Origin of the sequence: Peribacillus sp. NPDC097264 (assembly GCF_050277925.1) — a bacterium.
Classification (GTDB): domain Bacteria; phylum Bacillota; class Bacilli; order Bacillales; family DSM-1321; genus Peribacillus.
Window position 1 is genome coordinate 1 of record NZ_JBNNSR010000015.1, and the last position, 56494, is coordinate 56494.

At 41.2% G+C, this 56494-nt stretch carries 70 protein-coding genes, 1 rRNA gene and 2 other annotated features (1 of these 73 cut by a window edge); of the genes, 70 read left to right on the top strand and 1 reads right to left on the bottom strand.

Annotated features, from left to right (window positions below):
* The 70 genes from rrf to ACQKL0_RS18810 all read left to right on the top strand — a co-directional run.
* Positions 1-90: ribosomal RNA gene (gene rrf, locus ACQKL0_RS18465) — 5S ribosomal RNA — on the top strand; the annotation flags it as partial.
* Between the two features lie 262 nt (positions 91-352).
* A complete protein-coding gene (locus ACQKL0_RS18470; protein WP_402875761.1) occupies positions 353-814 on the top strand; it encodes a CtsR family transcriptional regulator in 462 nt (153 codons plus the stop codon).
* Positions 815-835: 21 nt separating this feature from the next.
* Positions 836-1387 carry a UvrB/UvrC motif-containing protein gene (locus ACQKL0_RS18475; protein WP_427689044.1) on the top strand — a complete coding sequence of 184 codons (552 nt, stop codon included), beginning with the start codon at positions 836-838 and terminating at the stop codon, positions 1385-1387.
* Positions 1384-2460 (top strand): protein arginine kinase, encoded by a 1077-nt coding sequence (locus ACQKL0_RS18480; RefSeq protein ID WP_402875757.1) that lies wholly within the window; start codon positions 1384-1386, stop codon positions 2458-2460. The genes ACQKL0_RS18475 and ACQKL0_RS18480 overlap by 4 nt, the downstream gene beginning before the upstream one ends.
* A 108-nt stretch (positions 2461-2568) precedes the next feature.
* Positions 2569-5010 (top strand): ATP-dependent protease ATP-binding subunit ClpC, encoded by a 2442-nt coding sequence (clpC, locus tag ACQKL0_RS18485; RefSeq protein WP_402875756.1) that lies wholly within the window; start codon positions 2569-2571, stop codon positions 5008-5010.
* Between the two features lie 210 nt (positions 5011-5220).
* Positions 5221-6609 (top strand): DNA repair protein RadA, encoded by a 1389-nt coding sequence (radA, locus tag ACQKL0_RS18490; RefSeq protein ID WP_403125376.1) that lies wholly within the window; start codon positions 5221-5223, stop codon positions 6607-6609.
* A 2-nt stretch (positions 6610-6611) separates the two neighbouring features.
* Positions 6612-7685: a DNA integrity scanning diadenylate cyclase DisA gene (disA, locus tag ACQKL0_RS18495; protein WP_402875752.1), complete on the top strand. Its 1074-nt coding sequence runs from the start codon at positions 6612-6614 to the stop codon at positions 7683-7685.
* Positions 7686-7915: 230 nt separating this feature from the next.
* Positions 7916-9013, top strand: a complete 1098-nt coding sequence (locus ACQKL0_RS18500; protein ID WP_402875750.1) for a PIN/TRAM domain-containing protein — start codon at positions 7916-7918, stop codon at positions 9011-9013.
* Positions 9014-9034: 21 nt separating this feature from the next.
* Positions 9035-9721, top strand: a complete 687-nt coding sequence (gene ispD, locus ACQKL0_RS18505; RefSeq protein ID WP_427689047.1) for a 2-C-methyl-D-erythritol 4-phosphate cytidylyltransferase — start codon at positions 9035-9037, stop codon at positions 9719-9721.
* Positions 9722-9738: 17 nt separating this feature from the next.
* Positions 9739-10218 carry a 2-C-methyl-D-erythritol 2,4-cyclodiphosphate synthase gene (gene ispF / locus ACQKL0_RS18510; protein WP_402875747.1) on the top strand — a complete coding sequence of 160 codons (480 nt, stop codon included), beginning with the start codon at positions 9739-9741 and terminating at the stop codon, positions 10216-10218.
* An 88-nt stretch (positions 10219-10306) separates the two neighbouring features.
* Complete coding sequence (gene gltX, locus ACQKL0_RS18515) at positions 10307-11758, top strand: glutamate--tRNA ligase (RefSeq protein ID WP_402875745.1); 1452 nt, start codon at positions 10307-10309, stop codon at positions 11756-11758.
* A gap of 48 nt (positions 11759-11806) precedes the next feature.
* Positions 11807-12051, top strand: a binding site (T-box leader).
* Positions 12052-12128: 77 nt separating this feature from the next.
* Complete coding sequence (gene cysE, locus ACQKL0_RS18520) at positions 12129-12779, top strand: serine O-acetyltransferase (RefSeq protein ID WP_402875743.1); 651 nt, start codon at positions 12129-12131, stop codon at positions 12777-12779.
* 2 nt (positions 12780-12781) lie between these two features.
* Entirely contained in the window at positions 12782-14182 is a 1401-nt protein-coding gene (cysS, locus tag ACQKL0_RS18525; protein ID WP_427689049.1) for a cysteine--tRNA ligase, read from the top strand.
* A gap of 3 nt (positions 14183-14185) precedes the next feature.
* Positions 14186-14602 carry a Mini-ribonuclease 3 gene (locus tag ACQKL0_RS18530; RefSeq protein WP_427689051.1) on the top strand — a complete coding sequence of 139 codons (417 nt, stop codon included), beginning with the start codon at positions 14186-14188 and terminating at the stop codon, positions 14600-14602.
* 3 nt (positions 14603-14605) lie between these two features.
* A complete protein-coding gene (gene rlmB, locus ACQKL0_RS18535) occupies positions 14606-15349 on the top strand; it encodes a 23S rRNA (guanosine(2251)-2'-O)-methyltransferase RlmB (RefSeq protein WP_402875738.1) in 744 nt (247 codons plus the stop codon).
* A gap of 4 nt (positions 15350-15353) precedes the next feature.
* Positions 15354-15863: an NYN domain-containing protein gene (locus ACQKL0_RS18540; protein ID WP_402875735.1), complete on the top strand. Its 510-nt coding sequence runs from the start codon at positions 15354-15356 to the stop codon at positions 15861-15863.
* Between the two features lie 85 nt (positions 15864-15948).
* Positions 15949-16581, top strand: coding sequence for an RNA polymerase sporulation sigma factor SigH (sigH, locus tag ACQKL0_RS18545; RefSeq protein WP_402875764.1), 633 nt, complete (start codon positions 15949-15951; stop codon positions 16579-16581).
* Between the two features lie 181 nt (positions 16582-16762).
* Positions 16763-16912, top strand: a complete 150-nt coding sequence (gene rpmG, locus ACQKL0_RS18550; RefSeq protein ID WP_402875733.1) for a 50S ribosomal protein L33 — start codon at positions 16763-16765, stop codon at positions 16910-16912.
* Between the two features lie 52 nt (positions 16913-16964).
* Positions 16965-17147 carry a preprotein translocase subunit SecE gene (gene secE / locus ACQKL0_RS18555; RefSeq protein ID WP_402875732.1) on the top strand — a complete coding sequence of 61 codons (183 nt, stop codon included), beginning with the start codon at positions 16965-16967 and terminating at the stop codon, positions 17145-17147.
* Positions 17148-17382: 235 nt separating this feature from the next.
* Positions 17383-17916, top strand: a complete 534-nt coding sequence (gene nusG / locus ACQKL0_RS18560) for a transcription termination/antitermination protein NusG (RefSeq protein WP_402875730.1) — start codon at positions 17383-17385, stop codon at positions 17914-17916.
* Between the two features lie 175 nt (positions 17917-18091).
* Positions 18092-18517: a 50S ribosomal protein L11 gene (gene rplK / locus ACQKL0_RS18565; protein ID WP_402875728.1), complete on the top strand. Its 426-nt coding sequence runs from the start codon at positions 18092-18094 to the stop codon at positions 18515-18517.
* 104 nt (positions 18518-18621) lie between these two features.
* Positions 18622-19317, top strand: coding sequence for a 50S ribosomal protein L1 (gene rplA, locus ACQKL0_RS18570; protein WP_402875727.1), 696 nt, complete (start codon positions 18622-18624; stop codon positions 19315-19317).
* A gap of 46 nt (positions 19318-19363) precedes the next feature.
* Positions 19364-19514: a sequence feature (ribosomal protein L10 leader region), on the top strand.
* Positions 19515-19553: 39 nt separating this feature from the next.
* Entirely contained in the window at positions 19554-20054 is a 501-nt protein-coding gene (gene rplJ, locus ACQKL0_RS18575) for a 50S ribosomal protein L10 (RefSeq protein WP_402875726.1), read from the top strand.
* Between the two features lie 63 nt (positions 20055-20117).
* Positions 20118-20477 (top strand): 50S ribosomal protein L7/L12, encoded by a 360-nt coding sequence (rplL, locus tag ACQKL0_RS18580; protein WP_402875724.1) that lies wholly within the window; start codon positions 20118-20120, stop codon positions 20475-20477.
* 176 nt (positions 20478-20653) lie between these two features.
* Entirely contained in the window at positions 20654-21259 is a 606-nt protein-coding gene (locus tag ACQKL0_RS18585) for a class I SAM-dependent methyltransferase (protein WP_402875762.1), read from the top strand.
* A 240-nt stretch (positions 21260-21499) separates the two neighbouring features.
* Positions 21500-25069, top strand: coding sequence for a DNA-directed RNA polymerase subunit beta (rpoB, locus tag ACQKL0_RS18590; RefSeq protein WP_402875722.1), 3570 nt, complete (start codon positions 21500-21502; stop codon positions 25067-25069).
* 180 nt (positions 25070-25249) lie between these two features.
* The gene (gene rpoC, locus ACQKL0_RS18595) at positions 25250-28843 is read left to right on the top strand and encodes a DNA-directed RNA polymerase subunit beta' (protein ID WP_402875721.1); all 3594 of its coding nucleotides are present in this window, start codon (positions 25250-25252) and stop codon (positions 28841-28843) included.
* A 292-nt stretch (positions 28844-29135) separates the two neighbouring features.
* Positions 29136-29384, top strand: a complete 249-nt coding sequence (locus ACQKL0_RS18600) for a 50S ribosomal protein L7ae-like protein (protein WP_402875719.1) — start codon at positions 29136-29138, stop codon at positions 29382-29384.
* A 104-nt stretch (positions 29385-29488) separates the two neighbouring features.
* Positions 29489-29911 (top strand): 30S ribosomal protein S12, encoded by a 423-nt coding sequence (gene rpsL, locus ACQKL0_RS18605; RefSeq protein ID WP_402875717.1) that lies wholly within the window; start codon positions 29489-29491, stop codon positions 29909-29911.
* Between the two features lie 21 nt (positions 29912-29932).
* Positions 29933-30403, top strand: coding sequence for a 30S ribosomal protein S7 (rpsG, locus tag ACQKL0_RS18610; protein WP_402875716.1), 471 nt, complete (start codon positions 29933-29935; stop codon positions 30401-30403).
* A 44-nt stretch (positions 30404-30447) separates the two neighbouring features.
* On the top strand, positions 30448-32526 hold the full coding sequence (gene fusA / locus ACQKL0_RS18615) for an elongation factor G (protein WP_402875714.1): 2079 nt from the start codon (positions 30448-30450) through the stop codon (positions 32524-32526).
* A gap of 119 nt (positions 32527-32645) precedes the next feature.
* The gene (gene tuf, locus ACQKL0_RS18620) at positions 32646-33833 is read left to right on the top strand and encodes an elongation factor Tu (protein ID WP_402875712.1); all 1188 of its coding nucleotides are present in this window, start codon (positions 32646-32648) and stop codon (positions 33831-33833) included.
* 357 nt (positions 33834-34190) lie between these two features.
* Positions 34191-34499, top strand: a complete 309-nt coding sequence (rpsJ, locus tag ACQKL0_RS18625) for a 30S ribosomal protein S10 (RefSeq protein WP_402875709.1) — start codon at positions 34191-34193, stop codon at positions 34497-34499.
* Positions 34500-34538: 39 nt separating this feature from the next.
* Positions 34539-35168 (top strand): 50S ribosomal protein L3, encoded by a 630-nt coding sequence (gene rplC, locus ACQKL0_RS18630; protein WP_402875708.1) that lies wholly within the window; start codon positions 34539-34541, stop codon positions 35166-35168.
* 25 nt (positions 35169-35193) lie between these two features.
* Positions 35194-35817 (top strand): 50S ribosomal protein L4, encoded by a 624-nt coding sequence (gene rplD, locus ACQKL0_RS18635; protein ID WP_402875706.1) that lies wholly within the window; start codon positions 35194-35196, stop codon positions 35815-35817.
* Positions 35817-36101, top strand: a complete 285-nt coding sequence (gene rplW / locus ACQKL0_RS18640) for a 50S ribosomal protein L23 (RefSeq protein ID WP_402875704.1) — start codon at positions 35817-35819, stop codon at positions 36099-36101. The genes rplD and rplW overlap by 1 nt, the downstream gene beginning before the upstream one ends.
* 26 nt (positions 36102-36127) lie before the next feature.
* Positions 36128-36958, top strand: coding sequence for a 50S ribosomal protein L2 (gene rplB / locus ACQKL0_RS18645; RefSeq protein ID WP_402875702.1), 831 nt, complete (start codon positions 36128-36130; stop codon positions 36956-36958).
* A gap of 60 nt (positions 36959-37018) precedes the next feature.
* Complete coding sequence (rpsS, locus tag ACQKL0_RS18650; protein WP_034305018.1) at positions 37019-37297, top strand: 30S ribosomal protein S19; 279 nt, start codon at positions 37019-37021, stop codon at positions 37295-37297.
* A 17-nt stretch (positions 37298-37314) separates the two neighbouring features.
* Positions 37315-37656, top strand: a complete 342-nt coding sequence (gene rplV / locus ACQKL0_RS18655) for a 50S ribosomal protein L22 (RefSeq protein ID WP_061440384.1) — start codon at positions 37315-37317, stop codon at positions 37654-37656.
* A 3-nt stretch (positions 37657-37659) separates the two neighbouring features.
* Positions 37660-38316 carry a 30S ribosomal protein S3 gene (gene rpsC, locus ACQKL0_RS18660; RefSeq protein ID WP_402875700.1) on the top strand — a complete coding sequence of 219 codons (657 nt, stop codon included), beginning with the start codon at positions 37660-37662 and terminating at the stop codon, positions 38314-38316.
* A 1-nt stretch (position 38317) separates the two neighbouring features.
* Positions 38318-38752 (top strand): 50S ribosomal protein L16, encoded by a 435-nt coding sequence (rplP, locus tag ACQKL0_RS18665; protein WP_402875698.1) that lies wholly within the window; start codon positions 38318-38320, stop codon positions 38750-38752.
* The gene (rpmC, locus tag ACQKL0_RS18670; protein ID WP_034305010.1) at positions 38742-38945 is read left to right on the top strand and encodes a 50S ribosomal protein L29; all 204 of its coding nucleotides are present in this window, start codon (positions 38742-38744) and stop codon (positions 38943-38945) included. The genes rplP and rpmC overlap by 11 nt, the downstream gene beginning before the upstream one ends.
* Positions 38946-38963: 18 nt before the next feature.
* Positions 38964-39227 carry a 30S ribosomal protein S17 gene (gene rpsQ / locus ACQKL0_RS18675; protein WP_402875696.1) on the top strand — a complete coding sequence of 88 codons (264 nt, stop codon included), beginning with the start codon at positions 38964-38966 and terminating at the stop codon, positions 39225-39227.
* 41 nt (positions 39228-39268) lie between these two features.
* On the top strand, positions 39269-39637 hold the full coding sequence (gene rplN / locus ACQKL0_RS18680; RefSeq protein ID WP_402875694.1) for a 50S ribosomal protein L14: 369 nt from the start codon (positions 39269-39271) through the stop codon (positions 39635-39637).
* Between the two features lie 41 nt (positions 39638-39678).
* A complete protein-coding gene (gene rplX / locus ACQKL0_RS18685) occupies positions 39679-39990 on the top strand; it encodes a 50S ribosomal protein L24 (protein ID WP_402875692.1) in 312 nt (103 codons plus the stop codon).
* A 29-nt stretch (positions 39991-40019) separates the two neighbouring features.
* Positions 40020-40559 (top strand): 50S ribosomal protein L5, encoded by a 540-nt coding sequence (gene rplE / locus ACQKL0_RS18690; protein WP_402875691.1) that lies wholly within the window; start codon positions 40020-40022, stop codon positions 40557-40559.
* Positions 40560-40584: 25 nt separating this feature from the next.
* Positions 40585-40770, top strand: a complete 186-nt coding sequence (locus tag ACQKL0_RS18695) for a type Z 30S ribosomal protein S14 (RefSeq protein ID WP_402875689.1) — start codon at positions 40585-40587, stop codon at positions 40768-40770.
* A 30-nt stretch (positions 40771-40800) separates the two neighbouring features.
* Positions 40801-41199 carry a 30S ribosomal protein S8 gene (gene rpsH, locus ACQKL0_RS18700; protein WP_285769160.1) on the top strand — a complete coding sequence of 133 codons (399 nt, stop codon included), beginning with the start codon at positions 40801-40803 and terminating at the stop codon, positions 41197-41199.
* Positions 41200-41229: 30 nt separating this feature from the next.
* Positions 41230-41766: a 50S ribosomal protein L6 gene (rplF, locus tag ACQKL0_RS18705; RefSeq protein ID WP_402875686.1), complete on the top strand. Its 537-nt coding sequence runs from the start codon at positions 41230-41232 to the stop codon at positions 41764-41766.
* Between the two features lie 32 nt (positions 41767-41798).
* Positions 41799-42161, top strand: a complete 363-nt coding sequence (gene rplR, locus ACQKL0_RS18710; protein ID WP_402875684.1) for a 50S ribosomal protein L18 — start codon at positions 41799-41801, stop codon at positions 42159-42161.
* Between the two features lie 23 nt (positions 42162-42184).
* Positions 42185-42685, top strand: coding sequence for a 30S ribosomal protein S5 (gene rpsE, locus ACQKL0_RS18715; protein WP_402875683.1), 501 nt, complete (start codon positions 42185-42187; stop codon positions 42683-42685).
* A 16-nt stretch (positions 42686-42701) separates the two neighbouring features.
* The gene (rpmD, locus tag ACQKL0_RS18720; RefSeq protein ID WP_402875681.1) at positions 42702-42884 is read left to right on the top strand and encodes a 50S ribosomal protein L30; all 183 of its coding nucleotides are present in this window, start codon (positions 42702-42704) and stop codon (positions 42882-42884) included.
* A gap of 32 nt (positions 42885-42916) precedes the next feature.
* Positions 42917-43357, top strand: coding sequence for a 50S ribosomal protein L15 (gene rplO, locus ACQKL0_RS18725; protein ID WP_402875679.1), 441 nt, complete (start codon positions 42917-42919; stop codon positions 43355-43357).
* A complete protein-coding gene (secY, locus tag ACQKL0_RS18730; protein WP_427689053.1) occupies positions 43357-44652 on the top strand; it encodes a preprotein translocase subunit SecY in 1296 nt (431 codons plus the stop codon). The genes rplO and secY overlap by 1 nt, the downstream gene beginning before the upstream one ends.
* Positions 44653-44710: 58 nt before the next feature.
* Positions 44711-45364, top strand: coding sequence for an adenylate kinase (locus tag ACQKL0_RS18735; RefSeq protein WP_402875676.1), 654 nt, complete (start codon positions 44711-44713; stop codon positions 45362-45364).
* 564 nt (positions 45365-45928) lie between these two features.
* The gene (gene infA / locus ACQKL0_RS18740; RefSeq protein ID WP_028390440.1) at positions 45929-46147 is read left to right on the top strand and encodes a translation initiation factor IF-1; all 219 of its coding nucleotides are present in this window, start codon (positions 45929-45931) and stop codon (positions 46145-46147) included.
* Positions 46148-46188: 41 nt separating this feature from the next.
* Positions 46189-46302, top strand: a complete 114-nt coding sequence (gene rpmJ / locus ACQKL0_RS18745) for a 50S ribosomal protein L36 (protein WP_003156543.1) — start codon at positions 46189-46191, stop codon at positions 46300-46302.
* A 22-nt stretch (positions 46303-46324) separates the two neighbouring features.
* Positions 46325-46690 (top strand): 30S ribosomal protein S13, encoded by a 366-nt coding sequence (gene rpsM, locus ACQKL0_RS18750; RefSeq protein WP_063235804.1) that lies wholly within the window; start codon positions 46325-46327, stop codon positions 46688-46690.
* A 22-nt stretch (positions 46691-46712) separates the two neighbouring features.
* On the top strand, positions 46713-47102 hold the full coding sequence (gene rpsK / locus ACQKL0_RS18755) for a 30S ribosomal protein S11 (RefSeq protein ID WP_040372575.1): 390 nt from the start codon (positions 46713-46715) through the stop codon (positions 47100-47102).
* 176 nt (positions 47103-47278) lie between these two features.
* The gene (locus tag ACQKL0_RS18760; protein ID WP_402875674.1) at positions 47279-48223 is read left to right on the top strand and encodes a DNA-directed RNA polymerase subunit alpha; all 945 of its coding nucleotides are present in this window, start codon (positions 47279-47281) and stop codon (positions 48221-48223) included.
* An 82-nt stretch (positions 48224-48305) separates the two neighbouring features.
* Entirely contained in the window at positions 48306-48668 is a 363-nt protein-coding gene (rplQ, locus tag ACQKL0_RS18765) for a 50S ribosomal protein L17 (RefSeq protein WP_061440393.1), read from the top strand.
* 372 nt (positions 48669-49040) lie between these two features.
* A complete protein-coding gene (locus ACQKL0_RS18770) occupies positions 49041-49880 on the top strand; it encodes an energy-coupling factor ABC transporter ATP-binding protein (RefSeq protein WP_402875672.1) in 840 nt (279 codons plus the stop codon).
* Positions 49856-50722, top strand: coding sequence for an energy-coupling factor ABC transporter ATP-binding protein (locus tag ACQKL0_RS18775; RefSeq protein ID WP_402875671.1), 867 nt, complete (start codon positions 49856-49858; stop codon positions 50720-50722). Before ACQKL0_RS18770 ends, ACQKL0_RS18775 begins: the two co-directional genes overlap by 25 nt.
* Positions 50722-51519, top strand: coding sequence for a cobalt ECF transporter T component CbiQ (gene cbiQ / locus ACQKL0_RS18780; protein ID WP_402875670.1), 798 nt, complete (start codon positions 50722-50724; stop codon positions 51517-51519). The genes ACQKL0_RS18775 and cbiQ overlap by 1 nt, the downstream gene beginning before the upstream one ends.
* A gap of 13 nt (positions 51520-51532) precedes the next feature.
* Positions 51533-52273, top strand: a complete 741-nt coding sequence (gene truA / locus ACQKL0_RS18785) for a tRNA pseudouridine(38-40) synthase TruA (protein ID WP_402875669.1) — start codon at positions 51533-51535, stop codon at positions 52271-52273.
* A 274-nt stretch (positions 52274-52547) separates the two neighbouring features.
* Complete coding sequence (gene rplM / locus ACQKL0_RS18790; RefSeq protein ID WP_034304960.1) at positions 52548-52985, top strand: 50S ribosomal protein L13; 438 nt, start codon at positions 52548-52550, stop codon at positions 52983-52985.
* A 20-nt stretch (positions 52986-53005) separates the two neighbouring features.
* A complete protein-coding gene (gene rpsI / locus ACQKL0_RS18795; protein WP_402875668.1) occupies positions 53006-53398 on the top strand; it encodes a 30S ribosomal protein S9 in 393 nt (130 codons plus the stop codon).
* A gap of 191 nt (positions 53399-53589) precedes the next feature.
* On the top strand, positions 53590-54015 hold the full coding sequence (locus ACQKL0_RS18800) for a DUF2521 family protein (protein ID WP_402875667.1): 426 nt from the start codon (positions 53590-53592) through the stop codon (positions 54013-54015).
* 90 nt (positions 54016-54105) lie between these two features.
* On the top strand, positions 54106-54822 hold the full coding sequence (gene cwlD / locus ACQKL0_RS18805; RefSeq protein ID WP_427651745.1) for an N-acetylmuramoyl-L-alanine amidase CwlD: 717 nt from the start codon (positions 54106-54108) through the stop codon (positions 54820-54822).
* 146 nt (positions 54823-54968) lie between these two features.
* Positions 54969-56027, top strand: coding sequence for a P-loop NTPase (locus tag ACQKL0_RS18810; protein WP_402875664.1), 1059 nt, complete (start codon positions 54969-54971; stop codon positions 56025-56027).
* Positions 56028-56073: 46 nt separating this feature from the next.
* Here the strand turns inward: ACQKL0_RS18810 and gerD are convergent, their stop codons facing one another.
* On the bottom strand, positions 56074-56494 hold the 3' portion of the coding sequence (gene gerD, locus ACQKL0_RS18815) for a spore germination lipoprotein GerD (RefSeq protein WP_402959569.1). The gene runs 167 nt beyond the window's last position; 421 of the gene's 588 nt are visible here — the last part of the coding sequence; its start codon lies off the right edge, out of view — the gene reads right to left on this strand; it ends in the stop codon at positions 56074-56076.

Genomic DNA, 56494 nt, shown 5'->3' on the forward strand with positions numbered 1-56494 from the left:
ACCCGTTCCCATTCCGAACACGGCAGTTAAGCTCTTCAGCGCCGATGGTAGTTGGGGGTTTCCCCCTGTGAGAGTAGGACGCCGCCAAGCCATTTTAAAGGTCAGCCATTAGGCTGGGCTTTTTTTGCGTTCTAAAAGTACGATTAAAGGATTAAGGGTGGTTTTGAATATATCCATTAGGGGTAATTATAAAGATATTTTAATTTTACCGTGTGCAATAGGTATGTAACTACATATAATTTGGAGAAAATAGGTAATGCAAAAAGAAGTTAGTGCGTTTTAATTTGCAATATGCATTTTTCCTTGTATAATAATAGTCAAATATAGTCAAAGTCAGATTGGAGGAGGTTGAGTGAGAAACATATCTGATATTATCGAAACTTATTTGAAGCAAGTGCTAGAAATAAGTCAGAAAGATATCCTAGAAATTAAAAGAAGTGAAATAGCAGATAAATTTCAGTGTGTTCCTTCTCAAATCAATTACGTAATTAATACCAGGTTTACAATCGAAAGAGGCTATGTTGTTGAGAGTAAGCGTGGCGGTGGCGGGTATATTCGGATTATGAAGGTGAAATCGCAGGATTACGTGCAACTCATCAACCAGTTATTATCCCTTATTGGTTCCAGAGTGCCTCAATCTATGGCGGAAGGGGTCATCGCTCGGCTGATGAGCGAGGAAGTCATTAATGAAAGGGAAGCTAAAATCATGATGAGTGTCATTGATAGATCCGTCATCTATATAGACCTACCTGATCGTGATGAATTAAGGGCGCGAATTTTATCAGCCATGCTTACAACTTTAAAATATAAATAAACTGGCAGAGGTGATGAATGAATGATTTGTCAAGAATGCCATCAAAGACCTGCGACTCTTCACTTTACCAAAATCATTAATGGAAAAAAGGCTGAAGTCATGATTTGTGAGAAATGTGCTCAGGAAAAAGGTGAGATGTTCATGGATGCGGGTGGGCATGGATTTTCAATAAATAATTTGTTAGCAGGATTGTTAAATATCGAGTCGAATATTCAACAGACAAAGGCTAATTCATTTCCTATGACAGAAGAAAAACGCTGTCCTCATTGTCATCGTTCATATAAGGAATTCGTCCATATTGGAAAGTTTGGATGTGCCGAGTGTTATAAAACGTTCAATGATCAGTTAAATCCGATTCTAAAGAGGGTTCATAGCGGAAATACTGCACACATTGGGAAAATCCCAAAAAGAATTGGTGGCGGTATTTACCTTCGAAAACAAATTTCTGACTTAAAAGAGAATTTAAAGGTACACATCGAACAGGAAGAGTTCGAGAAGGCGGCCGAAGTAAGAGATAAGGTTCGTTCCCTTGAAAAAAGGTATGAGGCACAGGAGGGGGGCGATGAATCATGAGTTTGGAGAAATTTATGGAGAACGCTTTGAGTTCCTGGATGAATCATGAAGGTCCAGAAATGGATATTGTATTAAGTTCACGAATTCGTTTAGCCAGAAATTTTAAAGACTTTACCTTTCCTACCGCCTTTTCCAATGAAGAGGCAAAAGAAATCATTGAATTAGTGAAGAAAAGAATTGAAGAGGAAGTTACCCAAGAGATTGGCAAGCTGGAACTTCTGGAAATTGATCAAATGCAGTCACTGGAAAAGAGAGTGCTTGTTGAAAAACATTTGATCAGCCCACATTTAGTGGAAGAATCGGCAAAAGGGGCATGCCTTCTTTCCGAGAATGAAGAAATAAGCATCATGGTTAACGAAGAGGACCATCTCCGAATCCAGTGCTTGATGTCAGGATTGCAACTTAAGGAAACCTTAAGACTCGCAAATGTTCTTGACGATTGGATTGAAGAATCCATAGACTATGCATATGATGAAGAAAGAGGATACTTAACTAGCTGTCCGACTAATGTGGGAACAGGATTGAGGGCCTCAGTCATGATGCATCTCCCGGGTCTTGTACTAACTCAGCAAATGAATCATATTATACCGGCCATTAATCAATTGGGACTGGTGGTTCGCGGGATTTATGGAGAGGGCAGTCAAGCTCTAGGAAACATCTTTCAAATCTCCAACCAGATCACTCTCGGAAAATCCGAGAAGGATATCGTGGAGGATCTAACGAGTGTAGTTCAGCAGATCATTGCCCAGGAAAGGTCAGCCAGAGATGCATTAGTGAAGACCTCTCACATACAATTAGAGGATAGGGTTTTCCGATCCTATGGTATATTATCAAATGCCCGAATCATTGGGACCAAGGAAGCAGCTACCTGTATCTCCGATGTTAGGTTAGGGATAGATATAGGATATATAAAAAACATTTCAAAAAGCATCCTAAATGAGTTAATGATTCTGACTCAGCCAGGCTTTTTACAAAAATACGCAGGTGGACCTTTAAGGACACATGAAAGGGATATCCGTCGAGCAGCTCTTATACGAGAACACTTGGATTTCACAGAATCCTCCTTCTCATAGAAAAGTCAATCGATCATCTGCTATACATGTTAAAGCGAAGCATCTGCAAGATTTTATGCAGAGTCAAAAGCTTTATTCAAAACGAAAATTCTAAAGGAGGAATTCCCTATGATGTTTGGTCGTTTTACTGAAAGAGCCCAGAAAGTATTAGCATTAGCCCAAGAAGAAGCTATCCGGTTAGGTCATAATAATATTGGTACGGAGCACATCCTTTTAGGTTTAGTTCGCGAGGGAGACGGTATTGCAGCCAAAGCATTATACGCTCTCGGATTAGGTGCGGAAAAGATCCAGAAAGAAGTGGAAAACTTAATCGGCCGTGGCCAGGACAAAGCCCAAACGATTCATTATACGCCAAGAGCGAAGAAAGTCATTGAACTATCCATGGATGAAGCAAGGAAATTAGGTCATTCATATGTAGGCACAGAACATGTACTCCTTGGACTTATTCGAGAAGGAGAAGGTGTAGCAGCCCGTGTGTTAAATAACCTTGGCGTCAGTTTAAATAAAGCAAGACAGCAAGTATTACAACTATTAGGTAGCAATGAGTCAGGTGGACATCAAGGTTCAACCGCCTCTAATGCAAGCACTCCAACCCTTGATAGTCTTGCTCGTGATTTAACGGCCATCGCTCGTGAAGACAGCTTGGACCCTGTCATTGGTAGAGGCAAGGAAATTCAGCGTGTCATCGAAGTGTTGAGCAGACGCACAAAGAATAACCCTGTATTAATTGGTGAGCCAGGGGTGGGTAAAACTGCTATTGCTGAAGGCCTAGCACAGCAAATCATCAATAATGAGGTTCCTGAAATCCTACGTGATAAACGTGTCATGACACTTGATATGGGGACGGTCGTAGCGGGGACGAAATACCGTGGTGAATTCGAGGATCGATTAAAGAAAGTGATGGACGAAATCCGTCAAGCAGGAAATATCATCTTGTTTATTGATGAATTGCATACATTGATTGGTGCTGGTGGGGCGGAAGGTGCCATCGATGCATCTAATATCCTTAAGCCATCATTGGCCCGTGGTGAACTGCAATGTATCGGTGCAACCACATTGGATGAGTACCGTAAATATATCGAAAAGGATGCTGCACTCGAACGCCGCTTCCAACCCATCCAAGTGGATGAACCAACAACAGAAGAGTCCATTCAAATTCTTAAAGGGTTACGTGACCGGTATGAAGCCCATCACCGTGTATCAATCACTGATGAGGCTATCGATGCGGCTGTTAAGTTATCTGATCGATATATTTCCGACCGTTTCCTTCCGGATAAAGCAATCGATTTAATTGATGAAGCAGGTTCGAAAGTCCGGTTGCGTTCATATACTACACCTCCAAACTTAAAAGAACTTGAAGTGAAATTAGATGAAGTCCGGAAAGAAAAGGACGCTTCCGTTCAAAGCCAGGAGTTTGAAAAAGCTGCATCGCTTCGTGATACGGAGCAACGCTTAAGAGAACAATTGGAAGAAACAAAGAAAACGTGGAAAGAGAAACAAGGGCAAGAAAATAGTGAAGTGACGGTGGAAGACATCGCACATGTCGTATCCAGCTGGACTGGAGTCCCGGTTACTAAATTGGCACAAACGGAGTCAGATAAACTTCTAAATATGGAATCTATTCTCCATGATCGTGTAATTGGTCAGGAAGAGGCTGTTATAGCCGTTTCCAAAGCAGTACGACGTGCAAGAGCGGGGCTGAAGGATCCTAAACGTCCAATCGGCTCATTCATCTTCCTAGGGCCAACAGGAGTCGGTAAAACGGAACTTGGTCGTGCATTGGCTGAATCCATGTTCGGTGATGAAGATGCCATGATCCGTATCGACATGTCGGAATATATGGAGAAACATTCAACTTCACGCCTAGTTGGTTCTCCTCCAGGCTATGTGGGATATGAGGAGGGCGGACAACTGACTGAAAAAGTACGTAGAAAGCCATACTCCGTCGTTCTACTTGATGAAATTGAAAAGGCACATCCAGATGTATTCAACATTCTTCTACAGGTCCTTGAAGACGGAAGATTGACGGATTCAAAAGGCCGTACTGTGGATTTCAGGAACACGATTCTGATTATGACATCGAATGTCGGAGCTTCTGCATTGAAGACTGATAAGTATGTAGGCTTCAATATTCAGGACACTGGTCAAGACTACAAAAATATGAAAGGGAAAGTGATGGAAGAATTAAAACGTGCCTTCCGTCCAGAATTCCTGAATCGTATTGATGAGACGATCGTCTTCCATTCATTAGAAAAGGATCATTTGAAACAAATCGTTACGTTGATGTCCAATCAGCTCATCTCCCGTTTGAAGGAACAGGAAATTTTCTTAGAGCTTACAGATGCAGCTAGAGAAAAAGTAGCATCTGAAGGATACGATCCGGAATATGGGGCACGTCCAATTCGCAGGGCACTACAAAAACATGTCGAAGATTACCTATCTGAAGAACTGCTCAAAGGAAATGTGCAAAAAGGGCAAACGGTCGTGATGGATGTCGTGGACAATAAATTTGCGATCAGAAATGGCGATCCCGTCAACATAAGTGAATAAAGTCATTCTTTAACTTCGAGGTACACTCAGATTTCTCAGCAGTGTACCTCTGTTTTTATTCATGACGAAATTGTACCTAGAGGAACTACTCTATAAGATGAATCGAATAGAGAGTAAAAATAAATTTCTTAATAACTTTAAATAAGAAGGATTAAATAAAACCAATATATAATATCTTTTACATGAGTATTATGAGAAAGAGGAGTTACTATGGCAGCAAAAAAGAAAACGAAATTCATGTGTCAATCTTGTGGGTATGAGTCAGCAAAATGGATGGGAAAATGCCCTGGATGCGGGGAATGGAACAAGATGGTTGAAGAGACGGAGATTGTTAAGCCAGCTCGAAAGGGAGCATTTACCCATTCAGAAGTGAGGGGATCTGCAGAGCGTGAGAAGGCGACACCCATCACAACCATTCAGTCGGACAAAGAACCACGCATTACGACGGATTTGGCAGAATTGAATCGTGCACTTGGCGGTGGTATTGTCCAAGGATCACTTGTATTGATCGGCGGAGACCCGGGGATAGGCAAATCAACACTCCTTTTGCAAGTGTCTGCACAATTAGCTCATAAACAGAAGAAAGTATTATATATTTCTGGGGAAGAATCCATCAAACAAACGAAGTTAAGAGCGGATCGGTTAGGAGCGATGTCGGAGAACTTATTGGTGTATGCCGAGACCGATATGGACTATATCCAGCAGGCCATCCAAGAGGTAAAGCCAGACCTGGTCATCATTGATTCCATTCAAACCGTGTACCATTCGGAAGTGACTTCAGCCCCGGGAAGCGTTTCCCAAGTGAGGGAATGTACATCTTCTTTAATGCGCATTGCCAAGACCAATGGAATTGCCATTTTTATCGTGGGACATGTTACAAAAGAAGGGGCGATTGCCGGACCTCGTCTGCTTGAACATATGGTGGATACCGTTTTATATTTTGAGGGAGAAAGACACCATACATATCGGATAATCCGTGCAGTCAAGAATCGATTCGGTTCGACAAATGAAATGGGCATTTTTGAGATGAAGGAACATGGTTTGGAAGAAGTGGCGAATCCATCGGAAATCTTCCTTGAGGAGCGTTCCCAAGGTGCTTCAGGATCGACCGTTGTCGCCTCGATGGAGGGGACAAGACCAGTACTTGTCGAAATACAAGCCCTGATATCACCGACTAGTTTCGGAAACCCAAGGAGAATGGCCACTGGAATTGACCATAACCGAGTTTCACTTTTAATGGCAGTTTTAGAAAAGAGAGTCGGTTTGCTCCTGCAAAACCAAGATGCGTACCTAAAAGTCGCGGGGGGCGTTAAATTGGATGAACCAGCCATAGATCTGGCAGTTGCCATTAGTATTGCATCAAGTTTCCGTGACAAGTCCACGAATCCAGCTGATTGCATTATTGGTGAAGTGGGGTTGACGGGGGAAGTTAGAAGGGTCTCCCGGATTGAACAACGAGTTCAGGAGGCAGCGAAGCTCGGATTTGAACGGGTCATCATCCCAGCCAATAATATAGGTGGCTGGACTGCTCCAAAAGGCATCAAAATCATTGGGGTTTCATCAGTTTCTGAGGCGCTTCACCATACGCTAGGGGGTTAAGGATGACAGAGAAAAAAGGGTATGAGAAAACAAAGTTGGAGATTTTGCAAATTGTGGCCCCAGGCACACCTCTTCGAGAAGGAATTGAAAATGTATTAAGGGCGAATACGGGTGGATTGATTGTTGTGGGGTACAACGAAAAGGTACGAGCGATTGTGGATGGTGGTTTCCAAATTAACTGTGCCTGTACCCCAAGTACATTATATGAGTTGGCAAAAATGGATGGAGCCATCATTTTGAACGAGAAGGCCGACAAAATCATTTTTGCCAATGCACAATTGGTCCCGGATAATAGTGCGCCATCTACAGAGACCGGCATGAGGCATCGAACAGCGGAAAGGGTAGCGAGGGAGACGAAATCATTAGTGATTGCCATTTCTCAGCGGAGGACTGTTATCACCCTATACCAGGGGAATTTTCGATATGCCCTTAAAGATATAGGAGTCATCCTCGCGAAAGCCAATCTGGCCATCCAGACCCTGGAAAAGTATAAGGTCGTGCTACAGCAGAGCATTTCGGTATTGGGAGCCCTCGAATTCGAGGAAATAGTAACGTACGAGGATCTTTTGCAAGTGTTCCACCGGTACGTGATGGTTCTTCGAATCAAAGCGGAGTTACTGACATACCTCAATGAACTGGGTACAGAAGGTAGGCTGATTCGCCTGCAGATGAATGAGATATTAGCAGATATCGAAACAGAAGGAAAATGGCTTATCAAAGATTACTCGTCCAATAAGGAAGATAATCCGGAGGAAACCATTCTTCGCCTTCAGGAACTTGCCATGCAGGAAAAGCTAGATGAGAGCATCCTGCTGAAGATACTGGGGTACCAGGGTCATATTCATGTAGATGCCCCTGTCCATGCCAGGGGGTACCGAATCCTTCATAAAATCCCCCGATTACCAGGTCTGATCATCGATAATCTAGTGAAACAATTTGATTGCTTTAAAGAAATCAATAAGGCGACGGTTGAGCAACTTGATGAAGTGGAAGGAATTGGGGAAGTTCGTGCGAATAAAATTAGAGAGGGTCTTCGGATATTAAAAAATCAACTTGTCACTAATCGAAGGATGTAAAGCGATCCACCACTTTCTAAATTTTCCTATTTTAGCTTGAAATTGAATAGTGTTTATTTTTGACACCCAAAACCCAGGATGCTAGGCTAAAATTACGATAAAGAGAAGGGACAATATGGATACATCACAGGAGTCCTTCAGGGAATTTCTTGATATATAGTGAAAACGAATTTTCAATGGTTTCATTTTTTTTGGATTGGTCAATAATGAGAAGAGGGAGGTGAAAGGGAATGTTAAAACGCATTATACAGGCATGTTTCTTAATAATTGGTGGGACACTTGGTATGCTACTTATTCCTGAATTATTAAGTGTTGTCCATGCAGATGATATTGCTTTATTAAACAATCCTTATGTTAGTGTACTGTTGGGTGCTATTATCTTTTATCTTATTACTTTTTGGGCAGTAGATCATGTGGTCTATTTTATGAAGTGGTCAGAAGAACAACTGGTTAAGTTTCCAATTACCGATATAATTTTTGGAAGTGTGGGCCTTTTAGTTGGCCTGCTTGCGGCGTTTTTAGTAGGGTCAGCCTTCAGTGCGATTCGAGTCCCCATTTTAAATACAGTCGTGCCTATTATTCTTACGCTTTTATTTGGATACCTTGGATTTCAGGTCGGTTTTAAAAAGCGTGATGAACTGCTGAATCTTTTCTCCAAAAACAATAAGAAAAAAGCCTCTGACGGGGAAATGGCCGAAGAGGATGAGGAAGGCTACAGCAAACGGTTGAAGATCCTCGATACAAGCGTTATCATTGATGGGAGAATTGCGGATATTTGTCAGACCGGCTTCCTCGAAGGAACCATTGTGATACCTCAGTTTGTATTAAATGAGCTTCAACACATTGCGGATTCCTCTGATGCCTTGAAAAGAAACCGGGGTCGAAGGGGCTTGGATATCCTGAATAGGATTCAAAGAGACCTTCCGATTAAAGTGGAGATGTACGAAGGGGATTTCGAAGACATCCAGGAAGTCGATAGTAAATTAGTGAAGCTTGCCAAGATTTCAGGTGGCATGGTGGTCACTAATGATTTCAATTTAAATAAAGTATGCGAGTTCCAAAATGTAGCGGTCCTCAATATAAATGACTTAGCGAACGCCGTAAAACCCGTCGTACTACCCGGGGAAGAAATGAATGTACAGGTGATTAAGGATGGGAAAGAGCAAAATCAAGGTGTTGCCTATTTGGATGATGGGACGATGATCGTTGTCGAAGGCGGACGCGATTATATTGGAAAACGTATTGATGTCCTTGTGACAAGCGTTCTTCAAACATCAGCGGGTCGGATGATCTTTGCTAAACCTAAACTATTAGAAAAAGCATTATAAAGAAGAGTAGGAGAAACCGTTATGTTTTATGAAGTAGTGATACCTGCAGCCGGACAAGGAAAGAGAATGAAGGCCGGCAAGAACAAGCTTTTTATTGAACTATCGGGTACCCCGATCATTGTCTACACCCTTCGTGTCTTTGAAGAGGATCCAAACTGCCGGGGTATTTTCCTTTCGATAAACCCAACAGAAGAGGATTACTTCAAGGAAATGGTGGCTTCCTTCGGATTTAAGAAGGTCAAGAAACTCGTTGAAGGTGGTAAGGAACGTCAACAGAGCGTCCATAATGCATTGAAGTATGTGAGGGAAGAGATAATTCTAGTCCATGACGGGGCACGTCCTTTTATCGACCAAGAGCAAATTAGTGAATTAACGTCCGCAGCCAGTCTCCATGGTGGAGCCATCATTGCAGTCCCCGTAAAGGATACGATTAAAAAAGCAAATGACAGGTCAGTCACGGAAACAGTGGAACGATCAAGCTTGTGGGCGGTACAGACACCACAAGCTTTTCGTGCATCCATATTAATTAACGCCCATGAAAAAGCGGAAGCGGAGTCGTATTTAGGTACGGATGATTCAAGCTTGCTAGAACGGATCGATGAACAGGTAGTCATTATTGAAGGCAATTATGATAATATTAAGATTACGACTCAGGAAGATTTATATTTTGCGGACGCGATTTTACATAAACAACAACTTGAAAAGTGAAGATAGGGGAGAATGAGATGTTTCGAATTGGCCAGGGATATGACGTACATCAGCTAGTTGAAGGTAGGCCTTTAATAATTGGAGGGATAACAATCCCGCATGAGAAAGGGTTACTTGGGCATTCAGATGCTGATGTATTGCTACATACGGTTGCAGATGCTTGTTTGGGTGCAATTGGTGCAGGTGATATCGGCAAGCATTTTCCGGATACCGATCCGGAATTTAAGGATGCTGATTCCGCTAAGTTATTGCAGTATATTTGGGCAATCGTCAAAAAAGAAGGTTATGAGTTGGGTAATGCAGACTGTACAATTATTGCCCAAAGCCCTAAAATGGCGCCGTATATTGAAGAAATGCGTGTAAGGATAGCAGAGCTTTTAGATGCTTCAGTGGATCAAATCAATGTGAAGGCGACTACGACCGAGAAACTTGGATTCACGGGCAGAAGCGAGGGAATCGCAGCACAGGCTGTTGTCTTGTTGGTTAAAACTAACTGATTGTCGTTTAGGTGGAAACCTTTATTCCCTTGAGGTTAAATGGTAAAATAGAACGAAGAAAAGAGAGACTGGGAGGTCTATATATATCATGAACAGCGATATTCGAGTTCGCTATGCACCAAGTCCGACTGGACATTTACATATAGGAAATGCGAGGACTGCTTTATTTAATTATCTGTATGCACGTCATAATGGTGGAAAATTCATTATCCGCATTGAAGATACTGACAAAAAAAGAAATATAGAGGGCGGCGAAGAAAGCCAACTGAAGTATTTAAAATGGCTTGGAATGGATTGGGATGAAGGCGTTGATATTGGCGGGGAGTTCGCACCGTATCGTCAATCAGAGCGGAACGACATTTATCAAGGGTTGTACCAAGAGCTTCTTGACAAAGGGTTGGCTTATAAATGCTATTGTACGGAAGAAGAGCTTGAAGCAGAACGTGAAGGACAGGTTGAAAGGAACGAAACACCCAAGTATTCCGGTAAGTGTCGTCATTTAACAGCGGAAGATCAAGCAAAACTAGAGGCTGAAGGCAGAAAACCGAGTATTCGATTCGCCGTTCCTTCGGGCAGAGTCCTTACTTTCAAAGATATGGTTAAGGATGATGTTTCATTTGAGACGGATGGCTTTGGCGATTTTGTCATTATCAAAAAAGATGGAATCCCGACGTATAACTTTGCGGTAGCGGTCGATGACCACCTAATGAAGATTTCGCATGTACTTCGCGGTGATGACCATATTTCTAATACACCTAAGCAATTAATGATTTATGAAGCATTCGGGTGGGAGCCTCCTGTGTTCGGACACATGACGTTGATCGTCAATGAAAGCCGGAAAAAATTAAGTAAGCGTGATGAATCAATTATCCAATTCATCGAACAATATGAAGAGTTGGGTTACTTGCCTGAAGCTTTATTCAACTTCATTGCTTTACTTGGATGGTCACCAGGCGGCGAGGAAGAGATCTTCCCTAAGGAAGAGTTCATTAAACTTTTCGAAGCGGACCGTCTATCTAAATCACCGGCCCTATTCGATAAGCAAAAACTCACTTGGATGAATAATCAGTATGTGAAGCAATTGGATGAGGAACGTGCAGTGCAATTGTCCATCCCTCACCTAGTGAAGGCCGGCAAGATTTCTGAAACACGTTCTCCGGAAGAAGAAGAGTGGGTGCGTGGTCTAGTTTCTCTTTATCAAGAACAGATGAGTTATGGGGCGGAAATCGTTGAACTTTCCGAACTATTCTTCAAAGATGATCTTGAATATGAGCCTGAAGCGAAAGAAGTCCTAGCGGAGGAACAAGTACCTGAAGTCATGGAAGCCTTCCTTAAAGAAATAGAAGGGCTTGAGGAATTTAAAGCTGACGAAATCAAGAAATCGATCAAAGCGGTACAAAAAAGCACAGGACATAAGGGTAAAAAGTTATTCATGCCAATCCGTGCGGCGGTGACTGGTCAAACTCATGGTCCTGACCTACCAAAAGCGATTTCCCTACTGGGCAAAGAAAAAATTAAACAACGCATTCTAAGTATTTAATATTAACAATTAGACAAAAATGTAATATAGTAATTAATAATCTTACAAAAGAACGCGTAGATAGGGAGAAGTAAGTAAACGAAGCTTATTAGAGAGAACCATAACCTGCTGAAAATGGTTCAAGCCTCTCGTTTTCCGAAATGCACCCTTGAGTCCTTTGCTGAACTAACCTCTAGTAGGCATAGGCGGAATGTCCTCCGTTACAGGATAAAAGTTGGGAATGGAACAAGTTGGCCTTTGGTCCTGCTATTCATTCCAAACAGAGTGGAACCGCGCTTCAAAGCGTCTCTGTCTATTTGGACAGAGGCGCTTTTTTATATGCTTTAAAATAAGGGATGACTAAAAGGATATAGCATAGGGGGGAATCATCATGTTAAAGATGTTTAAAGAGGATATTGAAGTGGTTTTTGAACAGGATCCTGCAGCGCGTAGCTATTTAGAAGTTATTTTAACGTATGCAGGGTTGCATGCAATATGGAGTCATCGGATGGCTCATGTACTATACAAGAAAAAGTTCTTTTTCCTGGCCAGAAGTGTATCACAAATCAGTCGGTTTTTTACCGGGGTTGAGATTCACCCCGGGGCTACAATAGGTCGTCGTTTCTTCATCGATCATGGGATGGGGATTGTCATTGGCGAGACATGCGAGATTGGTGACAATGTCTCTGTCTTTCAAGGAGTGACACTTGGAGGGACGGGAAAGGAAAAAGGCAAACGTCATCCTACGATAAAAGATAACGTATTGATTGCCACGGGAGCCAAAGTGCTTGGCTCGATTACCGTCGGTGAAAATTCCAAAATTGGTGCAGGCTCGGTCGTTTTAAAGGAAGTGCCCGCTAATTCAACCGTTGTCGGCATTCCTGGGAAAGTCGTCATTCAAGATGGCATAAAAATCAAGAAAGATTTTAATCATTCAGATCTTCCTGATCCAATTGCTGACCGTCTAAAGGAAATGGATAGGGAAATTCATGCTTTGAAAACAGAGTTAGCAAAATGGAAGCAGGAAGAAAGGAGTTTATAAAAATGGCAATAAAAATATATAACACAGCGACTAGACAGAAGGAAACCTTCGTACCGATGGAAGAAGGAAAAGTGAAAATGTATGTATGCGGGCCTACAGTCTATAACTACATTCATATTGGGAATGCTAGGCCAGCAATCGTATTCGATACCGTGAGAAGATACTTGGAGTATAGAGGATACGATGTGCATTTCGTTTCGAATTTCACGGATGTTGATGATAAGCTAATTCGAGCTGCCAAAGAACTAGGGGAGGATGTCCCAACCATCTCAGAGCGTTTTATTCAAGCGTATTTTGAAGATGTTTCTGCTCTAGGTTGCAAAAAAGCGGATGAACATCCAACCGTAATGGAAAACATGGATACAATCATTGAATTCATTTCGACGTTGATTGAAAAAGGTTATGCGTATGAATCTGAAGGGGATGTGTATTTTCGCACTCGTAAATTCGATGGGTATGGGAAGTTGTCTCATCAGTCCATTGATGAACTGCGGGTCGGAGCTCGTATTGAAGTCGGCGAGAAGAAGCAGGATGCGCTTGACTTTGCCCTCTGGAAAGCGGCGAAGGCTGGCGAAATTTCTTGGGAAAGCCCATGGGGGATGGGGCGCCCCGGCTGGCATATAGAATGCTCAGCGATGGTTAAGAAGTACCTTGGTGATACGATTGATATCCATGCAGGCGGTCAGGATTTAGCTTTTCCCCATCATGAAAATGAAATTGCACAATCCGAGGCGTTAACGGGAAAATCCTTTGCGAATTATTGGATGCACAATGGATACATCAATATTGATAATGAAAAAATGTCGAAGTCATTAGGCAATTTTATTCTTGTTCATGACATCATACAGAAGTATGACCCACAAGTATTGCGTTTCTTCATGTTATCCGTACATTATCGTCATCCAATCAATTATAGTGAAGAAGTGCTTGAAAATGTAACGGCTGCTCTCGATCGCTTGAAAACATCCTATCAAAACCTGAAACATCGCCTTCAAGTAAGCGATGGGTTAACAGAAAATAATGATGTATGGTTGCAGAAAATCGATGAACTACACGAACAATTCATTAAGGAAATGGACGATGATTTCAATACGGCGAACGCGATATCCATTCTTTTTGAACTGTCTAAGCAAGCGAATTATTACTTGATGGAGAAGAATACTAACCAGGAAGTCATTAAAGCTTTTCTTGGTAAATTCCAAAATCTACTCTCCGTCCTGGGCTTTTCCCTTGAAGAGGAAGAGGGATTATTGGACGAGGAAATCGAGAGTTTAATTCAACAAAGGATTCAAGCTAGGAAAGACCGTAACTTTGGGTTGTCTGATGAGATTCGTGATCGTCTAAAGAACATGAACATTATATTAGAGGATACCCCTCAAGGTACAAGATGGAAAAGAGGGTAACAGATGCTTCAATATGATAATAAGGTAGACGAAAAAATGTTAAATAGTCTTGCTCTAGCCTATATGGGAGATGCCGTATACGAAACCTACATACGGCATCACCTTATTCAAAACGGGGTAGTTAAGCCTAATCTGCTTCATAAAAAAGCGACATCTTTTGTATCGGCTAAAGCGCAGAGCAAAATCATTCACTTTTTTCTAGAGTCAGGTTGGTTATCAGAAGAAGAGACCGCTGTCGTCCGTAGAGGTCGTAATGCGAAGTCCGGGTCGGTTCCGAAGAATACAGATGTGCAAACGTATCGGTATAGCACTGCCTTTGAGGCGCTTATGGGCTTTCTGTATTTATCCGGCCGAATAGAAAGAATGGAAGACCTTGTTGAAAAATCAATTCAATTCATTGAAGAAGAAAAGGGGAAATAACCCATGAGTGAAGAATTTATCATTGGAAGAAACCCCGTCTTGGAAGCACTTCGCTCCGAACGGGATATTAATAAAATTTGGATATCAGAGGGCTCACAGAAAGGGTCCATGCTTCCGCTAATCGGACTTGCAAAAGAAAAAAAGGTATTCGTACAAATCGTACCTAAGAAAAAAATAGACCAAATGGTAGAAGGTATCCATCAAGGAGTCGTAGCGCAAGTCGCAGCTTACGATTATGTAGAGTTGGACGATTTATTTGCCAAAGCGGCTGAACGGGATGAGGCTCCCTTCTTCATGATTCTGGATGAAGTAGAAGATCCACATAATCTAGGGTCAATCATGAGAACAGCGGATGCGGTCGGAGCTCACGGAATCATCATTCCAAAGCGTAGAGCAGTTGGTTTAACGGCAACGGTTGCGAAAGCATCGACAGGGGCCATTGAGTATATTCCGGTTGCACGGGTCACGAATTTGGCAAGAGCAGTCGAAGAGTTAAAAGAACGCGGTGTCTGGATTGTGGGTACCGATGCGAAAGGTAGCGATGATTACCGGAACATGGACGGGAATATGCCTATTGGCCTTGTTATTGGAAGTGAAGGCAAGGGAATGGCACGGTTAATGAAAGAAAAATGTGATTTTCTAATTCGTCTTCCTATGGCCGGGAAAGTAACATCATTAAATGCATCGGTGGCAGCAGGTTTATTGATGTATGAGGTCTACAGAAAAAGAAACCCTCTAGGGCAATAATGAGATGAATATTCTGTTAGTGGACGGTTACAACATTATTGGAGCCTGGCCGGAACTGAGAGAATTGAAAGAAAGAGACCTTGCTGCAGCAAGAGACAGACTGATAGAAATGATGGCGGAATATCAGGCGTTTACTGGGTCCCGGGTCATTGTCGTATTCGATGCCCAATATGTCCAGGGAATAGCCCGTATTTTCAAGAATCATAAAGTCGACGTAATTTTCACGAAAGAAAATGAAACAGCCGATGAGAGAATAGAAAAGATGGCGATTGAACTGAATAATATCAAGACGCAGATTCAAGTGGCTACTTCAGACTTTACGGAGCAATGGGTCATCTTTGGCCAAGGGGCCCTAAGGAAATCTGCCCGTGAACTGCTAATGGATATGGAGGAAATTCAGGGAGAAATAAAAAAAGATGTCCAAAAAACAGCGGCGGTAAAACCTACGGCTAAAATTCCTTTAAGTGAAGAAGTAGCGGAAATATTCGAAAAATGGCGTCGGGGGAAAATTTGAACCATTGACGGGTATTTTTTACCTGCTGTATAATATTTCTATCTGAGTCAGGTCAGGGGGATATAATTTGGGTCTCAATTTCGGTATGAAACTGAACGAAAAGTATCTGCAGTTCGATGATGAAGAATTAATTGAGTTAGTACACACTGGAGACAGTGAAGCACTGGATTATCTGATTCAAAAGTATCGTAATTTTGTAAGAGCGAAGGCAAGGACATATTTTTTAATAGGTGCAGATAAGGAAGACATCGTTCAAGAAGGCATGATTGGTTTGTATAAGGCTGTCCGTGATTTTAAAGGCGATAAGCTTTCTTCTTTTAAAGCATTTGCCGAATTATGTATTACGAGACAGATCATTACCGCTATTAAAACAGCAACACGTCAAAAGCATATTCCGCTCAATTCCTATGTTTCCCTGGACAAGCCCATTTATGATGAGGAGTCCGACCGTACTCTCATGGATATTATATCGGGTACGAAGGTATTAGACCCAGAAGAACTGATTATCAATAAAGAAGAGTTTGACGATATCGAATTGAAAATGGCCGAGCTGCTGAGCGATTTGGAAAGAAAGGTATTAGCCCTTTATTTAGATGGGCAAACCTATCAGGAAATCTCAGAAGAGTTGAATCGTCATGTGAAGTCGATCGATAATGCCCTCCAGAGGGTGAAAAGAAAGCTCGAGCGTTATCTGGAAGTAAGGGAGATCAGTTTATAGTCCCTCCGCCTTTTCCGCTTTATTTCATCTGACACTAACTCCACTTGGATGATGCATTCACTTATGGTAGACATAGGCTGATAGAGTTGACATGGACTTAGGTGGCCTCACCTTGTTATTGACAATAAAAGCCAGCCGTGATAAGGTTTTATGGAAATAGTAGATAGGATAGGTGTATCAATTGCAAAAGAAAATCACACTAGCTTGCACCGATTGTGGTTCAAGAAATTATAATTATGAAAGCAATAAGTCAAACAACGCTGAACGACTAGAATTAAAGAAATTTTGCAGCACCTGTAATTCACATACGAATCATAGGGAAACAAAATAACCGTTTTATAAATAGATTGACAGAAGCAGTCTAATGCTTGGAGGATACATTCATGAAACGCTTAACCGAATTTTTCAGCGGAGTCACTCGTGAAATGCGTAAAGTAAGCTGGCCAAAACGTAAAGAATTAACCAAATATACAATCGTTGTAGTGACGACTGTGTTGTTTATGGCTTTATTCTTTTTAGTGGTCGATATGGGCATTTCCGAATTAATTCGCTTAGTTATTGAATAAGAGATTCGAAAATAAGGTATAATAGTGATAGAATAATATGTGTCAGCAGAAAAGCCCGGAAACGGGTTTTTTAATTTGTCTTTTTTAAGAAAAAGTTCAAACTCTAGCATTGCTGTTATTCTTTAGACAAGTCGGGATAGTGCAGGATGTTAATTTTGGCTAGATCGTTAGAAAATAAAGTTTCATAAAGAAAATGATTGATTGCAGGGAGGGAAGGACGTCACAGTCCTAAAACATGGAAAAGAATTGGTATGTAGTTCACACCTATTCAGGTTATGAAAACAAGGTAAAGGCCAATCTGGAGAAGCGTGTTGAAACAATGGGGATGGAAGATAGAATCTTCCGCGTAGTAGTTCCTGAGGAAGAAGAAACCGAAGTCAAAGATGGCAAAACGAAAGTAACGAAGAAAAAGGTTTTCCCAGGATATGTACTGGTAGAAATTATCATGACCGATGATTCTTGGTATGTAGTCCGCAATACACCTGGTGTAACAGGTTTCGTAGGTTCATCAGGAGCGGGATCTAAACCGACAGCACTGCTTGATGAAGAAATAGAAGTTGTCCTTAAACGCATGGGTGTTGACGAAAGTAAATTTGACATCGACTTTGAAGTCGGCGACACTGTTCAAGTGAAAGAAGGACCATTTGCAACATTTGCTGGGCCTATCGAAGAACTTGATACAGATAAAGGAAAAGTCCGAGTTCTTGTTAATATGTTCGGCCGCGATACGCCGGTAGAACTAGACTTTAATCAAGTGGAAAAATTATAAACGGAAAAAAACTTGAAAAAGCCTTTTGGAAGTGGTAAAATTTCAAAGGTCAGTATGTTTCAAATTTTTAGGCCTCAACGATACAAGTATTCTTTATTAACATATAAAGAATTCAAGATGAGTGGGAGGGTATATCCCTATTACCACATCACGGACTTATAAGGAGGTGTGTCTCGTGGCTAAAAAAGTAATTAAAATGGTTAAATTGCAAATTCCTGCTGGTAAAGCGAATCCTGCACCGCCGGTTGGTCCTGCATTAGGTCAAGCTGGTGTAAACATCATGGGATTCTGTAAGGAGTTCAACGCTCGTACAGCAGACCAAGCTGGTCTAATTATTCCTGTTGAAATCACGGTATTTGAAGACCGTTCATTTACATTCATTACAAAAACTCCACCCGCTGCAGTACTACTTAAGAAAGCAGCAGGTATCGAGTCTGGTTCTGGTGAACCTAACCGTAAAAAAGTTGCTACAGTCAAGCGTGATCAAGTGCGCGAGATTGCTGAAACTAAAATGCCTGACCTAAACGCTGCAAACGTTGAAGCTGCAATGCGTATGGTTGAAGGTACTGCTCGCAGCATGGGTATTGTCATCGAAGACTAATCCATGTAATTGTTATTTGTTTCTACGGGGTTGCGATTGATACTCGCAACCTTTATTCGTGGGAGGTAATTCCGTTAAAACCACAATTTAGGAGGATTTATATCATGGCTAAAAAAGGTAAAAAGTATCTTGAAGCAGCTAAGCTTGTTGAAGTTTCAAAAGCATACGCTGTAACTGAAGCGATTGAAGTTGTTAAAAAAGCAAACTTCACAAAATTCGATGCGACTGTTGAAGTTGCTTTCCGTTTGGGTGTAGACCCTAAGAAAGCTGACCAACAAATTCGTGGAGCAGTTGTGCTTCCGAACGGAACTGGTAAAACTCAACGCGTATTAGTATTCGCAAAAGGCGAAAAAGCAAAAGAAGCTGAAGCTGCTGGTGCTGACTTCGTTGGCGAATCTGACTACATCAACAAAATCCAACAAGGATGGTTCGAATTCGACGTAATCGTTGCGACTCCTGACATGATGGGTGAAGTTGGTAAACTTGGTCGCGTATTAGGACCTAAAGGCTTAATGCCAAACCCTAAAACTGGCACAGTTACATTTGATGTAACGAAAGCTGTTAATGAGATCAAAGCAGGTAAAGTTGAATACCGCGTAGATAAAGCTGGTAACGTCCATGCTCCAATCGGTAAAGTATCTTTCGAAGATGCTAAACTAGTGGAAAACTTCACTACTATCTTTGATACATTAATGAAAGTTAAACCTGCGGCTGCTAAAGGAACTTACATGAAGAATATTTCTGTAACGACTACAATGGGCCCTGGTGTGAAAGTTGATTCTTCTTCTTTCAATAAATAATTTGACATTCCAAAACTATTGTTGTTATAATATGTTTTGTTGTGATAAATGAATATCATTTGTACCGAAGACAGTAGGTGCTCCACAAGAGCTTAATTCCCTGCCGAGGTAATTCGATAAAAATAGTCGTTGACTATGACCTTTGAAATTACTGCCTTCATGTCTGTATTAGAGATGAAGGCTTTTTCTTTGAAACGGTATAAATGTTTTCAAGCAAATCTACAGGAGGTGTAAGGATGAACGCAATTATTGAACAAAAGCAAACTATCGTTGCTGAGATTACTGGTAAATTAACAGCTAGCAAATCCACAGTTGTTGTTGACTACCGTGGATTGACTGTTGCTGAATTAACAGAACTTCGTAAGCAACTTCGTGATGCTGGCGTTGAGTTCAAGGTTTACAAAAACTCTTTAACTCGTCGTGCTGCTGAAAGTGCTGAACTTAGCTCTTTAAACGAATCTTTAACAGGACCAAACGCAATTGCATTCTCAAATGAAGATGTTATTGCGCCAGCTAAAATCCTTAACGATTTTGCGAAAAAACATGAAGCGTTAGAAATCAAAGCTGGAGTTATCGAAGGAAACGTAGCATCTGCTGAAGACATTAAAGCTCTTGCAGAACTACCTTCACGCGAAGGCCTACTTTCAATGTTGCTAAGTGTGCTACAAGCACCTATGCGCGGTCTTGCTCTTGCTACAAAAGCAGTTGCAGAACAAAAAGAAGAACAAGGCGCGTAAGCTAACCGCTTATCTTGCCTATTGATTCAAAAAAAAACCAACCATTTCGAGGAGGAAATAACAATGACTAAAGATCAAATCATTGAAGCAGTTAAAAACATGACTGTTTTAGAATTAAACGACCTTGTAAAAGCAATCGAAGAAGAATTTGGCGTAACTGCTGCTGCACCTGTAGCTGTAGCTGCTGCTGGTGGCGCTGCTGCTGAAGAAAAAACTGAGTTTGATGTAGTTCTTACATCTGCTGGAGATTCAAAAATCAAAGTTATCAAAGCTGTTCGTGAAGCAACTGGTCTTGGACTTAAAGAAGCGAAAGAAGTTGTTGATAACACTCCAAAAGCAATCAAAGAAGGCGTTTCTAAAGAGGAAGCTGAAGAACTTAAAGCTAAACTTGAAGAAGTTGGAGCTGGCGTTGAAGTTAAGTAATCTTGCATAAACAAAAAGCTCGCTATCACTGGCGAGCTTTTTTCTCTTCATTTTTAAAGAAAAATGGTAGACGATTTAGTAAAGATGTACAAACTTTATGACAGGTAAGTATCCATTCTTCATATCTCTTCTCTCGTTAAATCTTCAATATTCCTTTCTGATAGGGGGAGATGACTCTGACAGAGCATTACTACTCACAAAAACCGGATGTCGAAAGCAATCCTAAATTTTGGGATTTTGTATTAAAAGGACGCACATTCCACTTTAAAAGTGATAATGGTGTTTTTTCAAAAAAAGAAGTTGATTTTGGTTCTCGTCTTTTGATAGAATCCTTCAATCTTAATAAAGCTGTAAAAGGGAATATTCTTGATGTTGGTTGCGGTTATGGCCCCATTGGAATATCAATTGCTGCGGCTTATCCCGAAAGAACGGTAGAAATGATAGATATAAATAGCCGGGCAGTTGAATTATCGAAGGAAAATGCCGCTACAAACGGAATCGCTAATGTTAAAGTGTACGAAAGCGACCGTTTTGAAAAGGTAGGATCTAAACAATTCGCTGCAATTCTTACGAACCCTCCCATTCGCGCAGGTAAAAGTGTAGTCCACGAAATTCTAGAAGAAAGTTATCGAAGTTTGGTGACTGGTGGAGAACTATGGGTTGTCATTCAAAAAAAGCAAGGCGCTCCTTCCGCCATGGATAAACTAGAGCTGTTATTTGGTAATGTCGAAGTGGCTGTAAAGAAAAAAGGCTACTACATACTATTATCCAAAAAAGTTTGACTCTAAATTTTCGCTATGTTAGTATTATAAAATGCATATATATAATTCCGTTACTATGCAATTTTTATACCATTGGTGTATAACCAATGGATAATATGGGAAAAATATATAAATAATAGTTCGTTTTATGAGAAATAGTGGTTTTTAAAATAAAAACCATTTTCTTTTTGTCTATGGATTAGATTGCTTTTTTCCGTGGCAAATAGATCCTTATAACGCTTGATTTAAGGGGTGAATCAGTTGACAGGTCAACTTGTTCAGTATGGACGACACCGCCAACGTAGAAGTTATGCAAGAATCAGTGAGGTTTTGGATCTTCCGAATCTGATTGAAATTCAAACGGCTTCTTATCAATGGTTTTTAGATGTAGGTTTAAAAGAAATGTTCCAGGACATTTCTCCTATTGAGGATTTTACAGGTAATTTGTCATTAGAATTCATCGATTACAGCCTTGCTGAACCGAAGTATTCTGTTGAAGAAACAAAAGAACGCGATGTTACGTATTCTGCACCACTTCGTGTGAAAGTGCGCCTTGTTAACAAAGAAACAGGGGAAGTAAAAGACCAGGATGTATTCATGGGTGACTTCCCACTTATGACTGAAACGGGCACGTTTGTCATCAATGGTGCTGAACGTGTAATCGTATCCCAATTAGTACGCTCACCGAGTGTTTACTATAATGGGAAAATGGATAAGAACGGTAAGCTAGGTTTCTCTGCGACCGTTATTCCTAACCGTGGTGCATGGCTTGAATATGAGACAGATGCCAAGGATGTAGTTTATGTTCGAATCGACCGCACTAGGAAATTACCTATCACGGTATTGATGCGTGCATTGGGCTTTGGAACTGATCAAGAGATCATTGATTTAATCGGTGATAATGAGTATCTTCGCAACACTCTTGAAAAAGACAACACGGAGAGTGTAGAAAAAGCATTGCTAGAAATCTATGAACGTCTTCGCCCGGGTGAACCACCTACAGTCGATAACGCGAAAAGTCTACTAGTATCCCGCTTTTTCGATCCAAAACGTTATGATCTAGCTAACGTAGGTCGCTATAAAATCAACAAAAAACTGCATATCAAGAATCGTCTATTCGGACAAAAGATCGCCGAGACTTTAATCGATCCTGAAACAGGGGAAATCATTGTTGAAAAGGGTACTTTGCTTGATAGAAGGACACTTGATAAAATTCTGCCTCATCTTGAAGCAGGAATCGGTTTTAAAACGTTCCACCCGTCTGGTGGCGTAGTAGAAGAAGAAACCCTTCTTCAACCAATCAAAGTCTTTGCTCCAAATGACGCTGAAGGCGAAAAAGTGATCAATATCATTGGTAATGCGTATGTAACCGATCAGGTTAAAAACATTACTCCAGCTGATATCATCTCTTCTATTAGCTATTTCTTTAACTTGCTTCATGGCGTGGGAATTACAGATGATATTGACCATCTAGGAAATCGTCGTCTGCGTTCCGTTGGTGAATTGCTGCAAAACCAATTCAGAATTGGTTTATCTCGTATGGAGCGTGTCGTGCGTGAAAGAATGTCTATTCAAGACACGAATACGATCACTCCACAGCAATTGATTAACATTCGTCCTGTTATAGCATCCATTAAAGAATTCTTTGGTAGCTCACAGCTTTCACAATTTATGGACCAAACGAACCCATTGGCCGAATTGACGCATAAACGTCGTCTATCTGCATTGGGACCTGGTGGTTTGACTCGTGAGCGTGCTGGTTTCGAAGTACGTGACGTTCATTACTCCCACTATGGCCGTATGTGTCCGATTGAAACGCCTGAGGGACCGAATATTGGATTGATTAACTCCCTATCAAGTTTTGCAAAGGTTAACCCTTATGGATTCATTGAAACACCATACCGACGTGTTGACCATGAGACAGGGAAAATTACGAGCAAAATCGATTACTTAACGGCTGATGAAGAAGATAACTACGTAGTTGCCCAAGCGAATGTTCGTCTATCCGATGATGGAACATTCCTTGATGATATGGTTGTTGCACGTTTCCGCGGTGAAAATACCGTTGTTCCGCGTGACCGCGTAGATTATATGGACGTATCGCCTAAACAAGTCGTATCTGCAGCGACAGCATGTATTCCTTTCTTGGAAAATGATGACTCCAACCGTGCCCTAATGGGAGCGAACATGCAACGTCAAGCAGTACCTTTATTACAACCAGAGGCACCAAGAGTTGGAACAGGTATGGAATATGTTTCAGCGAAAGACTCTGGGGCAGCTGTCATCTGTAAACACCCTGGTATCGTCGAACACGTGGAATCACGTGAAGTATGGGTACGCCGGGTAAGTGAGGTTGACGGTCAACAAGTAAAAGGAAACCTTGATAAATACCGTTTATTAAAATTCATTCGTTCTAACCAAGGAACGTGTTATAACCAACGTCCTATCGTTAGTGTTGGTGACAATGTTGTCAAAGGTGAAATTCTTGCCGATGGTCCTTCAATGGAAAAAGGTGAATTAGCACTTGGACGAAATGTATTAGTTGCCTTCATGACTTGGGATGGATACAACTATGAAGATGCCATCATCATGAGTGAACGTCTAGTTAAAGATGATGTGTACACTTCCATCCATATTGAAGAATATGAATCTGAGTCTCGCGATACGAAATTGGGACCTGAAGAAATCACTCGTGATATTCCGAACGTCGGAGAAGATGCGCTTCGCAACCTTGATGAGCGTGGAATAATCCGTGTCGGTGCTGAAGTAAAAGACGGTGACCTTCTAGTAGGTAAAGTAACTCCTAAAGGGGTAACGGAACTAACGGCGGAAGAACGTCTCTTACATGCAATCTTTGGTGAAAAAGCGCGCGAAGTACGGGATACATCATTGCGTGTTCCCCACGGCGGCGGCGGAATCGTCCTCGATGTTAAAGTGTTTAACAGAGAAGATGGCGACGAGCTACCACCTGGTGTAAATCAACTTGCACGTGTATATATCGTTCAAAAACGTAAAATACATGAAGGCGATAAAATGGCCGGACGTCATGGTAACAAAGGTGTAATCTCAAGGATCCTTCCTGAAGAAGATATGCCTTACATGCCTGATGGAACACCGGTTGACATCATGTTAAACCCACTGGGTGTACCTTCCCGTATGAATATCGGTCAGGTACTTGAGCTTCACTTAGGTATGGCAGCCCGTGCACTAGGCATTCACGTAGCATCACCGGTATTTGATGGAGCTACTGAGGAAGACGTTTGGAGTACGATTGAAGAAGCTGGTATGTCACGTGATGCAAAAACGGTACTTTACGATGGCCGTTCAGGTGAAGCGTTCGATAACCGTGTGTCTGTTGGTGTCATGTACATGATTAAACTTGCACATATGGTTGATGATAAACTTCATGCTCGTTCAACTGGACCTTACTCCCTTGTTACGCAACAACCACTTGGTGGTAAAGCGCAATTCGGTGGACAACGTTTTGGTGAGATGGAAGTATGGGCACTTGAAGCATATGGAGCTGCTTATACATTACAAGAAATCCTTACCGTTAAATCAGATGATGTCGTGGGCCGTGTGAAAACATACGAAGCGATTGTCAAAGGCGAAAATGTCCCTGAGCCTGGTGTCCCTGAGTCATTCAAAGTATTGATTAAGGAACTTCAAAGCTTAGGATTAGATGTTAAAATCATGAATGCTGAAGACCGCGAAATTGAAATGCGTGATTTAGAAGATGAAGAAGACCCTAATCAGTCAGACAAATTAAGCCTAGATGCAGAAACAAAAGATATGGTTGCTACTGAAGCAGGAGCACCATCAAAAGAGTAAATAATTTAAATAAATCAATCTATATATTATCAGCTCTGACTGGCAGCAAGGTTTTTCTTTAAAGATCCTGCTGCCTTGTCGGAGTCTTATTGATTCAATCACCCATCATCCGGTTTAGATTGCCCGAATGAATGAAGGCAATCAGGGTAAAACCTGGAGATTAAAAGGGAGGTAGGCCCCTTGTTAGATGTTAATAATTTTGAGTATATGAAAATTGGTCTTGCTTCACCAGACAAGATTCGTTCTTGGTCTCATGGGGAAGTTAAAAAACCAGAAACAATCAACTATCGTACGTTAAAACCAGAAAAAGACGGTTTATTCTGTGAGAGAATTTTCGGACCTCAAAAGGACTGGGAATGTCACTGTGGTAAATATAAACGTGTTCGTTATAAAGGCGTAGTTTGTGACCGTTGTGGGGTTGAAGTCACGCGTGCTAAAGTCCGTCGTGAACGAATGGGTCATATTGAGCTGGCAGCACCAGTTTCACATATTTGGTATTTCAAAGGAATTCCGAGTCGTATGGGTCTTGTCCTGGATATGTCTCCACGGGCATTAGAAGAAGTTATTTACTTCGCATCTTATGTGGTAACTGAAACTGGCGATACAACTTTAGAAAAGAAACAACTTCTTTCTGAAAAAGAATATCGTACATACCGTGAAAAATACGGTAAGAAGTTCCAAGCTGCAATGGGTGCGGAAGCTATTAAAAAACTTTTACAAGACATTGATACGGAAAAAGAAGTAGAAACGTTGAAAGAAGAGCTTAAGACAGCTCAAGGACAACGTAGAACTCGTGCAATCAAACGCTTGGAAGTATTAGAAGCCTTCCGTAATTCTGGTAACGAGCCTTCATGGATGATTCTTGATGTGCTTCCAGTTATACCACCAGAACTTCGTCCAATGGTTCAATTAGATGGCGGTCGTTTTGCGACATCTGACTTAAATGATCTATATCGTCGTGTTATTAACCGTAACAATCGTTTGAAAAGATTGCTTGATCTTGGCGCTCCAAGCATTATCGTCCAAAATGAAAAGCGTATGCTTCAAGAAGCCGTTGACGCTTTAATCGATAATGGACGTCGTGGTCGCCCAGTAACTGGTCCGGGTAACCGCCCATTGAAATCTTTATCACACATGTTAAAAGGTAAACAAGGTCGTTTCCGTCAGAACCTTCTTGGTAAACGTGTCGATTACTCTGGTCGTTCTGTAATCGTAGTTGGTCCTAACCTGAAAATGTACCAATGTGGTCTGCCGAAAGAGATGGCGATTGAATTATTCAAACCATTCGTTATGAAGGAACTCGTTCAAAGAGGATTAGCTCATAACATCAAATCTGCAAAACGAAAAATTGAACGACTATCTCCTGAGATTTGGGATGTACTTGAAGAAGTCATTAGGGAGCATCCAGTATTACTTAACCGTGCACCAACTCTTCATAGACTTGGTATTCAAGCGTTTGAGCCAACATTGGTTGAAGGCCGTGCAATTCGTTTGCATCCGTTAGTATGTACAGCATATAACGCTGACTTTGATGGTGACCAAATGGCCGTCCACGTTCCTTTATCTTCTGAAGCTCAAGCTGAAGCACGTATGCTAATGCTTGCTGCCCAGAACATCTTGAATCCTAAAGATGGAAAACCAGTCGTTACTCCTTCTCAAGATATGGTATTAGGTAACTACTACCTAACATTAGAAAGAGAAGGCGCTATCGGTGAAGGTATGATCTTTAAAGATACTAGTGAAGCGTTGCTTGCATACCAAAATGGTTATGTTCACTTACATTCTCGTTGCGCAGTGCATGCATCATCACTGAATAATGAAACGTTCACGGAAGAACAAAACAGCCAGCTTCTAATCACTACCGTTGGTAAATTGGTCTTTAATGAAATTTTGCCAAAATCATTCCCATATATTAACGAACCTACACGTTATAACTTGGAAACTAAAACTCCAGAGAAATATTTCGTGGAAAAAGGCGCTAATATCCCTGAATTGATTAAAGCACAACCAGCTATTGATCCATTCAAGAAGAAAATTCTTGGTAATATCATTGCGGAAGTGTTTAAACGTTTCAAAATCACCGAAACATCTAAAATGCTTGACCGGATGAAAAATCTTGGATTCAAATATTCGACAAAAGCAGGTATCACTGTTGGTGTAGCTGATATTGTTGTATTAAAAGAAAAACAAGAAATCATTACGGAAGCTCAAACAAAAGTGGATAACGTCCTAAAACAATTTAGACGTGGTCTAATTACCGAAGATGAGCGTTATGATCGCGTCATTTCGATCTGGAGCGCAGCAAAAGATACTATTCAGTCTAAACTGATGAAATCTCTTGACCGACGCAATCCGATCTTCATGATGAGTGACTCCGGTGCCCGTGGTAATGCTTCCAACTTCACGCAGCTTGCGGGTATGCGTGGACTGATGGCCAACCCGGCTGGACGTATCATCGAATTACCGATCAAATCAAGTTTCCGTGAAGGTTTAACAGTGTTAGAGTACTTTATCTCTACACATGGTGCTCGTAAAGGTCTTGCCGATACAGCCCTTAAAACTGCCGATTCTGGTTACCTTACACGTCGTCTAGTAGACGTAGCCCAAGATGTTATCATCCGTGATGATGACTGTGGAACAGACCGCGGCTTGAAAATTTCTGCCTTGAGAGAGGGAACAGAAATAATCGAGCATCTTGAAGAACGTTTAATTGGCCGATATGCAAGAAAAGCCATTAGACATCCAGAAACAGATGAAGTAATTGTGGCTGAAAATGACCTTATCACTGAGGATCTAGCAGCTTATATTGCATCTCTAGGTATTGAAACTGCATGGATTCGCTCTGCCTTTACATGTAACACCAGTCATGGTGTATGTAAGAAATGTTACGGACGTAACTTGGCTACCGGTCAGGAAGTTGAAGTGGGAGAAGCAGTTGGTATCATTGCTGCCCAATCAATCGGTGAACCTGGTACTCAGTTAACAATGCGTACATTCCATACAGGTGGGGTTGCCGGAGACGATATTACTCAAGGTTTACCTCGTATCCAAGAAATATTTGAAGCGAGAAACCCTAAAGGTCAAGCAGTTATTTCTGAAATTGAGGGAACTATCGTTTCAATCAATGAAATCCGCGATAAACAACAAGAAATCGTGGTCCAAGGTGCGGTTGAATCACGTACTTATACAGCGCCATACACAGCGCGTTTAAGAGTGTCTGTTGATACTTTCGTTCGTCGAGGCGAGGAGTTAACAGAGGGTTCTATCGATCCTAAAGAATTGTTGAAAGTTACGGATGTTCTTACTGTTCAGGAATACCTACTTCATGAAGTACAGAAAGTATACCGGATGCAAGGGGTAGAAATCGGCGATAAACATATCGAGGTTATGGTTAGACAAATGATGCGTAAAGTTCGTGTTCTTGACGCAGGGGAAACTGAAGTTCTTCCAGGTACGCTATTGGATGTTAACCAGTTCACCGTGGCAAACACAAACGCATTGCTAACCAGCAAGCTACCTGCTACAGGTCGTCCTGTATTACTAGGAATTACAAAAGCATCACTTGAAACGGATTCCTTCTTGTCTGCAGCATCATTCCAAGAAACAACTAGAGTATTGACTGATGCAGCAATTAAAGGAAAACGCGACGAATTGCTTGGACTGAAAGAAAATGTTATCATCGGTAAACTTGTTCCAGCTGGAACAGGTATGCCTCGCTACAGAAAAGCTAACCCTGTTGTCGTAGAGAATCCTGAGACAGTATCGGTTGACTAAAGGATAATTAGACCCAGCTCATATAAATACTGAAGAACTTGATCCCCCTAACGATATTGGGGGATTGAGGTTCGGATTAAATGAGCTGGTTTCTTTTTATTAATAAAGAGTAATCAGTAAAAAATTAGTTATGATAGAACCAATTTGGTAGACTTAAAAACCTATAGAATGATTTAACTGGAAAACCTTTTGCTTAAATAATTTTTTGAAACAAGTTGACAGCATCTGACTAAAAATGATACTATAGCAAAGGTGCTCCTATGTTACCCTGTAACTTTGGAGGATATGGACCATGTCTTATGAAAAAGTAATACAGGCAAAGTCAGTGGTTATAGGAACGAAACAAACAGTTAGAGCTTTGAAGAACAATTTAATTCAAGAAGTTATCATCGCTGATGATGCAGATATATACTTGACTGGGCGTGTTGTTGAGACCGCTAAACTAGTGGATGTTCCTATCACATATGTTGATTCGATGAAAATGCTTGGAAAAGCATGTGGTATTGATGTCGGAGCAGCAACTGTTGCCATTAAAAAGTAAAAATGTTTTTGCAATACTATTTGCAAGGACTTTGTTTTTACCCATTTATGAACCACCTGGATGTGTGGTACTAGACATGAAATTGCGAAGGGAGGAAAAATGTAATGCCTACTATTAATCAATTAGTGCGTAAAGGACGCGAGTCTAAAGAGGTTAAATCTAACTCTCCAGCACTTAACAAAGGCTACAACAGCTTTAAGAAAGCACAAACTAACGTATCATCTCCGCAAAAACGTGGTGTTTGTACTCGTGTGGGAACTATGACACCGAAAAAACCAAACTCCGCTTTACGTAAATATGCGCGTGTACGTTTAACTAACGGTATCGAGGTAACAGCTTATATCCCAGGTATCGGTCACAACTTACAAGAACACAGCGTGGTACTAATCCGCGGTGGACGTGTAAAGGATTTACCAGGGGTACGTTACCATATCGTACGTGGTGCTCTTGATACAGCAGGAGTTAACAATCGTATGCAAAGCCGTTCTAAATACGGTACTAAGCGTCCGAAAGCAGCAAAAAAATAATCCGAGAAAGGAGGAAATATAATGCCTCGTAAAGGACCCGTAACAAAAAGAGATGTATTACCAGATCCAATTTATAAATCTAAACTTGTGACTCGCTTAATCAACAAATTAATGGTTGATGGACAAAGAGGAAAATCACAAAAAATACTTTACTCTGCATTTGAGTTAATTAAAGAACGTACTGGCAATGAGCCAATCGAAGTGTTTGATCAAGCACTTAAAAACATCATGCCTGTATTAGAAGTAAAAGCACGCCGTGTGGGTGGAGCTAACTACCAAGTACCAGTTGAGGTACGTCCAGACCGTAAATCAACTCTAGGTCTTCGTTGGTTAGTAAACTACTCTCGCCTTCGTGGAGAAAAAACGATGGAAGAGCGTTTAGCTTTCGAAATCATGGATGCTGCAAACAACACTGGAGCAGCTGTTAAGAAACGTGAAGATACGCACAAAATGGCAGAAGCTAACAAAGCATTTGCTCACTATCGCTGGTAAGATCAATAACAATAAAATCCTTATAATAGGAAGGAGAAAGACAAATGGCAAGAGAGTTCTCCTTAGCAAATACTCGTAATATCGGTATCATGGCACATATTGATGCTGGTAAAACGACTACAACAGAACGCGTTCTTTACTATACTGGTAAAATCCACAAAATTGGTGAAACACACGAAGGTGCTTCACAAATGGACTGGATGGAGCAAGAACAAGAACGTGGAATCACGATCACATCCGCTGCAACAACTGCACAGTGGAAAGGTCACCGCGTAAACATCATTGATACACCGGGACACGTAGACTTCACAGTTGAAGTTGAACGTTCTCTACGTGTACTTGATGGAGCTGTAGCTGTACTTGATGCCCAATCAGGTGTTGAGCCTCAAACTGAAACAGTTTGGCGCCAAGCTACAACATACGGTGTACCACGTGTCGTATTCGTTAACAAAATGGACAAAATCGGTGCGGATTTCCTTTATTCAGTAGGAACTATCCACGATCGTTTGCAAGCAAACGCTCATCCGGTCCAATTACCAATTGGTGCTGAAGATAATTTTTCCGCTATCATTGACTTAATTGAAATGAAAGCTCATTTCTACTCAAATGATTTAGGAACTGATATCACTGTTGGTGAAATTCCTGCAGAACACCTTGAATTAGCTGAAGAGTACCGTGAGAAATTAATCGAAGCGGTGGCTGAAGTTAATGAAGACTTAATGGAAAAATACCTTGGTGGCGAAGAAATCAGCATTGCTGAATTAAAAGCTGCTATCCGTACTGCAACCGTTAATGTTGAATTCTTCCCAGTTATCTGTGGTTCAGCGTTCAAAAATAAAGGTGTTCAATTAATGCTTGATAACGTTATTGACTTCCTTCCATCTCCATTAGACGTACCTGCAATCAAAGGTACTCTTCCGGATACTGAAGAAGAAGTAGAACGTCACTCAGATGATTCTGAACCGTTCTCTGCTTTAGCGTTTAAAGTTATGACAGACCCTTATGTTGGTAAGCTTACATTCTTCCGTGTGTACTCTGGTACATTAGAATCTGGATCATATGTAATCAACTCAACAAAAGGTAAACGTGAACGTATTGGACGTATCCTTCAAATGCATGCAAACAGCCGTGAAGAGATTTCTACAGTATATGCTGGGGATATCGCTGCAGCTGTTGGTTTGAAAGATACGACTACTGGTGATACACTATGTGATGATAAGGATCAAGTTATCCTTGAATCAATGGTATTCCCAGAACCAGTTATCTCACTTTCTGTTGAACCAAAATCGAAAGCAGACCAAGACAAAATGTCTCAAGCTTTACAAAAGCTTCAAGACGAAGATCCAACATTCCGTGCGCATACTGACCAAGAAACTGGTCAAACAATTATCGCTGGTATGGGTGAACTTCACTTGGACATCCTTGTTGACCGTATGCGTCGTGAATTCAGAGTGGAAGCTAACGTAGGTGCTCCTCAAGTTGCTTACCGTGAAACTTTCCGTGGTTCAGCTAAAGTTGAAGGTAAATTCGTTCGTCAATCTGGTGGACGTGGACAATTCGGACACGTTTGGATTGAATTTGGACCAAACGAAGAAGGTAAAGGATTCGAATTTGAAAATGCTATCGTCGGTGGTGTAGTACCTCGTGAGTATATTCCTGCAGTACAAGCTGGATTAGTTGATTCACTTGACCGTGGAGTACTTGCTGGTTACCCATTAGTTGATATTAAAGCAAAATTATTCGACGGATCTTACCATGACGTTGACTCCAATGAAATGGCATTTAAAATCGCTGCATCAATGGCGCTTAAAAATGCTGCTTCAAAATGTAAGCCGGTTATCCTTGAACCTATCATGAAAGTGGAAGTTGTAATCCCTGAAGATTACCTAGGCGATATCATGGGAGATATTACATCTCGTCGTGGACGCGTAGAAGGTTTGGAAGCTCGCGGAAACACTCAAATGGTTAAAGCGATGGTTCCACTATCCGAAATGTTCGGTTATGCAACTTCATTACGTTCAAACACTCAAGGACGCGGAACATTCTCTATGCACTTCGATCACTATGAAGAAGTACCTAAGAGCATTTCTGAAGAAATCATCAAAAAAAATAAAGGTGAATAATTGATTTTCATCTCTTATTAAAGTATAACTACTTATGTAAGCTGTGTTGGAAGAATTTATCTTCTTTCACAGCCCTTATATACTTAAACTATTTTTATATTTTTAAGGAGGAATTCCTAATGGGAAAAGCTAAATATGATCGTTCAAAACCGCATGTTAACGTTGGAACAATTGGACACGTTGACCATGGTAAAACAACTCTAACTGCTGCAATCACTACTGTACTTGCTAAAGCTGGTGGAGCAGAAGCACGCGCGTATGACCAAATTGATGGTGCACCAGAAGAAAGAGAACGTGGTATCACAATCTCTACTGCACACGTTGAGTACGAAACAGCTACTCGTCACTATGCACACGTTGACTGCCCAGGACATGCTGACTATGTTAAAAACATGATCACTGGTGCTGCACAAATGGATGGTGGTATCTTAGTAGTTTCTGCTGCTGATGGCCCAATGCCTCAAACTCGTGAGCACATCCTTCTTTCTAAACAAGTTGGTGTTCCTTTCCTAGTTGTATTCATGAACAAATGCGACATGGTTGATGACGAAGAACTTCTTGAATTAGTAGAAATGGAAATTCGTGATCTTCTTTCTGAATACGATTTCCCTGGCGATGACGTTCCAGTTATCAAAGGTTCTGCTCTTAAAGCTCTTGAAGGAGATGCTGCTTGGGAAGAAAAAATTCATGAATTAATGGCTGCTGTTGACGAGTACATTCCAGAACCAACTCGTGACACTGACAAACCATTCATGATGCCAGTTGAGGATGTATTCTCAATCACTGGTCGTGGAACAGTTGCTACAGGACGTGTTGAACGTGGACAAGTTAAAGTTGGTGACGTTGTAGACATCATCGGTTTCAACGACGAAGCAAAACCAACAACTGTAACTGGTGTTGAAATGTTCCGTAAACTTCTTGATTATGCTGAAGCTGGTGACAACATCGGAGCTCTACTTCGTGGTGTTGCTCGTGAAGATATCCAACGTGGACAAGTACTTGCTAAGCCAAATACAATCACTCCACACAGCAAATTCAAAGCTGAAGTTTATGTTCTTTCTAAAGAAGAAGGTGGACGTCATACTCCATTCTTCACAAACTACCGTCCGCAGTTCTACTTCCGTACAACTGACGTAACTGGTATTTGTAACCTTCCTGAAGGCGTAGAAATGGTTATGCCTGGAGATAACATTGAAATGTCAGTAGAACTTATCGCTCCTATCGCTATCGAAGAAGGTACTAAATTCTCTATCCGTGAGGGTGGACGTACTGTAGGCGCTGGTGTAGTTGCTACAATCCAAGAATAATCGATTCTAAATCGAATATTGGAAGGGACGCCTTCCGGAAGAAGCAGATGGGACGCCGTCTGCTTCTTTTTTTTGCCTTTAGGATTATAATAGAAGAAACTGGTTAGAAATAGAGATATAGAATCTACTTGTAAATCCTAAAGATTGTATGTATAATAATAAAAGTGTGTTGCACAAGAAAGATTTAAGTTTAACTTGCATTTAACTTGTGTGTTATGTATAATAGACAATGTTGGTCTTTGACTGCGATGATATGGAAGGTTGCTGACACACCCGGCCGCTTTGCCATGGCGAGTGTGTGGGAAATTTCCATTGAGAAGGTCTATTTTATAAAATAGGCGAAAAGGAGGGAAAATTATGGCAAAACAAAAAATTCGTATTCGTTTGAAAGCATATGATCACAGAATCCTTGATCAATCTGCTGAGAAAATTGTTGAAACTGCAAAACGTTCTGGTGCGACTGTTGCTGGTCCAATTCCATTGCCAACTGAAAGATCTATCTATACGGTCCTTCGTGCGGTTCATAAATACAAAGACTCTCGCGAACAATTCGAAATGCGTACGCATAAACGTCTAATCGATATCGTTAATCCAACTCCGCAAACAGTTGATTCATTGATGCGTTTAGATTTACCGTCAGGCGTTGACATCGAAATTAAATTATAATTTATATAATAAGAACAATTACTCTAGGAGGTGTGACTTATGACCAAAGGAATCTTAGGAAGAAAAATCGGTATGACTCAAGTTTTTGCTGAAAATGGCGAACTTATCCCGGTAACAGTAATCGAAGCTGCTAACAATGTAGTACTTCAAAAGAAAACTGTTGAAACTGACGGTTATGAAGCAATTCAAGTTGGTTTTGAAAACAAACGCGAAAAGCTTTCTAACAAACCTGAAAAGGGACACGTTGAAAAAGCAAATACTACTCCTAAGCGCTTCATTCGCGAATTCCGCGGAACGGATCTTGCTTCATACGAGATCGGTCAAGAAGTCAATGTTAGTATTTTCGCTGAAGGCGATTTAGTAGATGTAATAGGAATTTCAAAAGGTAAAGGTTTCCAAGGTGCTATTAAACGCCACGGACAATCTCGCGGACCGATGACTCATGGTTCTCGTTACCACCGTCGCCCAGGTTCAATGGGTCCTGTTGCTCCAAACCGCGTATTCAAAGGTAAACTATTACCAGGACGTATGGGTGGGGAACAAGTTACTGTTCAAAACTTAGCTATCGTTAAAGTTGATGTTGAACGTAATCTACTATTGGTCAAAGGTAATGTACCTGGTGCTAGAAAAGCGCTGATCAAAGTTAAAACTGCTGTTAAAGCAAAGTAATTTCTGAGAAAGGAGGAGCAATAGAATGCCAAAAGTTACATTGTTCAACCAAACAGGTTCACAAGTTGGCGACATCGAGCTAAACGAATCCATCTTTGGTATCGAACCTAATAATCATGTATTATTTGAAGCAATCATCATGCAACGAGCTTCCTTACGTCAAGGAACTCATAAAGTTAAAAACCGTTCTGAAGTTGCAGGCGGTGGACGTAAACCTTGGAAACAAAAAGGAACTGGACGTGCGCGTCAAGGTTCTATCCGTTCTCCACAATGGCGTGGCGGTGGTATCGTTTTTGGACCAACTCCAAGATCATACTCTTACAAGTTGCCTAAAAAGGTACGTCGCTTAGCTATTAAATCTGCATTGTCTGCAAAGGCATTGGAAGAAAACATCTTAGTACTTGAAAGCTTGACTTTCGAAGCTCCAAAAACGAAAGAATTTGTAGCTGTACTAAAAAATCTTTCTGTAGATACTAAAACGTTGATCGTTACTGACGGTTTAGATGAGAAGGTTGCTCTTTCTGCACGTAACATCCCAGGTGTTACTGTGGTTGAAGCTGTTGGTCTTAATGTTCTTGATGTTGTTTCACACAACAAATTGATCTTGACTAAATCAGCTGTCGAAAAAGTAGAGGAGGTGCTTGCATAATGGATGCACGCGATATCATTAAGCGCCCCGTAATCACAGAAGCTTCTTCAGACGCTATGGCTGAAAAGAAGTATACTTTTGAAGTTGATGTTAGAGCTAACAAAACTCAAGTTAAAGATGCGGTTCAAGAAGTTTTCGGCGTAAAAGTTGAAAAGGTAAATATCATGAACTACAAAGGTAAATTCAAACGCATGGGCAAACATGCAGGCTATACTAACAAGCGCCGTAAAGCTATTGTTAAATTAACTGCTGACAGCAAAGAAATCGAGCTATTCGAAGCTTAATTCATTAGAGAAGGAGGGAAATACAAATGGCGATTAAGAAGTATAAACCTACCTCTAACGGTCGACGTAATATGACAACTTCGGATTTTGCTGAGATTACTACAGACAAACCCGAAAAATCATTACTTGCTCCTTTACACAATAAAGGCGGCCGTAATAACCAAGGTAAGTTAACAGTTCGTCATCAAGGTGGCGGCCACAAGCGTCAATACCGTATCATCGATTTCAAACGGAATAAAGATGGTATACCAGGACGCGTTGCTACTATTGAGTACGATCCAAATCGTTCTGCAAACATTGCATTAATTAATTACGTTGATGGAGAAAAACGTTATATCCTAGCTCCTAAAAACCTAGAAGTAGGTTTGGAAGTTATGTCTGGCCCAGAAGCCGATATTAAAGTGGGTAACGCACTTCCTCTAATTAACATCCCAGTTGGTACAGTAATTCATAACATCGAATTAAAACCAGGAAAAGGTGGACAATTAGTCCGTTCTGCAGGTACATCTGCACAAGTACTTGGTAAAGAAGGTCGTTATGTTCTTGTACGTTTAAATTCTGGTGAGGTTCGTATGATTCTTGCTACTTGCCGTGCTACAATCGGTCAAGTTGGTAACGAACAACATGAACTTATCAACATTGGTAAAGCTGGTCGTAATCGTTGGTTAGGTAAACGCCCAACTGTACGTGGATCAGTAATGAACCCGAATGATCACCCACACGGTGGTGGTGAAGGTAAAGCACCAATCGGACGTAAATCACCAATGTCTCCTTGGGGTAAACCAACTCTTGGATTCAAAACACGTAAGAAGAAAAATAAATCCGATAAATTTATCGTTCGTCGTCGTAAAAAATAACGGGGTTGAGCTACGGTTCATTAATCGGACCGTAGAACGATCACGAAGGGAGGTACTCGCATGGGTCGTAGCTTAAAAAAAGGGCCTTTTGTTGATGATCATTTATTGGTAAAAGTTGAAAAATTAAATGAAGCAGACAAGAAACAGGTAGTAAAAACTTGGTCTCGTCGCTCAACAATCTTCCCGCAATTCATCGGACATACAATCGCTGTTTATGACGGTCGTAAGCATGTGCCGGTTTATGTAACAGAAGACATGGTAGGTCACAAACTAGGCGAATTCGCGCCTACACGCACTTATAAAGGTCACGCAAGTGATGACAAGAAAACAAGACGTTAATGAGAGGAGGGCATCTCATGCAAGCAAAAGCTGTCGCTAGAACAGTTCGTATTGCTCCTCGTAAAGTGCGTTTAGTCGCAGACTTAATTCGAGGAAAACAAGTAGGTGAAGCAGTAGCGATTCTTCGCTTAACACCAAAATCTGCTTCTCCAGTCGTAGAAAAAATTCTGAAATCTGCTATCGCAAATGCAGAACATAACTACGAAATGGATATCAATAACCTAGTCGTTTCAGAGGCATACGTTAACGAAGGACCAACATTAAAACGTTTCCGTCCTCGCGCTCAAGGTCGTGCGAGTGCAATTAACAAACGTACTAGTCATATTACAATCGTTGTATCAGAAAAGAAGGAGGGGTAATCTGTGGGTCAAAAGGTAAATCCAGTCGGTATGCGTATCGGGATCATCCGTGATTGGGAATCCAAATGGTACGCTGATAAAGACTACGCAGTTCTTTTGCATGAAGACCTTAGAGTTCGTGAGTATATCGCGAAACGTCTAAGTGATGCTTCTGTATCCAAGGTTGAAATCGAACGTGCAGCTAACCGCATCAATGTATCAGTTCATACTGCTAAACCAGGTATGGTTATCGGTAAGGGCGGCACTGAAGTTGAAGCACTTCGTAAAGCATTAAACCAATTAACTGGCAAAAGAGTTCACATCAATATCATCGAAATCAAAAGAGCAGATCTTGATGCGAAATTGGTTGCTGAGAACATCGCTCGTCAATTAGAAAATCGTGTTTCATTCCGTCGTGCTCAAAAACAAGCTATTCAACGTACAATGCGTTCAGGCGCTAAAGGAATCAAAACTCAAGTTTCTGGTCGTCTTGGCGGTGCAGATATTGCTCGTGCTGAACACTACAGCGAGGGAACAGTTCCACTTCACACACTTCGTGCTGACATAGATTATGCTCATGCTGAAGCAGATACTACTTACGGGAAGCTAGGCGTGAAAGTTTGGATCTACCGTGGAGAAGTTCTTCCTACTAAGAAGAAATCTGAGGAAGGAGGAAAATAATATGTTATTGCCAAAACGCGTAAAATACCGTCGTGAACATCGCGGTAAGATGAGAGGGATGGCTAAAGGCGGACGTGAAGTTCATTTCGGAGAATTTGGACTTCAAGCTCAAGAAGCTTCCTGGATCACTAACCGTCAAATCGAAGCAGCTCGTGTAGCGATGACTCGTTACATGAAGCGTGGAGGTAAAGTTTGGATCAAGATCTTCCCAAGCAAACCTTACACTGCTAAGCCGCTTGAAGTACGGATGGGTTCCGGTAAAGGTGCTCCTGAAGGTTGGGTAGCAGTTGTTAAACCGGGCAAAGTATTGTTTGAAATCTCTGGTGTATCTGAAGAGGTGGCAAGAGAAGCATTGCGCCTTGCAGCACACAAACTTCCAATCAAATGTAAGTTTGTAAAAAGAGAGGAAATTGGTGGTGAAACAAATGAAAGCTAATGAAATCAAAGATCTAACCACTGCTGAAATTGAACAAAAACTAAAATCTCTTAAAGAAGAACTATTTAATCTTCGTTTCCAGTTAGCTACTGGACAACTTGAAAATACAGCTCGCATCCGTGAAGTTCGCAAATCGATCGCTCGTATGAAAACAGTTGTTCGTCAAAGAGAGATCGGTGTCACTAATCGATAATGAATGGAGGTTTGCATAATGAGCGAACGCAACCAACGCAAAGTCTACACTGGCCGCGTAGTATCCGACAAAATGGATAAAACCGTAACAGTCGTTGTAGAAACCTATAAAAAGCATTCTTTATACGGTAAACGCGTAAAATACTCTAAAAAGTTAAAAGCTCATGACGAGCTGAATGAAGCTAAAGCAGGCGATGTAGTACGTATCATGGAAACTCGTCCACTTTCAGCTACAAAACGTTTCCGTCTTCTAGAAGTAGTAGAAAAATCAGTAATCATTTAATTTTGTTCGGATTAAGTTAATTCCGAAGGGAGGTACCGTACATGATTCAACAAGAATCTCGTTTAAAAGTCGCTGACAATTCAGGTGCACGTGAAGTTCTAGCTATTAAAGTACTAGGTGGTTCTGGACGTAAATATGCTAATATCGGCGATGTTATAGTTTGTACCGTTAAACAAGCAACACCTGGAGGCGTTGTTAAAAAAGGTGAAGTCGTTAAGGCTGTTGTTGTTCGTACAAAACGTGGTATGCGTCGTCCTGACGGTTCTTACATTCGTTTCGATGAGAACGCATGTGTAATTATCCGTGACGATAAGAGCCCACGTGGAACTCGTATTTTTGGACCTGTTGCTCGTGAATTACGTGATAACAGTTTCATGAAGATCGTTTCTCTAGCTCCAGAAGTTTTATAATAGTTAAATTTCGTAAAGCCTTTCAAGGAGGTGCCAAGCTAATGCATGTTAAAAAAGGTGACAAAGTCGTAGTCATCTCTGGTAAGGACAAAGGCAAACAAGGAACAATTCTTGAAGCATATCCGAAACAAAATCGTGTGCTTGTTGAAGGAATTAATATTGTGAAAAAGCACTCTAAGCCATCTCAAGTTAATCCACAAGGTGGAATTATCAGCCGAGAAGCTGCTATTCACGCATCCAATGTAATGCCTCTTGATCCGAAAACAGGTAAACCGACTCGTGTTGGATATAAGATTGAAAACGGCAAGAAAGTACGCGTAGCTAAAATATCAGGTGAATCTTTAGATAAATAAGTCATAAATGAAGGGAGGTACACGAAGCAATGAGCCGCCTTAAAGAAAAATATAACAGCGAAATTACACCATCATTAATGGGTAAATTCAACTATCAATCAGTAATGCAAGTACCAACTATTGAAAAGATCGTTATTAACATGGGTGTTGGTGACGCAGTATCTAACTCAAAAGCTTTAGATACAGCAGTTGAAGAATTAACACTTATCGCTGGTCAAAAACCAGTAATAACTAAAGCTAAAAAATCAATCGCAGGATTCCGTTTGCGTGAAGGTATGCCTATCGGAGCGAAGGTTACACTACGTGGAGAACGTATGTATCAATTCCTTGATAAGCTAGTATCTGTATCTTTACCACGTGTACGTGATTTCCGCGGCGTTTCAAAGAAATCTTTTGACGGACGTGGGAACTATACATTAGGTATTAAAGAACAACTTATCTTCCCTGAGATTGATTACGATAAAGTGAGCAAAGTTCGTGGTATGGATATCGTTATCGTAACGACTGCCAACACTGACGAAGAAGCTCGTGAACTACTTACTCAAGTTGGAATGCCGTTCCAAAAGTAATCTCTAAATAAAGGGAGGCGAAATCGTGGCTAAAAAGTCTATGATCGTAAAGCAAAAACGCGAACAAAAGTTTAAAGTACAAGAATATACACGTTGCGAACGTTGCGGCCGTCCACATTCTGTAATACGTAAATTTAAACTATGTCGTATTTGTTTCCGCGAACTTGCACATAAAGGACAAATTCCTGGCGTTAAAAAAGCTAGCTGGTAAAACCCGAGTTTGGGAAGGAGGTAAAATAAAATGGTCATGACAGATCCTATTGCAGATATGCTTACTCGCATCCGTAATGCGAATATGGTTCGTCACGAAAAGCTAGAAGTTCCTGCTTCAAAGATCAAAAAGGAAATTGCTGAGATCTTAAAGCGTGAGGGCTTCGTACGTGACTTTGAATTAATCGAAGACAACAAACAAGGTATCATCCGTATCTTCTTAAAATACGGTGCAAACAACGAACGTGTTATCACTGGTCTTAAACGTATCAGCAAACCTGGTTTGCGTGTATATGCAAAAACTGGAGAGGTACCACGCGTTCTAAACGGTTTAGGTATCGCAATTGTTTCTACTTCTCACGGAGTTTTAACAGACAAGGAAGCTCGCTCTAAACAAGTTGGCGGAGAAGTTTTAGCATACGTTTGGTAATACATTTTCACAAGAATGGAGGTGCACAATATGTCTCGTATAGGTAAAAAACCTGTTGAAATCCCTGCAGGCGTAACAGTTACTGTAAACGGAAGTGAAGTAACTGTTAAAGGCCCTAAAGGTGAATTAACTAGATCATTTAATCCTGATCTTACAATCGTTGTTGAAGAGAACGTGGTAACTGTTACACGCCCGTCTGACGAGAAAGCTCACCGTTCTTTACACGGTACTACTCGCGCTCTTATCGCTAACATGATTGAAGGAGTTTCAAAAGGATTCGAAAAGTCACTAGAACTTATTGGGGTTGGGTACCGTGCTCAAAAGCAAGGTACTAAGCTTATCCTTAACGTAGGATATTCTCACCCTGTAGAAATAGAACCAGAAGCAGGCGTTGAAGTCGAAGTTCCTTCTAATACAAAAGTAATCGTTAAAGGTGCTAGTAAAGAACGTGTAGGTGCTCTTGCAGCTAACATTCGTGATACTCGCCCACCTGAACCGTATAAAGGTAAAGGTATCCGTTACGTTGGCGAATTCGTTCGTCGTAAAGAAGGTAAAACTGGTAAGTAATGCTGCTTAAGTAAACGAAAGGAGTGACGTAAATGATTACGAAGCTTGATAAAAATGCTACTCGTCAGAAACGCCATGCACGTGTACGTGCAAAGATTTCTGGAACGGAAGCTCGTCCTCGTTTAAATGTGTTCCGTTCAAACAAACACATTTACGCACAATTGATTGACGATGCAAAAGGCGTAACATTAGCAAGTGCTTCAACTCTTGATAAAGAGATTAGCATTGAAGCTGGTAGCAACGCTGAAGCAGCTCAAAAAGTTGGCGAACTTATTGCGAAACGTGCTATTGAAAAAGGTTTAAAAGCTGTGGTATTTGACCGCGGTGGTTACCTCTTCCATGGTCGTGTTAAAGCATTAGCTGACGCTGCTCGTGAAAACGGCTTAGAATTTTAATGGATAAGGAGGGACATATACAGATGCGTAGCATTGATCCTAATAAATTAGAACTTGAAGAACGCGTAGTTACCGTAAACCGTGTAGCTAAAGTTGTTAAAGGCGGACGTCGTTTCCGTTTCACTGCACTAGTTGTTGTAGGTGATAAAAACGGTCATGTTGGATTTGGTACTGGTAAAGCTCAAGAAGTTCCGGATGCAATCCGTAAAGCTATTGAGGATGCTAAGAAAAATCTAATTACTGTACCAATGGTAGGAACTACAATTCCTCACCTTGTGAATGGTCACTTTGGCGCTGGTCACATTCTTTTGAAACCAGCTTCTGAAGGTACAGGAGTTATTGCTGGTGGTCCTGTTCGTGCGGTCCTTGAATTAGGCGGAATTAGTGATATCTTGTCTAAATCATTAGGTACTAACACACCTATTAATATGGTTCGTGCAACAATCGAAGGATTGAAGCAATTAAAACGTGCTGAGGACGTAGCTAAGTTACGTGGTAAATCAGTACAAGAACTGTTAGGATAAGGAGGGAAATCGTATAATGGCTAATAAATTAGAAATTACCCTCACTCGCAGCTTGATCGGTCGTCCTGAAGATCAACGTGTTACAGTTAACACTTTGGGTTTACACAAAATGCATCAAACGGTTGTTCAAGATGACAACCCTGCGATTCGTGGTATGATTACCAAAGTATCTCATCTTGTTACTGTAAAAGAACAATAAAATAATTTTTAACTTAACAAGGAGGTGCCAACATGAAACTTCATGAGTTAAAATCTGCAGAAGGTTCTCGTAAAGAACGTAAACGTAAAGGTCGCGGTATTGGATCTGGTAACGGTAAAACAGCAGGTAAAGGACACAAAGGACAAAACGCTCGCTCTGGCGGCGGTGTACGCCTTGGATTTGAAGGGGGTCAAACTCCTCTATTCAGACGTTTGCCTAAACGTGGATTTACCAACGTTAACCGTAAAGACTATGCTATCGTAAATCTTGATACGTTAAATCTTTTCGAAGACGGTACTGAAGTAACTCCAGCTCTTTTACTTGAGACTGGTATCGTAAGTAAAGAAAAAGCAGGAATCAAGATTCTTGCTAAAGGAAACATTGAGAAAAAGCTTACTGTTAAAGCTCACAAATTCTCTTCTACTGCAAAAGAAGCTATCGAAGCTGCTGGCGGTAACACAGAGGTGATCTAATGTTTCGCACGATCTCCAATTTTATGCGCGTGGGTGAAATAAGAAATAAGATAATTTTTACCCTTCTCATGTTAATCGTCTATCGCATCGGTACATTTATTCCTGTACCGCATGTGAATGCCGGTTTTCTTGCTGAACAGGACCAAATGAGCGTCATCGGTCTTTTAAATACCTTTGGCGGCGGAGCACTGCAAAACTTCTCTATTTTGGCGATGGGGATCATGCCGTATATCACGGCATCAATCATCGTACAGCTATTACAGATGGACGTTGTTCCAAAGTTCACTGAATGGTCGAAACAAGGGGAGGCAGGGCGCCGTAAATTGGCTCAATTTACACGTTACTTCACTATTGTCCTTGGATTTATCCAAGCTTTGGGTATGTCTTATGGATTTAACAATATGTCGGGTGGCTCGTTAATTGAATCTCCTGGGGTTGCAACATACTTGCTTATTGCGACTGTCTTAACGGCAGGAACAGCTTTTCTTTTGTGGTTAGGAGAGTTGATTACTGCTAAAGGTGTCGGTAATGGGATTTCCATTATTATCTTTGCTGGTATTGTATCTAGTTTGCCTAATACGGCCAATCAGATCTATGCACAGCAGTTTGAAAATGCTGGGGACCAACTATTCTTACGAATTGTAACCATTATCCTTATCATAGTAGCTGTATTAGCAATCGTGGTTGCTGTAATCTTCATTCAGCAAGCATTACGTAAGATTCCAATCCAATATGCCAAACGTGCTGCGGTGGGTCGTACGCAAATGGGTGGCCAATCTACCCATTTACCATTGAAAGTAAATGCTGCGGGTGTTATCCCGGTAATCTTCGCAACTGCATTTATTATCACTCCAACAACGGTCGCCTCTTTCTTCGGGAAGAATAGCGTGACTACTTGGATTTCAACAAACCTTGATTATACTAAGCCAATTGGCATGATCATATATGTTGCTCTTATTATTGCCTTCTCATATTTTTATGCGTTCATTCAGGTTAATCCTGAGCAAATGTCTGAGAATCTGAAAAAGCAAGGTGGCTATGTGCCAGGGATTCGTCCAGGTAAGAGTACACAAGAATATTTAACTAGTGTTTTATATCGCTTAACGTTCGTTGGCTCTTTATTCTTAGCAGCCATTGCCGTTTTACCGGTATTCTTCATAAAGCTTGCTGATCTTCCACAATCTGCTCAGATTGGCGGAACTAGTTTGCTAATCGTAGTCGGGGTTGCCCTTGATACGATGAAACAGCTAGAAGCGCAACTAGTGAAGAGACACTATAAAGGCTTTATAAAGTAATGAGTTCTGGGAACGATATGTTCCCTTTACCCATTATAGAGTTTGAGGGGGAAGAACATTGAATCTAGTTTTAATGGGGCTACCGGGTGCTGGTAAAGGTACTCAAGCCGAAAAAATCGTAGAAAAATATAACATCCCTCATATTTCTACTGGAGATATGTTCCGAACAGCTATCAAAGATGGAACAGAATTAGGTCTAAAGGCTAAATCATTCATGGATAAGGGCGAATTGGTTCCTGATGAAGTAACCATCGGCATTGTTCGTGAGCGTTTAAGCAAGGAAGATTGCGTAAAAGGATTTCTACTTGATGGTTTCCCACGTACTGTGGCACAAGCAGAAGCTCTTGAAAACATTCTTGCTGATTTAGATCGAAAAATTAATTTTGTAATTAATATCAATGTTGATAAAAGCATCTTAATGGAAAGATTGACAGGTCGTCGCATTTGCAAATCTTGCGGTTCGACATATCACCTTGTTTTCAATCCTCCAACAAAAGAAGATGTATGTGACCGTTGCGGCGGAGACTTATATCAACGTGCTGACGATAATGAAGAAACGGTTCAAAATCGCTTAGATGTGAATTTGAAACAAACTAAGCCACTTCTTGATTTCTATGGAGAAAAAGGGTACTTGGTCGACATTAATGGACAGCAAGATATTAATAAGGTATTTGAAAACATTGATGTGCTACTTGATCCATTGCAAAAATAATCATTCTTGATAATTTATGAAATCCTGCCATTTTAAAACTTCCTGTTTAAATATGGTGCATTCCTTTCATACAAAGGGTATAATGGATTTCGCAACGGCATTTACACATTTATCGATCAGGTTCTTGCACTTGGTATTCCCTGAATTGGGCGATTACGTTTTAAGTAATCTTCATGGACATATCCGGTCGGCAAAATTGTTGAAGAAATGCAACGACTCTAGTAGATTTCCTAAAGAGTCGTGATATAGAGGGTAGAAAGTAGCTATGCCAGGCGTGCGCCTTTCAAACATCTCCCATGCTATTCAAGCCTATGTCGAGACTAATTGCTTCTCTTTTTTTGAGAGTATGTCGGTCACGGAATCGGTCAAGACTTACATGAGGACCCATAAAATCCTCATTTCGGTCCAGCTGATAAGGTCCTCAGTTAAAGCCTGGTTCTACAAAAATGGTGAATACTTGATGCAGAATTGTAAGACTTTTGAGGATAATTGGACTGGAGTAAAGTTGACGGAAAGATGTGTACCTGTAATAGGTTCACGCATAGAGAAGGGAGAATCACTTTAATGGCGAAAGACGATGTAATTGAAGTAGAAGGCACAGTACAAGAGACTTTGCCAAATGCAATGTTTAAGGTAGAATTAGAAAATGGTCATACTGTTTTAGCTCATGTATCCGGTAAAATTCGTATGCACTTTATTCGCATTTTGCCTGGAGATAAAGTTACGGTTGAGCTTTCCCCGTATGATCTAACTCGCGGCAGAATCACATACCGGTTTAAATAATTCCGGTTACGCTCCGATCTGTATAAGGAGGTTAGATAGCAATGAAAGTCAGACCATCAGTCAAACCAATCTGCGAAAAGTGTAAAGTTATCCGCAGAAAAGGTAAAGTTATGGTTATTTGCGAAAACCCTAAACATAAACAAAAACAAGGCTAAATAGAAGGAGGTGCACTCAAGCATGGCACGTATTGCTGGAGTAGATATTCCCCGTGACAAACGAATTGTTATCTCATTAACATATATATATGGTATTGGAAAACAAACAGCGATTAAAATTCTTGCAGAAGCTGGTATCTCTGAAGAAACTCGCGTTCGTGATTTAACGGAAGACGAATTAAACAAAATTCGTGATATCATTGACAAGTTAAAAGTAGAAGGCGATCTACGTCGTGAAATTTCCCTTAACATCAAACGTTTAATGGAAATCGGTTCATACCGTGGTTTACGTCACCGTCGTGGTCTTCCTGTTCGTGGACAAAACACAAAAAACAATGCACGTACGCGTAAAGGACCTCGTCGTACAGTAGCTAACAAGAAAAAATAATTAGTAAAGGAGGTTACTTTTCATGGCACGCAAAACTAATACACGTAAACGTCGTGTGAAAAAGAATATAGAAACTGGTATTGCACATATTCGTTCAACATTCAACAACACTATCGTTACTATCACTGATGCACATGGTAATGCTATTTCTTGGTCAAGTGCTGGAGCATTAGGATTCCGTGGATCTCGTAAATCTACTCCTTTCGCTGCACAAATGGCTGCAGAAACTGCTGCTAAAACATCTATTGAACATGGTATGAAAACTCTTGAAGTTACAGTTAAAGGACCAGGTGCAGGACGTGAAGCTGCTATTCGTGCACTTCAAGCTGCTGGACTAGAAGTAACTGCAATTAAAGATGTAACTCCAGTACCACATAACGGATGTCGTCCGCCAAAACGTCGCCGTGTTTAATTTTTCTGTATAGATTTTGTATTCCTGTCAATAATGGGATATAATACTGAGTTTGCGTTCTTACAGAAGATTAATTTTTCAGTTGTTGCGCACAGCGGGAACGTATACATGGGGAATTTCGGTTAAGTGACAAGCTTACTTACCGGGGTTTTGACGTTTTGAAGGAGGGTTTGTTGATGATCGAAATAGAAAAACCAAAAATCGAAACGGTTGAAATCAACGACGATGCCAAATTCGGTAAATTCGTCGTAGAGCCACTAGAGCGTGGGTATGGTACAACATTGGGTAACTCCTTACGTCGTATCCTATTATCCTCACTCCCAGGTGCTGCTGTCACAGCTATACAAATTGATGGAGTGCTACATGAGTTCTCAACTATTGAAGGCGTCGTAGAAGATGTAACTTCAATCATCCTTAATGTGAAAAAGCTAGCTCTAAAGATTTATTCCGATGAGGAAAAGACGCTAGAAATTGACGTTTCGGGTGAAGGAGTCATTACGGCTGCTGATATCACTCATGATAGTGATGTAGAAATTCTTAACCCGGATTTATATATTGCTACAATCGGTAAAAACGGTCATATGCGTATGCGCTTATCTGCACGTCGCGGCCGCGGCTACACTCCTGCTGTTCAAAACAAGAGAGAAGATCAACCTATTGGTGTAATTCCAATTGATGCTCTTTACACTCCAGTTTCACGCGTAGCTTTCCAAGTGGAAAATACACGTGTAGGACAGTTGTCTAACTTTGACAAGTTAACGTTCGATGTTTGGACTGATGGCAGTACGGGTCCGCAAGAAGCGGTAGCACTTGGAGCTAAGATTTTAACAGAGCATTTAAATATCTTTGTTGGGTTAACTGATGAAGCTCAAAATGCAGAAATCATGGTTGAAAAAGAAGAAGACCAAAAAGAGAAAGTTCTTGAGATGACTATCGAAGAATTGGATCTTTCTGTTCGCTCTTATAATTGCTTGAAACGTGCTGGAATCAATACCGTTCAAGAGCTTGCTCATAAAACGGAAGAAGATATGATGAAAGTTCGTAATCTAGGTCGTAAATCACTTGAAGAAGTGAAAGCGAAACTAGAAGAATTAGGCTTAGGTCTTCGTAAAGACGACTGATAACATGGCGGAATCATCCATTATGTTGTGAGCCTTGTACTAGACACACAATATAGAACTTCAACAAAGGAGGGAATCTCTAATGGGTTACAGAAAGTTAGGACGCACTAGCGCACAACGTAAAGCATTACTTCGTGATTTAGCTACGGATCTTATTATCCATGAGCGCATCGAAACTACTGAAGCACGTGCTAAAGAATTACGTTCTGTAGTAGATAAAATGATCACTCTTGGTAAACGTGGTGACTTGCATGCACGCCGTCAAGCTGCATCTTTCATCCGTAACGAAATCGCTGACGCTGAGAAAGGCACTGATGCCCTTCAAAAGCTATTCAGTGACGTTGCTCCACGTTATGAAGAACGTCAAGGCGGATACACTCGTATCATGAAAGTTGGTCCACGCCGCGGTGACGGTGCACCAGTCGTGGTTATTGAATTAGTTTAATAACAACGATGAAAAAGGGCAGGACAAAGGAATATACTCACTTGTTCTTTGCCCTTTTTCTTTTTTTATTTTTAATTCTGTATGTTAGAAATTCGCATTGAGTGTTACGATGGCTGGCGAAACCTTATATATAAGGGAGCCTTCACGTCTAGCTCAAGCATCCCTTCCCGCTTTTGATAAGCGATTCAATAAGATAACCTGTTTTTCGTAACAGGACTGCTTTAAGCTGCTCTTAATTTACCGAAAATTCTTTCGGTGGAAGGGGTGCAGCGTTTTTTTATATGTTCAGAAATAAATATAGCTAGTTCATTGATGTTTTTAGTATTGAGCCGAGTTAGTAAGATGAGTGCAGTCGAGGATGAGGAGGGCCACATGAGTAAGAAGCTGGTTTCTTTAAATAATATTATATTCAAATATGAGGGGCAGTCTCGAAACGCCTTAGATGATGTTTCTTTTGATATTTATCAAGGGGAGTGGCTTGCAATTGTTGGTCATAACGGTTCCGGCAAGTCGACTTTAGCGAAATTGTTGAATGGACTTCAGTTCGCCCACTCAGGTGCAATTTTGATTAATGATCAAACATTGACAGAAGAAACAGTTTGGGACGTACGAAAAAAGATTGGTATGGTTTTTCAAAATCCCGATAATCAGTTTGTAGGCACTACAGTTCAGGATGATGTGGCTTTTGGTTTAGAAAACGCCGGTGTTTCTCAGCAGGTTATGGTGGAGCGTGTTCATGGTGCACTAAATAAGGTTAAAATGAATGCCTTTCTTAATCAAGAGCCGCACCATCTATCCGGCGGTCAAAAGCAGAGAGTGGCTATAGCCGGTGTTATTGCCTTGCAACCAGATATAATCATTTTAGATGAGGCAACTTCCATGCTTGACCCAAGAGGCCGTGAAGAAGTGCTTGAAACGGTTAGACAATTAAAGCAAGAAAATGAGATTACCGTCATATCCATTACCCATGACCTTGAGGAAGCTGCGAAAGCTGACAGGATGATAGTCATGAATCAAGGCCGGTTATTCCGTGAAGGGACTCCAGAGGACATCTTTAAACTAGAGGATGAATTGATTGCGCTTGGACTGGATATACCTTTTTCGGTGAAACTAAGCAAAGAACTGCAGAAAAATGGCATCCGTGTCGTGAATGGGCATTTGACAGAGGAAGAGTTGGTGAAGGATTTATGCGAATTACACTCGATGATGTAGAGTACCGCTACCAGGTGAATACTCCATTTGAACATTTGGCCCTTCATGATGTCAATATATCGATGGAATCGGGGACGTATACAGCAATCATCGGTCATACGGGTTCAGGTAAATCCACGCTACTGCAGCATCTAAATGCTCTCCTGAAACCGACTAAGGGGCAGGTCATCATTGGCGACCGTACGATAGAAGCTGGAAGAAAAGAAAAGCTTTTGAGACCAATTAGAAAAAAAGTAGGGATAGTCTTTCAGTTTCCCGAACATCAACTTTTTGATGAAACGGTCGAGAAGGATATATGTTTTGGGCCGATGAATTTTGGAGTCTCTGAAGCAGAGGCTAAAGAACTGGCCAAAAAGGCCATCGTTCAGGTAGGCCTTAGTGAAGATATCCTTGATAAGTCTCCTTTCGATTTATCCGGTGGACAAATGCGTCGAGTGGCGATTGCTGGTGTCTTAGCGATGGAACCTGAAGTATTAGTATTAGATGAGCCGACGGCTGGGCTTGACCCGCGTGGTAGGAAAGAAATCATGGATATGTTCTATCAATTGCATAAAGTGAGAGGCTTATCGACTATATTGGTGACCCATAGTATGGAAGATGCCGCTAAGTACGCGGACGATATCATCATTATGCATCAGGGGACCGTTTTTCGGAAAGGAACGCCTCAAGAGATCTTTTCTCAACCGGAACAATTGATTGAGTTGGGATTAGATGTGCCGGACACGGTTCGCTTTCAACTTAAACTTCAGAAAGAGTTGGGTGTTCGCTTTGATCATCCCTGTCTCAACATCGAGGATTTGGCGATAGAAATCGATAAAGCCATGAAACGGGGGAACCGCTGATGCTTGATAAAATGATTATCGGGCGATATGTCCCTGCTGACTCTGTGGTGCATAAAATGGATCCGAGGGCAAAGCTATTGCTGGTGTTCCTTTTTGTCTGCGTGATTTTTTTGGCGAATAATGTAGTTTCTTACGCCCTTCTTGCAGCATTCACAGTATTGCTGATTGCCTTATCCAAGATTCCGCTTCGTTATCTTTATAATGGTTTAAAACCTATTCTATTCTTAATCATCTTCACCTTCCTTCTCCATATCTTTTTTACGAAGGAAGGGGAATTACTCTACGAATTTGGGTGGATAGAGATATACGAAGGCGGTTTAATTCAGGGCTTATTCATATCTGTAAGATTCACGTTATTGATATTGGTTACGTCGCTCCTAACTTTGACAACTACCCCTATCTCCATAACGGATGGAATGGAGGAACTTTTAGGACCTCTTAAGAAGTGGAAAATGCCCGTTCATGAGTTGGCATTGATGATGTCGATTGCCCTTCGGTTTATCCCGACACTTATGGAAGAAACGGACAAGATCATGAAGGCACAAACAGCAAGAGGGGTGGATTTCTCTTCAGGTCCCATTAAGGATCGAGTTAAGTCCATTGTGCCATTACTGGTCCCTTTGTTTGTCAGTTCCTTCAAACGGGCGGAAGAGTTAGCAACTGCCATGGAATCCAGGGGATACCGTGGCGGGGAGGGCCGTACGAAATACCGGCAATTAAATTGGAAAATCAGTGATAGCCTGTTAATGGTATCAATGGCTGTACTTACAGTCATGTTATTCATATTACGTTCATAAGAGGTAAGAGTAAATGCCAAAGTATAAATGTGTAATCGCCTATGATGGTACGGAATTTGCTGGTTATCAGGTACAGCCAGAGAAAAGAACGATTCAACGTGAATTCGAGGCGGTATTAGCCCAAATCCACAAGGGGACAGTTGTCAAAGTGACTGCTTCGGGAAGGACAGATTCAGGGGTTCATGCCAAGGGGCAGGTTCTTCACTTCGATTCGCCTCTTGTCTTTCCTACGGATAATTGGGTGAAGGCATTCAGTGCCCTTCTTCCAGATGATATCATTGTGTTGGAAGTTGAGGTCGTTCCTGATGATTTCCATGCACGATTCCACACAACAGGCAAGGAATACCGGTATATCATTGACCGCTCTACCCTAAGAAATCCATTTCAGCGCAATTACGCCTATCATTACCCTTATCCAATAGATGAGGGTGCAATGACCGAAGCCATTTCGTATTTAGTGGGAACCCATGATTTTACAAGTTTTTGTTCGGCGAAGACGGAAGTGGTGGATAAAGTAAGGACCATTCAGGAGATTGATTTCCAAGAGACTGATGGATTTTTAGTTTTTCGCTTCGTTGGAGAAGGATTCTTGTATAATATGGTTCGTATCTTGGTCGGAACGCTGCTTGAAGTCGGCAGCGGGAAAATAGCACCTCGGGAAATGATAGATATTTTGAACAAAAAGGATCGCAGCTTCGCAGGTAAAACAGCACCCGGACATGGATTGTATTTATGGAAAGTATTTTACAAATAATTTTTTTCGTGCCAAACCAAGTTTTTTACAAGTAATGAAAAGACTTGAATCCGTGAATGGCGCTATGGTTATGGCCTAACGTCATGTAGAATCTTTTCGTGGAGTGATCGATTCTTTTTTTAAGACAACTTATCCTAGTGTAACATTCGCTTGACAATGAAACTGGGAGAAGTTAATATAATATGGTATGTATTTTAATCCCACGATAAGCCCCGGAAGTTTATTGTGATTGAAAATAAATATAAAAAATTAAAAGTTTTTTAGGAGGTTAACCATGCGTACGACATTTATGGCGAAAGCTAATGAAGTAGAACGTAAATGGTATGTGATTGACGCTGAAGGCAAAACTTTAGGTCGCCTTTCTACTGAAGTAGCATCCATCTTACGTGGTAAACATAAACCAACTTTTACACCGAACATCGACACTGGTGATCATGTAATCTTAATCAATGTAGAAAAAATCCACTTGACTGGTAAAAAATTGACTGACAAAATTTATTACCGTCACACTATGCACCCAGGCGGTCTTAAAACTAGAACTGCTCTTGAGATGCGTACAAACTACCCTGAGAGAATGCTTGAACTTGCTATCAAAGGTATGCTTCCAAAGAATTCTCTTGGTCGTCAAATCTACAAAAAATTACACGTATACGCTGGAGCTGAGCACCCACACGCTGCTCAACAACCAGAAGTTTACGAATTACGCGGATAATTACTAAGGAGGTTACTATCTTGGCACAAGTTCAATATTATGGTACTGGTCGCCGTAAGAGCTCAGTAGCTCGTGTACGTTTAGTACCAGGCGAAGGTCGCATCGTTATCAACGGTCGTGACATTAATGAATATATTCCTTTCGCAGCATTACGTGAAGTTGTAAACCAACCACTAGTTGCTACAGAAACTACTGGAAATTACGACGTTCTTGTAAACGTTAGCGGTGGTGGATACACTGGACAAGCTGGAGCAATCCGTCACGGTATCGCTCGTGCATTGCTTCATGTAGACCCAGAATTCCGTCCAGCTCTTAAAACTGCTGGATTACTAACACGTGACCCACGTATGAAAGAACGTAAAAAATACGGTCTTAAAGGCGCACGTCGTGCACCTCAGTTCTCAAAACGTTAATCGTTTGGAACTTCAAAAAGCTCCAGCCACTCTTATGTGGCTGGAGCTTTTTTTGTTATCTTGCCGACTAAGGATTACTCTCATTAAATATTTCCAAAGGAATCAATGAATCGTTCAGGGTGTTACGTCAAAAACTAATGGCATCATGGGAAATAATTTGGGAAATGGGGTCTGACCCCGGAGGTGAATGGATGAGTGTGGTTATAGGTTTGCAGGAGATGCAACGAGAACGGCAGTTGAAGTTTGAACGTAGGTTACTTAGGGAGCTATCAATCGAGGATATGAGGGGGAGGATAAAACGTTACTTTGGAGAGGAATACCAGGACGTTCTGGAAGAGGGGTATTTTGATGTGGCTATAGAGGCGTATTTATTAGGGGCAAACTATAGCAAGTTTGGGTATTATGGAGAGTCGGAAGATGATGTGAGGGCTCGGTGCAGAAGGGAAGAAAAGTTTTTGATCGATACTCTCTTCAATTTTATACTATATTGGCGTGAAGTAACGGTAAGCAATGCTATTGATGAAGGGGTATTTTATTGCTGTGAAGGGTTTGTAGGAGAATGGTGGAAGGATGGGTTTAAGACGGGTGAAAAGCGTTATAAGATGAAGCTTCATTAAGCTGAAGGAGATCCCTGAAAAGTATCAGTTCTTTTTCCGTGGGTTGTCCCATATTTTATAGATAAAGGGACTTGTGGGAGGAGAACGGTGATGCGTAGAAAACTGAAATATACAGGGATCTCTATCGGATTGTTTGTCCTTTTTTTGATTGTGACTTTCAAATTCGTTGAAGATGATTCTTGGGAGTCTTGGAACCTTCCGTTGACGGGTAAGGTCATCATTCTGGATGCGGGTCATGGGGGGATGGACGGAGGGGCGAATGTTCAGGATGTAATGGAAAAAGAAATTGCGCTTTCGGTTACGCTAAAGGTAAGGGACTATTTGCAGGAACAAGGTGCCCTTGTTATGTTGACACGGGAAAAAGATGTGGATTTGGCAACGGAAGATACAAAAGGGATCCGTAAACGAAAACAGGAAGATCTCAGGAACCGGGTTGAAATGATCAATGATTCGGAAGCGGACTTATTTTTAACCATCCACCTGAACGCATTTCCATCTGCCTCCTCAAAAGGGGCTCAAACTTTTTATACAAACCGGTTCGAGGAAAATAAACAGGTGGCCAAGTTTATCCAGACCGAAATTATAAGAAACTTAGAAAATACAACACGGGATGCAAAAACGATCAACCATGTATATTTGATGAATTATGCCAAGAAACCTGGGGCGTTGGTGGAGATTGGGTTCCTCTCTAATACCGAGGAGCGCGAAAGGTTAATGAGTGATAAATACCAAGAGAAGATTGCAAGTTCGATATATATGGGTATTCTGCGGTATTTCACTGAGGAGAAGCTATCGGAACCGGATTGACACCTTGTAAGGTCTTGGTGGGTGTACAAGGCCTTTTTGTTATGGTGAAAAAGGGGTTAACCCCCTGGTGCAGATAATAAGCTTTATTTCCGGATTATGTTATACTACAATTGGGAAAAGAAAACGAATACAAAGGGGTGCTCGACTTGTTAACTGAAGAGAAAGTACTAAATTTATTAAAGGATCTTAAGGACCCTTTTCTACATAAAAGCCTTGAAGAAACAAATGGAATTTTAGAAATAAAAATAAAGCCTGAGAAAAGTCATGTGAGCGTTAAGCTTGCTATCGCAAAGACAGGAACTGCCGAGCAAATGGAAATGCAAACAGAAGTTGTCGGTCTCTTGAAAGGGAACGGGGCGGATTCGGTAGGAATACGTTTCGCAGAACTATCGGAAGAAGAATTGGCTAAACATCGTGACAGTATGCCTGAGGAAGAGAAAGACTTAGGGTTGCTTGGACCAAATAACAAAACACAATTCATCGCCATCGCAAGTGGTAAAGGTGGAGTGGGTAAATCCACGATTTCGGTTAACTTAGCCACATCCCTTGCTCGTCTTGGTAAAAAGGTTGGACTGGTTGATGCTGATATATATGGGTTCAGTGTACCGGATATGATGGGGATCACAAAAAGACCCGTCGTACGCGGGGAGAGAATCATCCCTGTCGAGCGTTTTGGCGTTCAGGTTATTTCGATGGGCTTCTTTGTGGAAGATAACGCGCCTATTATATGGAGAGGGCCAATGCTCGGGAAAATGTTAAACAGTTTCTTTAATGAAGTGGAATGGGGCGAATTGGATTATTTGGTACTGGATTTACCACCTGGTACAGGAGATGTCGCATTAGATGTTCATACGATGCTTCCTTCATGTAAAGAAATCATCGTCACAACTCCACATCCGACTGCGGCTTTTGTGGCAGCAAGGGCAGGAGCCATGGCCATTAAAACCGAACATGAGGTTATCGGTGTAATCGAAAATATGTCTTATTTCGAAAGCAAGACCACTGGTGAGAAGGAATTCGTATTTGGTAAAGGTGGAGGGGCGAAGCTTGCAGAAGAACTTCGTACAGAGGTCTTAGGACAACTACCTCTTCAACAACCAGATTGGAATGAAGAAGATTTCGCACCTTCTATATATGCGGCTGACCATAGATTAGGTAAGATTTATGAAGATATTGCGAATAAAGTCATTGAAAAATTGAAATAAAAATAAAGGCTACTTCCCATCGTATTTGGAAGTAGCCTTTATTTTTTTATTCCTTTGACTTATCCTCGGTTTTGGATTTCTCCGCCTTTTCTGTAGCCTTAGTAGCGGCCTTGTCTAAGCTTTCTTGCATTTTAGCTTGAACGAGAGGGCCTTCCATCGTCTCGATGATCGTCTTCTTATATACGGCTCTCATTTCTTTCGTTTTCAGTAACTTGTTCATTTCTTTTTCTAAATCGGGTTCTTGTAAGACCTCTATTAGCATTCCTCGATACTGTGGGTCTTTCATCAAGTCTTTTAATAGCCTTTTGTGTTCTTCTTTTAGAGCTTTGGCGTAGGCTGCGGTGAATTCAGGATCTTTAAAGGCCTTTTTCCAGAACTCCTTTCCTTTATCAGAGGTAACAGTCTCTTCAATGGATTTTTTTATGATATCCGAGTTCATAATAAGTTCAGTTTTTGTTTTATCATCA

Bases quoted from the DNA above. Each gene is read 5' to 3' on its own strand.
- rplO (WP_402875679.1), top strand. From the start codon at position 42,917: ATGAAACTTCATGAGTTAAAATCTGCAGAAGGTTCTCGTAAAGAACGT.
- nusG (WP_402875730.1), top strand. From the start codon at position 17,383: ATGGAAAAGAATTGGTATGTAGTTCACACCTATTCAGGTTATGAAAAC.
- rplC (WP_402875708.1), top strand. From the start codon at position 34,539: ATGACCAAAGGAATCTTAGGAAGAAAAATCGGTATGACTCAAGTTTTT.
- ACQKL0_RS18475 (WP_427689044.1), top strand. From the start codon at position 836: ATGATTTGTCAAGAATGCCATCAAAGACCTGCGACTCTTCACTTTACC.
- ACQKL0_RS18760 (WP_402875674.1), top strand. From the start codon at position 47,279: ATGATCGAAATAGAAAAACCAAAAATCGAAACGGTTGAAATCAACGAC.
- ACQKL0_RS18500 (WP_402875750.1), top strand. From the start codon at position 7,916: ATGTTAAAACGCATTATACAGGCATGTTTCTTAATAATTGGTGGGACA.
- ACQKL0_RS18530 (WP_427689051.1), top strand. From the start codon at position 14,186: ATGCTTCAATATGATAATAAGGTAGACGAAAAAATGTTAAATAGTCTT.
- tuf (WP_402875712.1), top strand. From the start codon at position 32,646: ATGGGAAAAGCTAAATATGATCGTTCAAAACCGCATGTTAACGTTGGA.
- ACQKL0_RS18540 (WP_402875735.1), top strand. From the start codon at position 15,354: ATGAATATTCTGTTAGTGGACGGTTACAACATTATTGGAGCCTGGCCG.
- rplQ (WP_061440393.1), top strand. From the start codon at position 48,306: ATGGGTTACAGAAAGTTAGGACGCACTAGCGCACAACGTAAAGCATTA.
- ACQKL0_RS18775 (WP_402875671.1), top strand. From the start codon at position 49,856: ATGCGAATTACACTCGATGATGTAGAGTACCGCTACCAGGTGAATACT.
- rplF (WP_402875686.1), top strand. From the start codon at position 41,230: ATGTCTCGTATAGGTAAAAAACCTGTTGAAATCCCTGCAGGCGTAACA.
- rpsE (WP_402875683.1), top strand. From the start codon at position 42,185: ATGCGTAGCATTGATCCTAATAAATTAGAACTTGAAGAACGCGTAGTT.
- rpsL (WP_402875717.1), top strand. From the start codon at position 29,489: ATGCCTACTATTAATCAATTAGTGCGTAAAGGACGCGAGTCTAAAGAG.
- ACQKL0_RS18600 (WP_402875719.1), top strand. From the start codon at position 29,136: ATGTCTTATGAAAAAGTAATACAGGCAAAGTCAGTGGTTATAGGAACG.
- ACQKL0_RS18480 (WP_402875757.1), top strand. From the start codon at position 1,384: ATGAGTTTGGAGAAATTTATGGAGAACGCTTTGAGTTCCTGGATGAAT.
- clpC (WP_402875756.1), top strand. From the start codon at position 2,569: ATGATGTTTGGTCGTTTTACTGAAAGAGCCCAGAAAGTATTAGCATTA.
- rplB (WP_402875702.1), top strand. From the start codon at position 36,128: ATGGCGATTAAGAAGTATAAACCTACCTCTAACGGTCGACGTAATATG.
- infA (WP_028390440.1), top strand. From the start codon at position 45,929: ATGGCGAAAGACGATGTAATTGAAGTAGAAGGCACAGTACAAGAGACT.
- rplP (WP_402875698.1), top strand. From the start codon at position 38,318: ATGTTATTGCCAAAACGCGTAAAATACCGTCGTGAACATCGCGGTAAG.
- rplD (WP_402875706.1), top strand. From the start codon at position 35,194: ATGCCAAAAGTTACATTGTTCAACCAAACAGGTTCACAAGTTGGCGAC.
- gltX (WP_402875745.1), top strand. From the start codon at position 10,307: ATGAACAGCGATATTCGAGTTCGCTATGCACCAAGTCCGACTGGACAT.
- ACQKL0_RS18800 (WP_402875667.1), top strand. From the start codon at position 53,590: ATGAGTGTGGTTATAGGTTTGCAGGAGATGCAACGAGAACGGCAGTTG.
- cbiQ (WP_402875670.1), top strand. From the start codon at position 50,722: ATGCTTGATAAAATGATTATCGGGCGATATGTCCCTGCTGACTCTGTG.
- ispD (WP_427689047.1), top strand. From the start codon at position 9,035: ATGTTTTATGAAGTAGTGATACCTGCAGCCGGACAAGGAAAGAGAATG.
- ispF (WP_402875747.1), top strand. From the start codon at position 9,739: ATGTTTCGAATTGGCCAGGGATATGACGTACATCAGCTAGTTGAAGGT.
- rpsJ (WP_402875709.1), top strand. From the start codon at position 34,191: ATGGCAAAACAAAAAATTCGTATTCGTTTGAAAGCATATGATCACAGA.
- rplJ (WP_402875726.1), top strand. From the start codon at position 19,554: ATGAACGCAATTATTGAACAAAAGCAAACTATCGTTGCTGAGATTACT.
- rpmJ (WP_003156543.1), top strand. From the start codon at position 46,189: ATGAAAGTCAGACCATCAGTCAAACCAATCTGCGAAAAGTGTAAAGTT.
- cysS (WP_427689049.1), top strand. From the start codon at position 12,782: ATGGCAATAAAAATATATAACACAGCGACTAGACAGAAGGAAACCTTC.
- cysE (WP_402875743.1), top strand. From the start codon at position 12,129: ATGTTAAAGATGTTTAAAGAGGATATTGAAGTGGTTTTTGAACAGGAT.
- rlmB (WP_402875738.1), top strand. From the start codon at position 14,606: ATGAGTGAAGAATTTATCATTGGAAGAAACCCCGTCTTGGAAGCACTT.
- rpsS (WP_034305018.1), top strand. From the start codon at position 37,019: ATGGGTCGTAGCTTAAAAAAAGGGCCTTTTGTTGATGATCATTTATTG.
- secE (WP_402875732.1), top strand. From the start codon at position 16,965: ATGAAACGCTTAACCGAATTTTTCAGCGGAGTCACTCGTGAAATGCGT.
- truA (WP_402875669.1), top strand. From the start codon at position 51,533: ATGCCAAAGTATAAATGTGTAATCGCCTATGATGGTACGGAATTTGCT.
- rpsM (WP_063235804.1), top strand. From the start codon at position 46,325: ATGGCACGTATTGCTGGAGTAGATATTCCCCGTGACAAACGAATTGTT.
- rplL (WP_402875724.1), top strand. From the start codon at position 20,118: ATGACTAAAGATCAAATCATTGAAGCAGTTAAAAACATGACTGTTTTA.
- rpsG (WP_402875716.1), top strand. From the start codon at position 29,933: ATGCCTCGTAAAGGACCCGTAACAAAAAGAGATGTATTACCAGATCCA.
- secY (WP_427689053.1), top strand. From the start codon at position 43,357: ATGTTTCGCACGATCTCCAATTTTATGCGCGTGGGTGAAATAAGAAAT.
- rpsK (WP_040372575.1), top strand. From the start codon at position 46,713: ATGGCACGCAAAACTAATACACGTAAACGTCGTGTGAAAAAGAATATA.
- ACQKL0_RS18770 (WP_402875672.1), top strand. From the start codon at position 49,041: ATGAGTAAGAAGCTGGTTTCTTTAAATAATATTATATTCAAATATGAG.
- rpmD (WP_402875681.1), top strand. From the start codon at position 42,702: ATGGCTAATAAATTAGAAATTACCCTCACTCGCAGCTTGATCGGTCGT.
- rpsQ (WP_402875696.1), top strand. From the start codon at position 38,964: ATGAGCGAACGCAACCAACGCAAAGTCTACACTGGCCGCGTAGTATCC.
- fusA (WP_402875714.1), top strand. From the start codon at position 30,448: ATGGCAAGAGAGTTCTCCTTAGCAAATACTCGTAATATCGGTATCATG.
- rpmC (WP_034305010.1), top strand. From the start codon at position 38,742: ATGAAAGCTAATGAAATCAAAGATCTAACCACTGCTGAAATTGAACAA.
- sigH (WP_402875764.1), top strand. From the start codon at position 15,949: ATGAAACTGAACGAAAAGTATCTGCAGTTCGATGATGAAGAATTAATT.
- disA (WP_402875752.1), top strand. From the start codon at position 6,612: ATGACAGAGAAAAAAGGGTATGAGAAAACAAAGTTGGAGATTTTGCAA.
- cwlD (WP_427651745.1), top strand. From the start codon at position 54,106: ATGCGTAGAAAACTGAAATATACAGGGATCTCTATCGGATTGTTTGTC.
- rpsH (WP_285769160.1), top strand. From the start codon at position 40,801: ATGGTCATGACAGATCCTATTGCAGATATGCTTACTCGCATCCGTAAT.
- rplR (WP_402875684.1), top strand. From the start codon at position 41,799: ATGATTACGAAGCTTGATAAAAATGCTACTCGTCAGAAACGCCATGCA.
- rplM (WP_034304960.1), top strand. From the start codon at position 52,548: ATGCGTACGACATTTATGGCGAAAGCTAATGAAGTAGAACGTAAATGG.
- rplA (WP_402875727.1), top strand. From the start codon at position 18,622: ATGGCTAAAAAAGGTAAAAAGTATCTTGAAGCAGCTAAGCTTGTTGAA.
- rplN (WP_402875694.1), top strand. From the start codon at position 39,269: ATGATTCAACAAGAATCTCGTTTAAAAGTCGCTGACAATTCAGGTGCA.
- rplV (WP_061440384.1), top strand. From the start codon at position 37,315: ATGCAAGCAAAAGCTGTCGCTAGAACAGTTCGTATTGCTCCTCGTAAA.
- rplX (WP_402875692.1), top strand. From the start codon at position 39,679: ATGCATGTTAAAAAAGGTGACAAAGTCGTAGTCATCTCTGGTAAGGAC.
- rplW (WP_402875704.1), top strand. From the start codon at position 35,817: ATGGATGCACGCGATATCATTAAGCGCCCCGTAATCACAGAAGCTTCT.
- radA (WP_403125376.1), top strand. From the start codon at position 5,221: ATGGCAGCAAAAAAGAAAACGAAATTCATGTGTCAATCTTGTGGGTAT.
- rplE (WP_402875691.1), top strand. From the start codon at position 40,020: ATGAGCCGCCTTAAAGAAAAATATAACAGCGAAATTACACCATCATTA.